This is a genomic window from Chryseobacterium daecheongense (assembly GCA_027920525.1).
Taxonomy (GTDB): domain Bacteria; phylum Bacteroidota; class Bacteroidia; order Flavobacteriales; family Weeksellaceae; genus Chryseobacterium; species Chryseobacterium proteolyticum.
The window spans coordinates 1,787,816-1,845,486 of record CP115858.1 but is presented as its reverse complement, the minus strand read 5'-3'; the positions used below and the strand labels follow the sequence as shown (position 1 = coordinate 1,845,486).

Genomic DNA, 57,671 nt, shown 5'->3' with positions numbered 1-57,671 from the left:
AATAAGCAGATGACGATAAAAGCAGTACTAAGGTTTTTTTCATACTATTTTACTTTTCCACCGAAAGCAATATATTTTTGATATTATCATTTTGGCAGGTCTCCTGACTTTCGCATTTCTATACCTTCCCGTTTTCACAGTGGTTTCTTATAGAAATTTTAATTGCGATCTACAGTTGCGGGGACAGTCTGGGATTTTCACCCAATTCCCTATTATTTCAATAGCTTGAAAACCAAAATTTTTGCAAAGATAAGTTTTTAAAAAGAAATCTCAGTCGTATCTGTTAATTTGTAATCAAAACAATGGTCTGCAGAAAAATAACGATTCCCAGAACCTCAGAATTGAGAGTTTCACGATTACAAGAACGTCGCGTCAAAGTAAAATGGCAATAGATCTTTAATCGAATTTACCTTAACGATTTCATCATTCATACTGGAAAAATAAAGATCAATATTTTCTTTTTGTTTTGTTTCGTATTCAATAAGACTTTGTCTGCAGGCGCCACACGGGGGAATCGGTGGTGTTTTTTCAGAAGATTCTTTAGGGCCTCCTACGATAAAAATCTTTTTGATCTTTTCCTCAGGGAAATTTGCACCTATCCAGAATAGAGCTGTTCTTTCAGCACAAAGTCCGGATGGAAAAGCTGCATTTTCCTGATTGTTACCGGAAAATATTTCTCCGTTTTCAAGTAATACGGAGCACCCGACCAAAAATTGGGAATAAGGGGCATAAGCATTTTCGCGGGCTTGTTTTGCTCTTTCGAAAAGTCTTTTTTCTATATCGTTCAGTTCAGAGCTATTTTTAAAATATTCGTAGCCGATCTGTATATCTTTTTTCATATATTTATTGGAGCCTAAAAAGGGGAGGTAAAATTAGTTCTTTTTAATCACGTGGGCAACCCGGGATTATTTCCTCTTCATTAGTAAAATTCAAAAATTAATAGAAAATGTTATATACTCCGATACAATTCAGAAATATTGAACTCTCTAACCGATGGGTTATGTCACCTATGTGTATGTATTCAAGTGAAAGCGGAATGGCTAATGACTTTCATTTCGTACATTACGGAAGCAGATCACAAGGTGGTACCGGACTGATAATGATTGAAGCAACGGGTGTTGAACCCCGGGGAAGGATCACTAATAAATGTATGGGAATATGGAATGACGAACAGGCTGAAAAACTTCAGCAGATTGTCAACTTTGTCCACTCCAATTCTGAGAGTAAAATCGGAATCCAGCTGGCACATGCCGGAAGGAAAGGCTCTACCTGGAATAATATTCAAATTCCAGTGGAAGAGGGGTGGGAAACCCTGGCACCTAGCCCGATTCCTTATCATCCTACAGAAAGAATTCCACACGCTCTGACGCTGGAAGAAATCAAAACTCAGGTTCAGAATTTTAAAGAAGCAGCAAGAAGAGCTGTGAAAGCAGGATTTGACATTATAGAGATCCACGGAGCGCATGGATATTTAGTTCATCAGTTTTTATCTCCGCTTTCGAATATACGAACAGATGAATATGGAGGCAGCTTCGAAAACAGAATACGATTTTTAATAGAAATAGTAGATGCGGTAAACGAGGAACTGAATGATAATACTGCATTGTTTGTGAGAATCTCAGGAACAGAATATGCTGAAAATGGATGGGATATCGAAAGCAGTGTAGAGCTTGCAAAAATACTGAAGCAGCATAAGGTGGATTTAGTGGACGTTTCAAGTGGTGGGAATATTCATGGAGCAAAGATTGCTGTCTTTGACGGTTATCAGGTCCCCTTATCATCACAGGTAAAAAATAAAGCTGAAGTGAAGACGGGAGCAGTAGGTTTGATCACAAAAATAGAGCAGGCTGAGGATATTTTACAGAAGGGTGATGCCGATCTTATTTTTGTAGCCAGGGAAATTCTTAGAAATCCATATATTGCAGTTCAGGGATCCTTTGAAATGAATGAAAACTGTTTTTTCCCACATCAATATCTAAGAGCTAAAATTTCTTCTTAATTTTAGAAACCAAAATAAAAGTTCAGGAAATGAAGATTGAAGATTTTATGCTACCTTGTCCAAGCAAAAAATTCTTAGGAATTGAATGTTTTGGTTGTGGTACCCAAAGGGCAATTGTTTTAGTCTTTGAAGGAAAATTTTCAGAGGCTTTTCATATGTTTCCTGCGGTCTACACCTTACTTCTTTTTTTGTTTATGGTAGGAGTGAACTTTATTGATAAAAAAAGAAGCTATGGTAATATACTGGTTTTTTTAGCCATTATTAATTCAATTATCATGGTGGTTTCTTATTTTTATAAACATCCTTTAACATTACATTAAATTATTAAAATAACTAACTATGAATCAAAAATTACCAAACGCGACAACTGTACTAGTACTAGGAATCGTCGCTATCCTCGGAAGCTGTTGTTGTAACGGGATTGTAGGTGTAATCTGTGGATTAATCGGAATGAATCTGTACAATAAGGATAATACGCTGTATCTTCAGAATCCGGGAGTATATTCAGACTATGATAACCTTAAAACAGGAAGAATATTATGTATCATTGGTCTGATTATAGGAGTTCTGAGTCTTGCCTATATGATCTTTGTCCTTTCTACTGTCGGCTGGGACGGATATATGGAGCAGATTAATCAGCTTAAAAATATGGGAAAATAACTTTAATGATATGATCGAACTGAATGACCGCAATTTTGCGGTCATTTTTTGTTGGTGGGTTGTTTGTAATTTTCTTTAATGTAATACGTATATAGGAAATTTTATCGGAAACATGATTTATTTAATGGTATTTATTCATGTAAACCAGTATGTTATTAGTAAATTGAAGTATATAAATTTCAAATATTAATTGTATGAAAGCAGTACGTTTTTTCGGACACAAAGATGTCCGTGTTGTAAATGATATGGAAATCCCAAAACCATCAGGAGAAGAAGTATTATTAAAGATTGGAGGTGCAGGTGTTTGTCATTCGGATTTGCATATTATAGATGAAGGTACAGTTTCAGGTTCTGTTTTTACTTTGGGACATGAGAATGCGGGATGGATTGAAGAAATCGGTTCAGATGTCAAAGGATATAAAAAAGGGGATGCTGTCTTAGTCTATGGACCTTGGGGCTGCGGGCATTGTAAACCCTGTCAGCAATCAAAAGAGAACTATTGTGACCATCAGTCAGAAATGGCGTATGGTGGAGGATTAGGACTGAATGGCGGGATGGCAGAATATATGCTTGTTCCATCGTCCCGTTTATTGGTTCCTATTTATGATCTCGATCCCGTTATAGCTGCACCACTTACCGATGCTGCTTTAACCCCGTATTCAGCGATCAAAAGGTCACTGGATAAGTTGATGGCAGATGAGTATGTGGTGGTAATCGGTGTTGGGGGATTAGGGCATGTTGCACTTCAGATTTTACGGGAGATCAGCGGAGCTGAAATTATTGCATGTGATGTCACTGAAGATAAGCTGGCCTTTGCCAGAGAGCTTGGAGCTTCTTACACCATTAATTCCAAAGATGCCGATGCTGCAGAACAGATCAAAAAGATTACCGGAATAAAAAAGGCTAAAGTAGTATTGGATTTTGTTGGAGCAACTTCGACCATTGAGTTGGGAACTAAGATTGTAAGCCTTGACGGAGACCTTACCATTGTAGGATTGGGAGGAGGACATTATCAATACAATATGTCCGGATTGCCATTTGGGGTAAGTATGACTAATCCTTACTGGGGCTCCCGGGTGGAACTGATGGAGGTTGTAGGACTTGCCAGACAAAAGAAAATCCATATTGAAATTGAAAAATATAAGCTCGATCAGGCTAATGAGGTTTATGACCGGCTAAGAGAAGGGAAAATCAAAGGCAGAGCGGTCTTGATTCCCTGATATTTAAACTACCAATAAAAAGCCTTCTCTTAATAAAGAGAAGGCTTTTTTTATTTAAAATAAAATCCTGAAAGCTTATTTAACGATAAACTTAAGACTGGAATTATCCAGTTTTAAGATATAGATACCTTCCTCAAGATTTTTAATTTTAATTGAATTCCTGCTGTTTTTGAAGGGGCTGTTAATTGTTTGCATTATTTTCCCTTGCAAATTATAGATCTCAGCTTTTTTAATATTCTGAGTTTCTCCTTTTATGAAAATCTCCTGATTTGAAATGGGATTAGGATAAACCTGTAAATCTTTTGACTCAGGCTGAACATCAGAAGAGATACTCTTGCTTTGCTTTCCTGTCCCTGAGTAGCAAGTCCAGCTCAGGTTGTCAAGAGCTACACGATTGCTTGATGAATTATTATCCAATGTCACTACTACATTTCCGGAAACATTAATATTATTGATTGTTGTGGTTGCAGTTGTTGCACTGTAAGGAATTGTTCCCACCTGTACTCCGTTTACCAAAACATTAAACGTTCCTGCGCTTCCGCTGAATTTTAATTGAGTAGTTACCGTTAATGATCCAATACCATTAGCTGAGCTGCTCGATTTTAAAGAACCATCACGAACAGTAATCGCCTTATTGGAAATCGTCTGATCGGTTCTTGCATCAGTTGCGGTCCAGGTAATTCCACCATTGGTCCATGTTCTTGTAGAATAGCTTGATGAACTTCCCGTAGGAATGGTTTCAAAATTTTCATTGACACAATCTGTACCTGGATTCGTTGTTCCTCCGGATTCTGTAGTTGCAGAAACTGTTGAGCTGTCGGAAGATGTATTTCCAGCCGCATCCTTAGCTACTACATAAAAAGTATAAGTTGTGGATGAACTCAATCCTGAAATTGTTGCAGAAGTTGAAGCTACATTGGTTTTTAAGCTTCCGTTCATATAAACGTCGTAAGAGGAAACGCCAACATTATCCGTTGAGGCAGTCCATGAAAGAGATACACTACTTGATGTTTTACCTGAAACACTTAGGCCCGTAACTGTTGTAGGTGCCTGAGTATCGTTTGATGGTTGTTGAGATCCCCAGATCTGATCTACATAAGCAGGATTGTCAATAAAAGGATTTCTATTGCCCTGATAAGTATAAGAAGCATTATTTCTTAAGATTTCTGCCTGAGAAACAGGATCCTGATTATGCCATGCTAAAAGAACATTAAGCTCCCAGGTTTGTAACCCCGGAAAAGCTGTGTTTCCTAGCATATTACCTGAAGAGAAAGAAGAAAGCTTACTTTGATAACGCGTTACAAAATAAAAGATCATTCTGGCCACATCCCCTTTGAATTCATCAATTGGCTCGAAAACTGTTCCCGAATACCCTGAAGATACGGAGTTCCCTAATTTTGATCCATTTTTGGATGTAAATGTTGCTGTTCCTACTTTTCCGAAAGGATAATTGGATCTCATTCCGTTTACTTTACCATCGGTAGCTCTGATGAAGTTGATATCCGAAACCATCGGTGATGCTTCATTAAACAAGCTTTGTGGTACAATATGTTCACGGTTATAGCAATTTCCTTCTACTGAATAAGTTCCGCATTGATTCGTCACCGGAGTATAGTTGTACGGATCCGCACCATTGGGCTTCTCGGAATAAATATCCATGATAGATCCGTCGTTTTCATAAGTTTTATCAATATCGGTAGTTTTATATCCGGTCCAAAGTCCTCCATAACCTTTGTCCTGGTGACCATTCGTAATAATGGAACTGAGTTCTGTTTTCAAAGCAGCCCCTGTTAATCCATTGGCAGAAGAATAGTATCCTGCAGGAGCCTGAGCTTTAGCAATACCTGCTAAAGCAAGAAATAAGATAATTTTTTTCATATTTAATAAAAATTTAGGGTGTAAGATTACTACATTTTTATGAAATGAAAAATTACATTTCTGTTAATTTTGGCCGTTTATATTATGTATGGTATATATTTGATAAGATAACTACCGTGATGAACTACAAATTAATAAAAAAAGCCAATGCAAAATCATGCATTGGCTCAGTATAATTGATTTAAAATAATCTTTATTTTCTTTGTGGAGGATAGTTCTTCATAATTTCCGCCATAATTTCAGGGATCTGTCTTTGTTTAGCTCTTGGGGAGTCTACAGATATTCCGCTTCCTATACCTTGCCAAACCAGCTTATTGCTTTTCGTATCTACCAGGTCTACAATTAATGCTCCTTCATTATAGTTACTGGTCCATGTTCTGTTCATTCCGATACCCCATCCAAAAGGTCCTCCCCATCCCCACATTCCGTATGGTGAATAACTGTTGATATCCGTTACTTTTTTATGATTAGCTTTTACATTAACAATAAGATCCGGATTTTCTCCCGATGAAAGACCTTTGCTCTGCAGCTGTTTTGATAATTCATTCAAAACCCTGTCTTTATCAATATCGTTAAGTTTCAAATCATCAATTCTTATTTTGTATGTTTTATAAGAAGTGAAATTAGCAGTTTCGGCATAGTCAGAACGAACCTGAAAAGGGCTGCAGGAGGTTAAACCTAAAGTAGCCGCGGCTAACAAAATAAAAATATATTTTTTCATTTTATTTATTTTTTTTATCGTTTTTAATGAATGTATCAGTCTTTTTATCGTATCCGTAAGGACAATGTCTACAGCCACTCTTACAACAATATCCTCGCTTCAGATGAAACTTTTCTGTAAAGACTTTATATCCCTGTTCGTTATAGTAGAAGTCTTCATGTTCTTTGATGTCAAAATGAGCCATAAGTTAAATCTTGATCAAAAACTTTTATATTTGTTATTATGATAATTGTGTGCCAAAAACCATTAAAAAAATTAAAAATTAATGGTATTGCTCTTTTTCCTTTTATCTTCGTAAGAAAACCCGAAGATAAGGAAAATAATGTATTGATCAATCACGAAAAAATTCATTTAAGACAACAACTGGAACTGTTGATTATTTTCTTTTATATCTTTTATGTTATAGAATATTACTATCACTTTTTCAGGTTAAAAGATGCTTATCTGGCTTACCGGAGTATTTCATTTGAAAAAGAAGCCTATGCTATGGAAGATGATGGAGGTTATCTTAAGAGCAGAAAACTTTGGAGTTTTTGGAAGTACAGATAGATAAGATTTAAAAATGGTAATTTTGCCCTTAGTTCAGTCTTACTTTAAAACAAAATGATTTTACAGATTCCAGCAGAGCCTATTCCGATTGATGAAATAAAGATGGATAAGAATATCAGTCTTTTTCTTAAGAGAGAAGATCTTGTCCACCCACTGATTTCGGGGAATAAGTATTGGAAACTTTTTCATAATGTTAATACCTATCTTCAAAAACCAATTGAAAATCCACTCATCATCACTTTTGGCGGTGCTTATTCTAATCATATTTCAGCAGTTTCAGCGATAGGGAAGTTAGCAGGAGTTCGTACAGTTGGAATTATAAGAGGAGAAGAACTCTCTAAAAAATGGCGTGATAATCCAACACTTCTCTTTGCATTCAGGAATGGAATGAATCTGAAATTTGTTTCGCGTGAGGAATATCGTAATAAAGAAAAATTATCTGAGTTTTTGCAGCATGAATTTCCGGATGCCCTAATCATTCCCGAAGGAGGTACCAATGAAGATGCCGTTCGTGGCGTGAAAATGATGCTAAATCATGAAACAAAAGATTTTGATTATCTTTGCACCGCAGTTGGAACCGGAGGAACAATTGCCGGGATCTCTAATTTTTGTGAAGATAATCAGCAGGTTATAGGATTTAAGGTGGTTGGTGATTCTTCATTGGAGGATACCATAGCCCAATTAACCTTGAAGAAAAATTATCATCTAATAGATTCTGATTTTGGAGGTTATGGGAAAATAACGGATGAGAATATCCGTTTTATAAATGATTTTAAAGAGAAATACCAGATTCCGCTGGAGCCGATTTATACAGGGAAAATGATGCAGAAGGTTTTTGAACTGATAGATGATGGATATTTTCCTGAGAATAGTAGAATTTTATGCTTCCATACCGGCGGTTTGCAGGGAATTGAAGGCGCAAATTTGCTTTTAGAAAAACAAAATAGAAAATTAATTATATAAAGTAAAAATTGAAAAACATGAAAAGACTTTTCTTACTCGTAAGCCTTTTAGTTTTATCAAAATTCTCAGCTCAGACCTGGGCTACTGAAGACCAATACATCCAGAAATTTGCACAATATGCAGTAGAAGAAATGGAAAAATATAAAATTCCTGCTTCTATTACGCTTGCTCAGGGGCTTCTGGAAACAGGGGGAGGGCAAAGCAGATTGGCTCTGGAAGGGAAAAATCATTTTGGGATAAAATGCAAAGAAGACTGGACAGGGAAAACAATGAAGCATACGGATGATGCTCCGAACGAATGTTTCCGTGTGTATGAAGATCCAAGGCAGTCTTATGAAGATCATTCCATATTCCTTTCAACAAGAAAGTACTACACCAATCTTTTCAAGCTGGATATGAAAGATTACAGAGCATGGGCGTACGGATTAAAAAAAGCAGGATATGCAACCAATCCGCGTTATGCTTCCATTCTTATTGGTAAAATTGAAAGATATAAACTGTATGAGTTTGACAATACCAATTCCAAAGAGGTTCTTTATGCCGTACTAAGCTTATATCCGAACCTTAAGGATGACAGAACTTTCATGGCACAATTAGAACCTTCTAAAGTCGCAAAAAAAGATCCTGTTACAGTGAATGTACCTTATAAACAGACTTCTTATGCACAACAGCAGAAAAGGGTAGAAAGAATTAAAACAAAAGCTGAAATCCTTAATTCTATACTGATAAAAAGCCATCCTAATGACGGACTGAAATATATCGTTATTCCAGAGGATACAGATGTAAAATACATTGCCAACAAATTTAAGGTTAGCGAAGGCAGATTGATCAAATGGAACGAATTAGAAGGAACTGCTTTAAAGAAAAATGATATCGTATTTCTTGAATCTAAAAATTCCACAGGAAATACGGCCGTGTATAAAGCCGAGTCTGGTGAAGATATGCACGACATCGCGCAGAAATTCGGGATCAAACTACACAAGCTATACGCAAAAAACAGAATGGATGAAGGACAACAACCTTCGCCTGGACAGTTGATTTATCTGATAGATAAAAAGCCGAGAAATTAAATAATAAAATATATATGCGCCGAGAGGCGCATTTCTTTACGTAACATGAGATATCAAAGAAGTTCAGCTTTATTCAATGAAGCATATCAATACATTCCGGGCGGAGTAAATTCTCCGGTACGGGCATTCAAATCAGTGGGAGGTGTTCCCGTTTTTATGAAGTCTGCAAAAGGTGCATATCTTACAGATGAGGATAACAACACCTATGTGGATTACATTAATTCATGGGGACCCGCTATTCTTGGACACACCCATCCTGAGGTATTGGAAGAACTTAAATTACAGGCAGAAAAAGGTTTTTCCTTTGGTGCTCCTACAGAGCTGGAAACGGAAATTGCAAAATTCATCGTAGAAAATGTTCCGAACATTGATCAGATCAGGATGGTTTCTTCTGGAACTGAAGCTTGTATGAGTGCAATCAGGCTGGCAAGAGGATACACGGGAAGAGATAAGATTGTAAAATTTGAAGGATGCTATCACGGACATTCAGATTCATTTTTGATCAAAGCCGGAAGTGGAGCTGCTACTTTTGGTAACCCAAATTCACCCGGTGTAACTCAGGGAACTGCTAAAGATACTCTTTTGGCCCGCTACAATGATTTTGAGCAGGTAGAAGATCTGTTCCGTCATAACCAGGGAGAAATAGCTGCCGTAATCATAGAACCGGTTGCCGGAAATATGGGATGTGTTTTACCTGAAAATAATTTCCTACAGAATTTAAGAAAAATCTGTGATGAAAATGGAGCTTTATTAATTTTTGATGAGGTAATGACCGGCTTCAGATTAGCTTTTGGCGGTGCTCAGGAGTTGTTCAATGTAAAAGCAGATCTGGTTACCTACGGAAAAGTAATCGGAGGAGGACTTCCTGTAGGAGCCTTTGCGGGAAGAAATGAGATCATGGATCACCTGGCTCCGAAAGGAGGAGTGTATCAGGCTGGAACACTGAGCGGAAATCCTTTAGCTATGAGAGCCGGATTAAAAACACTTCAGCTGATTAAAAATGATCCGAACTTTTTTGAAAGAATTAATAGAACTACGGAAACTTTAGATTTTGAAATTGGAAAAATTTTAAATGAAAAAGGGATTGCTCATAAAATCAACAGAAAAGGTTCTATGATGTCTGTTTTCTTTCATATCAACAGAGTGTCAAACTTTGATGAAGCGCAGGAAGCGAATCATTCCTTGTTCAATAACTTTTTCCATCAAATGCTAACCAATGGAATTTACCTTCCGCCAAGCGGTTATGAAACGTATTTTATCAGTGATGCGATCAAAGAGAAGGAAATCGATATGACGCTGGAAGCTGTAAGGAAATTTGAGTATTCTTAACTCAATAGAAACAAAAATAAAAAAGGACAGGATTTATCAATCTTGTCCTTTTTGTTTTTAAATACACCAGATACCGGTATACATAAAATTTTCCGCAAAATGAGTTTCACAATAAATTGTACAGACATTGTTATAAACTATACCTGTCCTTCATCTCTGTTATATTTATTTTTGTAATAAATAGATTGGATATGAACACCTCAGGCAATATAACCCGTAAAGACTTCATTAAAAGCTCTGCCTTGGCAATGGCAGGTTTAACAACATTAACATCCGGAACAATGAATGCTGCAAGCCTGCTTTTTGAAAATGAAACTTTAAGTAATGGAAAACTGAGCTTTAAAAATGTTCGGTTGGAAACCGGTTTTCAATATCAAGAAGGGGAGGTGATTTCTACGCAGACCCATCTGTTTTGTGTTGATATAGAAAATGGAAAAATAAAAAGCATTACTCCAAACCAGCCTAATGCTAAAGCGATTGATGCAAAGGGATTTTTAATGCTGCCTGCATTTAAAGATATGCATATTCATTTAGACAAAACATATTATGGAGATCATTGGCAGGCTGTAAGGAAAAGAACAGGCGGAGTAAAGGGAATGATTGCCCTGGAGCAGAAGATACTTCCGGAAATGTTGAAGAATTCAGCTTTTAAAGCAGAAAAAATGATTGAGCTCTTACAATCTAAAGGAACTTCTTTTGCGCGAAGCCATGTCAATATTGAGCCTACATCCAAACTGGATTCCCTGAAAAACCTTCAAAGAGCATTGGAGAATAAAAAGAAAACATTTGGAGCGGAGTTGGTTGCTTTTCCTCAGCATGGTGTTTTTTATACGGATTCGGTGCCTTATCTTAAAGAAGTAGCTGCTATGGATATTGATTTTATAGGAGGGGTAGATCCTTATACGATTGACGGAGCTATTGAAAAAACAATTGATTTTACAGTTCAGCTTGCCTTGGATCACGACAAAGGAATTGATATTCATTTGCACGAGTCCGGAGAATCCGGCTTAAAAACAGTAGAGTATCTTATTAATAAAGTGAATGAAAACCCATCTCTCAAAGGAAGAACCTATTTGAGCCACTGCTTTGTTTTGGGGAAGCTTGAAAAACCAAAACAGGAAGCAATTGCAGAAAAGCTGGCTGCCGCTAAAATAGGAATTGTTTCTACCATTCCTTTCGGAGGCCTTGTTATGCCGATTCCATTATTGTATCAATATGGTGTAACAGTTCTGACTGGTAATGACAGTATTGTTGATCACTGGAATACTTTCGGCTCAGGAAGCGTATTGCAGAAAGCAAATCTGATGGCGCAATTGTATGGATATTCAACAGAATTTTTACTATCAAGGAGTTTAAAACTGGCAACAGGAAATGTACTTCCGCTGGATGATAAAGGAAATCAGCAATGGCCTAAAAAGGGGGATGATGCCAATATGGTGTTTGTAAATGCGAGCTGTTCTGCTGAGGCGGTTTCAAGAATTTCCCTTATCGAATCTCTCGTTCATCAGGGCACGATTGTTTTTTGATAAAGGTTATGATCTATTCTGGCAGAATTTACTTATTTTAGAGAGTAAATTAAAAGCGGAATGAGCCATCAGTCAGATTATTTTCCCGTCTTAGGTATTCATGAATTCAGTGAGGACCAGTCAAAAGGTTGTCATCTGCTGTTTAATGAGTTGCATGGTGAAAGATCAATCGATGAGCCTCATAAGCATGATTTTTTCATTATTAACCTTTTTGAAATAGGTAAAGGTTTTCATACGATTGATTTTGTGGAGTACAAAGTTGAAAATAGTCAGATTCACCTGGTTTTTCCCGGACAGGTCCATCAATGGGTAATAGAGAAAGAGACAATAGGATATCAGCTGATGATCAGCCGTGAGTGGTTTGAGAATTTTCTTCCGGTATTACGGTTTTCAGCATCTTATTATCAGAATCATCCCGTGATTGATGTCTCTGAGGAAATCTTTCAGCAGCTCTTGTACGAATTTAAGGCTATTAAAGATTCTTTAAATAATAAGCCTGTATTTTGGGAACTGATTCAAAAAAGAGGAGAAGTGATTGGCTTGCTGATCAGTAAATCAGTAGAAGGAGCTTTTAATGATTTTGAAATTTTTAATTCCAATCCCGTAATTTCTAAATTTTTGTCATTTATTGACCAATATTTTAAAGAAGAACGTTCAGTTTCTTTTTATGCGGAAAAATTAAATATCTCTGCCAACTATTTAAATATAATATGCAAAAAGAACCTGAACAGATCGGCTTCCTCGTTGATCCAGGATCGCATTTTGCTTGAGGCCAAGCGTCTGCTGAAAGTGTCTGCAATGTCTGTAAAAGATATTGTATATGATCTTGGGTTTTATGATCACGCCAGTTTTTCAAAATTTTTCAAGGCTCAAACCGGAATGACACCTTCACAATTTAGAGAGTAATAATCCGTACAAAGCATCATATAATTGGTACACCTGTTTTAGAAATGGTGGGCTTAACTTTGTTATCATAAAATGAGAAGTATGCAGCCAGACTATAAGGTTATTGCCTCCGGAAACTATCTGTTGAAAAACGTCCGCCTGGAAACCGGATTCGATTACGATGAGAAAGACGTTATCAGAACAAAAACGGATTTGTTTTGTGTTGAAATTGAAAAAGGAACAATAAAAAATATCCTACCTGATGATGCACATTCCGGTGGGATTGATGTAAATGGCAAACTGATGCTCCCTGCATTTAGTGACATGCATATCCATCTGGACAAAACTTTATATGGACTTCCATGGCAGGCAATATCGCCGAAAAGAAAAACAGTGAAAAACATGATTGCTTATGAACAGGAAATCATTCCTGAGCTTTTAAAGACATCGGTTGAAAGAGGAGGAGAGCTGATCTCTTTATTGCAGTCTTACGGAACCACTTTTGCGAGGACTCATTTTAATGTCGATCCTACTTCAGGATTACAATCCCTGGAAAACTTAGAAAAAGCATTAGAGCATAAAAAAGATTTTTTCAGCGCTGAACTGGTGGCTTTCCCTCAACATGGATTGTATTATACCGATTCGGCTCACCTGATGAAAGAAGCGGCTGCCTTAAAAAGTGTAAGCTTTATAGGTGGTTTAGACCCCTATTCAATTGATGGGAATATTGAAAAGGTCATTGATTTCACCGTTCAGCTGGCGCTGGATTATGAGAAAGGAATTGATATTCATTTGCATGAAATAGGTGAATCGGGGATGAAAACCATCAGTTATCTGATCGATAAGGTTATTGAAAATCCGATTCTTAAGGAAAAAACTTTCATCAGCCATGCTTTTACCCTGGGGCATTTATCTTCGAAGGAAACAAATGAAATCGCTGAAAGACTTGCGAATGCTAAGGTGGGAATAGCCTCTTCTATTCCTTTTAGAGGAACAATTATGCCTGTTCCAGCGCTCAAAAAATATGGAGTGAATATTCTGGTAGGAAATGATAATGTCCAGGATCACTGGAGCACTTTCGGATCCGGAAATATGCTTCAGAAGGCTAATTTGATTGCTGAGTTATATGGATATGAGACAGAATTTGAACTTTCAAGGACTTTAGGATTTGCGACGAGAAATGTTTTTCCTCTAAATGAAAAAGGAGAAATGCAGTGGCCAAAAGCAGGAGACCAGGCAAATGCTGTCTTTTTAAATGCGAGCTGTTCTGCAGAAGCTGTAGCAAGAGTCCCTAAAATAGAGGGATTACTGATCCAGGATCATTTACTCTGGAAAGAGTTTTAATATAATTTTTTAATACTTGTTTTTGTAACCGGGCACCATTGTAATTTACTTTGGTGTTTTTATTTTATGTTGAAAAAAATACAGTTAAGGTAATTTTAATATTAATTTTACATAAAAATATATGTTTATTATTTAATAATGAAATAAATTCGCATTGTCATTACCGTGTACTTTTGCAGTATACAATACACACCTTACACACAAATATTTTTACGAAAAACTATTTTTTTACTTTCCCAACATTATTACTAATAGGGGGAAAGCCCTTATAAATTACTGTATATTATGAATGAATTAGAAGTAGATTACAAACAAATTCTTTTCTTCTATGCTTTTCTGCGACAAGTGGATTTATCACTTGATAGAAGCAGGTGGACTTCCCTTAAAGAACTCCACGATTACTATCAGGAAAGAATATCCCCTGAACAAATGATTAGCTATCTGAAGATTAAGTTGAATGTTCCCGATGGGGATTTTAACGACTTTCCTGCCCAGGAAGAGACCAGGAACAATAAAGGTAAATTTAAGCTTTTCAACAAAAAAACGACTCTTTCAAAAGAAGAATTGATTCATTTTCATCAGCTGCTAAAATTATTTGATCAATGTCTTAAGTCGGGTGAAGAAAAATACAGCATAGAGACTGAAAGTTTAAGGGTAGACATTGCAAAATTTTACTCCTTACTTCTGGAACCTAAAATTACTAAAAGTGATTTGAAGAAGGTGATTTCCATAGAGCATTATGGACAAAACCGACTGCTCAAGACAAAGGAAATGAAAGAAGTAATTCCAAAAGATTTTTTTACGATCTGATCAACAACGAAACTAATTAACTATGACCAAACTTTACTAATTTAAACATGTTAGGATATATCTTGTGATTTCCTAGAAAACGGTATTATATAAAAGGGCATTGAAGATTTTCAATGCCCTTTTTATTATAGGTGTACTTCGGCAAATATTATATTAAGTTTTCTTAAGATTAAATTAATTTTTCATAATAAATGTTAAATTTACAAACATTTAAATTCCCTAGTATGAGAAAATTTTACATAAGTGTGCTTGCTATGTTTACGATATCAAACGGTTATGCTCAAGAGATAGTTTGGCAAAAAGATATTAAATCCTCTACACAAGATGTTTTAAGTCAGGTTACGATGACTATAGATCAGCAGTATTTGATTACGGGAAGTTCTATCCGGGTGCCTAAAATGCAACCAACAGGAAATAATCAAAATAACGGTTACGATTTTCATTTGGTAAAGCTTAATCAACAAGGAGAAGAAGTTTGGGAGAAATATTTTTCAGGTAATGATCATGATTTTCTATCAGCTACAGTTGCCACTCAGGAAGGAGGGTTCCTTCTTTCAGGCACTTCTAATTCAGAAAAGGGTTTAGATAAAAAAGAAGACTCTAAAGGTGGATCCGATATATGGGTAATTAGGCTCAATGAATTTGGAGATGAGTTATGGCAAAAGACTTTAGGTTCTTCTTCCGAGGAAGAAGCAAAAGCTGTCATTCAGACTACTGATTTAGGATATTTTATAGCAGGAAATATTGCGTTTAGAGAATCCTCCGAGGAAAAAAGAGTTTCAGGTTTTGGATCCAAGGATATTCTGATGATCAAACTAGATAAAAATGGGAAAGAAATTTCACAACTTATGTTAGGAGGAGATGGATTAGATGAAGTTGAGAAAATGATTCCAACGAAGGATGGTGGGGCTTTATTAGGGATCTATTCAAGAAGTTCAAAGTTTCGAACATCAGGCTCAGAAAGCCAAGGCTCAACTAATTTGCAATCGGCGTCTCGTTACTCTAAAACAACTGAGAACTTTGGTGAAGGGGACTATTGGATCATAAAACTAAGTAAAGACGGAAAAGTTGAATGGGAAAAGAATTTTGGAGGCCAAGGTGATGATCATATAAAAACCTTGGCATTAACCTCTAGTGGCTATATTATTGGAGGGGAATCAAGATCTGAAAGGTCAGGAAATAAAATTGTTGATATTGAGGAAGGAACAGATATTTGGTTAATCTCTTTAAATGAAAGAGGAGACGAACAATGGCAAAAGTCCTACAATTTAAAAAACAGGGATGTTTTGACGGGAATGAATGTTATTCATTCTGCAGATGATAAAACTGCTAAGGGAATTTTACTTGGAGGTTATACTCAAGCCGAAGGAAAAATAGAAGCTAATGATGAAACTTTTTGGATGGTTTATTTAAATCCGGATGGTCTGGAGCAGTGGAGAAAATATGTAAAAGGAGAATCTAGGAAAAATGAAGAGAGATTATCTGATTTAAAAATAAACAGAGATGGTTCAATCGTCTTAGCGGGAACGAGTGCCGAAGAGTTAGGAAAGGAAAACTGGAAAATCATAAAATTCGGAGATAGACAAATCGATCAGTTGATTGAGAAGAAAGATATTAAAATTTATCCAAATCCGGTATCCGATTATACTTATGTAGAAATTGGCTTTGATTTCAAAGATGCAGCTATTACCTTATATGATATGGGCGGAAGACAGCTTCAAAGTTTAAAAACCAGAAATAAGATAACTAAAATTAATACACAAAATTTGATTCAAGGGGTTTATTTGGTTAATGTAAAAACAGAGATGAATAAAACTACTAGTGCTAAAATTATTAAGAAGTAAATTATGAAAAAGCCTTTTTTAACCGGAATAATTATATCCTTTTTATTTGCAATATCCATATTAAAAGCTCAAACTCCGGTTCACATTTCTGAATATAATAATACAACACAGGGTATGCCAAATTTTGGTAATGATATGGTAGATGTTGATTTATACCGTGGTCAGCCAAATATTAATATTCCTTTGTTTACACTTAGTGAAAGAGGATTAAATTTAGAAATTGTATTGAATTACAAATCTGGTGGAGTAAAAGTGAACACACCCTCGCAATGGACAGGACAGGACTGGAATCTAAATTTAGGAAAAATTACCAGAATTGTAAGAGGGCTACAATTTGACGAGTTGGATTATTTAAATGCTGAGGGTTTAGAAGGGTCATTAGATGGTGAATGCTATCCTTTTCCCCCTTCATCATGGTACGGTGATTATAGGGGGCTACAAAAAGGTTTTTTTTTAACACGTGATAAACTTGCTGGGGACAATTGGAAAAGTACAGACAATTTAAAGGAACTTCTTTCCAAAACTACTCCAAATGCATTAGGGTTTAGAGCAGATTATGAACCTGATATATTTAATTTTAATTTTTTTGGACACTCTGGATTCTTCTTTATGGGGCAAGATGGAACTTGGAAAATCGCATCTAAAAGTAATTTAAAAATTATTTTTGATAAAAATGTAGATATGTTTTATGGGCTAAAGGATTTTTTGAATTTTAATTATCCTGCTACATGTAGAATAAAGACCATTGGACGATTTACAATTGTTGATGATAGAGGCTTTAAATATACATTTGGCGATAATAATGTGAGAAATATAGAAATGAATTTACGTAATTTTTATAAAGCTGATTCTGCAGAACCTGTGTATGCTAATTCTTGGAATATTGTAAGGGTTACAGATCCTAATGATGTGATATTATATGAATTCCAAAATGAAAATGGAAATAATTTACATCACTATTTAATTAATGAAAGCAGAAAATATATAAGAATTCCTTCAGAACCTTTTGTTGGTAATTACACGAATCCAGCACCTGTAGTTCATTCCAATTATAGCGGATCATTTTCTAAAAATTTCTATACAGCATCGGGGATACTTTACCTACCGTCTTATCCAGTGTCTGTTAGAACATTTTCTGGAAGTAAAATTGATTTTATTTCCTCTTTAAGAAGTGATGTTGAATATACTGATAATTCTGGGAATGCATATTCTGGCAATTCATTATATGAGGACCATTGGGCATACAATAATATTCTTCAGATAATTTCAGATAATTGGTCTATTTATTCAAATTCTATTCCTTTTCCAAAAAACAATGAAGGTGTTTACGGCTTTAGAAAAAGAAAATTAGATGGTATAAAACTTACATCTTCATCAGGAAAAGTTATTAATAATGTAGAACTTAAATACTCTAATGCTACACAAAGAATTTTTCTATATAGTATAAAAAATAATGAAAAAACATATATCTTCAATTATAATAATGCCAATTTACTTCCTCCACTGCTAAGTAATAAAACTGACATGTGGGGATATTATAACAATATTCCATATAAAATCCAATATGGTGACAATGAAACAGGAACATATTGGAGACCATTTGAAAATAATAAATTTTGGGAACTTCAAGTCAATATACCTTATTTATATTATGGAACTCTTACGGAGGTTTATTGGCCAACTGGTGGTAAAACAACTCTTCAGTGGGAATCCAATAGTTTCACAAAGAGGATTAATCCAAAAAACGGATCCCCTATAGCAACAAATCTACCAGGTGGTGGTGTAAGGATTCGAAGTATAATTTCTGCCGAAGAATCTAGAGAGTTTTTATATAATACTTCTTTTGACGACATGGATAATAATATTTCAAGTGGGACTTTGGTATATGAACCGGTATATTATGACAACTCAAATAAGGCATTAGAAATTGTAGGGATTTTAAACAATTCCGGTGTTACACCTTCTTATCCTCATAATACCTATACTGGTAATATAACGGGTATTAACTCAAAATCAATATTTGAACCTGCAGAAGTAGTATATTCATCTGTATTTGAAAAAAAAAATACAGGATTTACACAATATAGTTTTTATGACTATAATGATGTACCTGACCTTTATTATCCAGGCATATTACCAGATAACAATGCTTTAGGACTTATTAAAAATGATAAGAGTTTAGAGCGAGGTCTTTTGAAGAGAAAAGATTTTTATGATAATACACAAAAAATACTTAAAAGAGAAGATTATAGGTACAGAAAACAAAATATCTTCTTAGGAAGAGGTGTTTCTTATGATCTGTTTGCCACAAATGCATCAATTCCATACAGTCCACCTACAAATTACATAATCCCACCTCCATGTTTATTTTGCATTACAAACGCCTCACCCTACGAAATTGATTACTCAGATAATCTTATTAGTGAAATTTTCACTACAGAATTTTTTAAAGATGGGAGAAACTTGCAGTATTTTAAGAAGTTCTATTATCAAAGTCCCTTGGATCTCAGCTACAGTCTTATAGACAAAATAGAAGAATATCCTTTTACATATGATCTATCTAAGTTTAAGACAACAAAATTTCAATATGCTGTAGACTTTGGAACATCTGATCCTCCTTTTACGGATTTACAAGCTAAAAATATGGTTGGTATTCCTTTGTCTATAACCAAATATAACGAGGCTCAACAGCCTATTTCTAGAGTAGAAACCATTTATGGTAAGAACTCCTCAACTAGTAATTTATTACTTCCTATTTCTATACAAAATATAAAAACCGGGATGGCTGGTTATGGAGAGGATTCATTTGTAAATACTAGAGTAACTTATGATATGTACGATGGAGAAGGAAGAGTGTTGCAATATACCGATGAATCAGGTATTCCAACTTCTATCATTTGGGGATATAATAAATCCCAACCCATTGCTAAGATTAAAGGTTCCACTTATAATCAGGTTGCCGCCGGTACTAACATAAGTACTTTACAGAATGCTTCAAATGCAGATATTGATACTGCTTCAGAAAACACTTTGATCTCATTATTAGATGATTTAAGAAGAAATGTTGCATTTAAAGAACAATATATAACAACTTATACTTATGATCCTTTGGTTGGAGTTACTAGTATAACAGGGCCTGAGGGCCTGAGGGAATACTATAAATATAATGCTCAAAACAAACTGGAAAAGGTTGTAGATGCTGATGGCAAGTTAATAGAAGAGTACAAGTACCATTATAAAAACTAAATCATGAAGAAAATATTAATTATAATATTAGGATTAATTTTTAATTACTCTTTTTCTCAAAATCTTACGGATTCAGAGAATTATATATATAAGAAAACATATTTGTCAGATCCTACTGATATTGTACAGAAACAGTTGGAAAGTGTTCAGTACCTAGATGGATTGGGGAGGGTTAAACAGGTTATTTCAGTAAAGTCCAGCCCCTCTGGAAAAGATATGGTAATACCTGTTGTTTATGATCAGTTTGGACGTAAGACAAAAGATTATCTACCTGTTCCTGCTGCTACTACTAACTCCGGTCTTCAGGCTTCAGTTACAGAAGGTACAGTTAATTCCTATTATGGGGTTACAAACGCTTTTTCGGATAAAGAATTAGAACCTTCACCTTTAAGTAGAGTATTCCAGTCAGCTATGCCCGGTGAGGAATGGAAGATGAACGCTGGTCACACCGTAAAATATTCTTATGATTCTAATTCTACGATTGACAAGGTAAAAAAGTATCAGGTTACAACAACTTGGGATAATGCCAATCAGATTTATAACTCGGCACTCACACTGACACCAATTGCTTTTTATGATGAAAATACACTCTATAAGTTTAGTGTAAAAGATGAGGATAATAATGAGAAGATCGTTTTTAAAGATCTATATGGTCATATTATATTGGTTAGGAAAAATGATGGTACTAATAATATTGACACGTATTATGTCTATGACTCGAATGATCATTTAGCTTATGTTATTCCTCCTTTAGCCTCTGTTTCAGTTTCATTAACAGCAACAATTATAGACCAGTTATGTTATCAATACCGTTATGATAATAAAAAGAGGCTTGTTGAGAAAAAACTTCCAGGGAAGGGGTTGGAATACTTTATATATGATAAGCAAAGCAGACTTGTTTTAACCCAAGATGGCGTATTAAGAACAGTAAATAATAACTTTGGAAAAAGAGGCTGGCTATTTACCAAATATGACCAATTTGGAAGATCTGTTTACAATGGATTTTTTGCGAATACAGCAACGAGAATACAAGTACAAACAGCAGTTAATGCTATCCCACAATGGAATAACGAAAAAAGAAGCAGTACTTCTTTTACTTTAAACGGGATGGGTGTGTATTACACCAAAGCGGCATATCCGACAACAGGGGATATGACTATTTTGGGAGTAAATTATTACGATACGTATCCTCCACTTCCTACAGGAGTAAGTATTCCACTTTATATTATCACTCCTGGGCAGAGTGTATTAACTCAAGATGCTCAAGGTTCATCAAAAAGTACAAAAAGTCTTCCTACTGCTTTTTACGCCAAAAACATTGAAAATGATAACTGGACTAGGGATTTTATATGGTATGATACCAAGGGTAGAGTAATTGGGTCTCACTCCGTTAATCATTTAAGTGGTTATACCAAAAAGGAAATGGAGTTGGATTTTTCCGGAACACCAAAAAAAGTTAATACTTATCACATTAGACAAACGGGAGACACTGAAATTAAAATAAAAGAGCGTTTTGTTTATGATAATCAAAACAGGTTATTAAAACAATTCCATCAGGTAGATGACGATCAGGAAGAATTATTAGCAGAAAACAGCTATAATGAAATCGGTGAACTAATCAATAAAAAAGTAGGTAATAGTACATCTACATCTGCTTTGCAATCAATTGATTACACTTATAATATAAGAGGTTGGATGACCTCTATAAATAATCCTAATAATCCTACTAGTTTTGCAGGAAAATTGTTTGGATTAGAACTTAAATATAATAATCCTGGCAATCCAGCTATAACCACAGCTAAATATAATGGTAATATCTCGGAGCTTGACTGGAAGACTTCCAATGGAAATATATTGAAAAGATATTCTTATAAGTATGATAAATTAGAAAGGTTAAGAGATGCTACTTATAATGAGCCCTTTGTCGCTATTCCTCCAACAAATGGATATGGAGAATCTTTGACTTACGATGTTAATGGTAATATAAAGACATTGAAAAGGTTTCAGCCGAATGGCAATACCCCATTACTTATAGATGATTTGGTTTATAGTGTTTATAAAGGAAATCAGTTGATCAAGGTTACTGATAACAATAATAATCCTTCAGGTTATCCTACAGGAGGAAATACGATTGATTATGATCCGAATGGAAACATGCTGAATCATGTGGATAAAGGGATTTATGGTATTTCATATAATTATTTAGATTTGCCCAATAAGGTGAAATTTACACAAGATAGTAGTGGATTGTTTGAGACTGGGCTTTCCTTTGTTTATAGATCAGACGGGGTAAAGTTAAAGAAGTATTTTAACTATATTAATCCCAGAAGTGGCTCAATGATGGAGGAGACTACGGATTATCTTGATGGATTTCAGTATCTTGAAGAACGTGGATTTAGAAACTTACAATTTATTCCAACAAGTGAGGGGTATTATGATTTTAAAAACAAAAGATATGTATACAATTACACAGACCAGGTTGGTAATGTAAGATTGGCTTATTATCGAGGGAGTAATAATCAGGCAATAATAGATAAAGAAACCAATTATTATCCTTTTGGATTGGAATATATTGGATTTAATGGCACAAATACTCAAACTCCAAGTTATGCATATGGTTTTCAGGGACAAGAAAAACAAAAGGAAACAGGATGGAATTCATTTAAGTGGAGAAATGCTATTCCTGAGTTAGGCAGATTTTTTAATGCAGATCCTTTAAGTGAGGAGTATGCCTATCAATCTACCTATAGTTTTTCAGAAAACAGGGTTATTGATGCGAGAGAGATGGAGGGATTGGAATCTGATCCAATTCACAAAGATAGCAATACATACGGTGCTAGTTATAATGGATTAAGTTATGATGGTGGAGTTTCATCTTTAATGAAGGATAACAATGGGGGAACTATAGGGGCAAATATCCAAAGTATTGACTTAGGTACCTTTAAAACTAATAATTCCTTTACTTCAGGTGTTGGAAATGGTTTTGTAGATACTTTTAAAGGGATAGGAAATTTTTTAAGTGACCCAGTTAGTGGAGTAAGTAATGCAGTTGGTAATTATACATGGAAGGATTTTGGAAACAGTACTATTAATGGTCTTACAATGGGTGTTTATGGGCAGGTCAATGGATTGGTGGATTTTGGCAGTAACCTCTATAATGGTAATTATTATGAAGTAGGTCATCAGACTGGAGAAGCTGCGGCTGGTGCAGTTATAGCTCTAGCTACTGAAGGAGCAGGAAAAGGGATTGGCAAATTAGCAGGTTCTGGACCAGTTGCTGGAGTTCTTGAGGTTAGTAATAGAGTAAAATCTATTGCTCAATTTAAGAATTATTTTCCTAAAGGGGGTATTGAGTTTGTCTTTGATACTGAGGCAAATATCTTTGTCGTGGGTAAGCCAAAAGGACGTTTATATGGATCACCGCATGAAAGTTTGGCTGTTTCAATAGAGGCTGGAAGTGCTGGAAACAGTAAATATGTTGGAGGGATTTTCAATAGAAAAGGAAATACTATATTTACTAATGAATTTTCAGGACATTATGGAACAAATTGGACTAATCAAAATAGAACACAGTTTGTAAAATTTATGGAGGATAAAACAGGCTTAAAGGTAAATCACGTAAAGTGGGAATAATAATGTATATTATGATGAAAAAGATTATTTCTATACCAGAGCTACAATATGAATGCTATTTTTCAGAAAACAGCTGGAGGGTTGTTAGAGAAAATAAAACAAAGAATATTGATGTTAATTCATTTTATGGATATCCTTTTTATATAATTTTTGAGAATATAAAAATAGTAAGTGAGCAGTTGAGAACTGTGGCTTACAAATATGATAAATCTCTTTCAGATATTTTTCCTATAGAATTAATATTGAAGGATATGGTTAACAATAAGCAAAATTACTGGTTGGATTTAGCAATTGATTTTATTCTTGAAATGAATTATATAAATGAAAGGATAATAAGAATTTTAATTGAAACTAAAAATGATACAGATTTTACTCAAGAGCTTAGACATAAGATAAGAAGAGTTATACTTCTTAATAAATATGAATATTAGAATATAAATCAATTTAATAAAACGCCATCAGAAAATCATTTTCTGATGGCGTTTTCAATGTGATATGAGAAACTATTACTTGCTTACTGTAATCCAGCTAAAAGGTTAACACCATCTACCGTAGCCCAAGCTCCTGGTACCAATGTAACTTTTGTAACTGTTGTTGCGTTTGTGAAAGTTTTTCCACCGTTTGGATTGTATGCATATCCCCAAACTCCTGCATTGTCAGAGTTTAAATAGGTAAGAGGTTCTACTTTTACTTTATTATTGTTTACCTGACTATTTTCCGTAGCAGCATCCTGAATAAGAACAGCGTACGCTTTTTGGGCACCAACATTTTTATACCCACTGATATAAACATTACTAAAGATTCCCGTTCCCTGCTTTTTGAACTGTATTGCTGAAATTTCTGCTGAGTTTGGTACTTCAGGATTTGTATTTGCAGCTCTAATTAATGTGATATTAGAAATTTTTGGAGCTGTATTGTCTACGTTACCAGATGATTCGATTTCCATTCCAAAGTTACCAACTCCCGTCTGGAATGCATACCAATTAGTGTTGTTTTGTCCGCTCCAAGCATCTTGCCAGTCAAAAGAGTCATCGTAATTACCATAAGATACAATGTTTTTAGCACTTACTGTTCCTCCAAAAAATTCATATCCGTCATCAGTTCCTTTATAAGTAACAAGATTTTCCAAAGTAGTTCCAGCTCCTACAGCGTAGAAAGTCATAGAATTGGTTTCTGATGTACCATCACCAATTTTTTTACCTGCATATTCTACACGAACAAATTTCATTGTACCAGAGTTTGAATTAGCATCATTTCCACCATAGTACACAGCATTTCCATCTTCCGATTGTGCACTTGTTGTTCCGTTTATAGCTTTTATAGGAGCATTTCCGTATAGTGTAATTCCACCCCAATCTCCTGGTGTTTTTGTAGTGGTTGTAAATACGATTGGTTCGTTAGCTGTACCAACAGCATTGATTTTTCCATCTTGAAGAATAACTAAGCTACTATTGTCAGAAGTATCAACTGTGAAATTAGCACCTGCTTCAATTGTTAAAGTCGCTCCGCCAGTTACTTTTACAATACCTTTTAGGGTATAATTTCCTTTTTTAAAGGTAGTGTCTTTATTGATTGTACCTGTAAGTACAGTCGTGCCGGGGTTAGGACTAACTATTTCATCTCCTAATCCATCATTTACTTCTATAGTACATGAGTTTAAGGCTGTTGCTAATACAAGTGTTAGCGATAATAATGATAAAAATCTTCTTTTCATTTTATATATGATTTATTATTTATTAAAAGTTTGTTTTAAAATGTATACCCTACAGTAAGGTTGAAATTTACTCCTCTGAAGTAGTCTGTATATGTGTTGATTCCGTTAGCTTCAACATTGTAATAGCTCTTATCTCCAAGCAAAATTCTGTATCGGTTGTTGAGAATGTTTTGAACCCCTGCTTTTACATTCCAGTTTTTGGTAATCTGTTCCTGATATACAAAATCTAATTGATGAAATGGTTTTTCATAATAATTATCTGCTCCAGAAGTACCAACAGCATATATTTTCGATCCTGAAACATTATATACTAGAGAGAATGTTCTACTTAGATTATTTTTAGTTTTAATCTCATATTTTAAATCGGCATTGATGGTATATGGAGAAGCTCCCTGAAGTCCTCTCTTATGTAATCCCCCTTTGTAGTAATTTGGATTAGGCTGTTCAAGCTTTAACTGATTTTCACTTCTTTCAACATCAGTGTACATAAACGTTGCATTTGCTCCTAGAGTAAACTTATCAAGTGCGTCTGAGATTCTTCCCAAGCTCATAATTCCCTCAAGCTCGATTCCTGCGAGATCGGCCTTTTTTGCATTATAAAAAGTAACGGTTACACCATTTGCGTCTCCTGAAGAAACAAAAGACCTTTCAATGGCATTGTTTATTCTTTTTGCAAATAAGTTTACAGCAAACATTTCCTTATTACTAGGGAAATATTCCCATTTTAAATCAAAGTTATAGTTGGTGCTGTTTTCAATGTTTGGATTACCTCTAATGGTTTCATTGTCAGGGTTGATATAATCAATATCCATTGTTTCAATAAGAACAGGTCTTGTTACTGTTTTACTGAACGCAAACCTTAGATTATTTTTATTGTTAAGTGCTTTTTTGATAGAAACTGAAGGCAGAAATAAATCTCTTATTTTTTCCTTATTTTCTTTATTAGCTGCTCCCTGTTGCGAAAAACGAATCAAAGTCATGTCATTTTCATAACGAGCTCCTAATAAAAAGTCCCAAGTTTCCGAAGGTTTATAGTTAAAATTAATATATCCTGCATTTACAAACTGATACATACTGGTAAAAAACTTAGATACATCAGATTCCTCTTGAAAATAAAATAAGTTATTAGCTAAGTCTTGATTAAATTTATCTTGAGGTCTATCTTTATCAATTAAGAAAGTTTGCCCTGCCGTACCGTTTGGCTTTCCAAAGAGAAACCGGTAAGATGTTTTTCTAAGATCAGCGAAACCATTGTACCCAATTGATAATTGCATTGGATAATCTTTTTTATCTCCCTTCTCTCCTAAGAAAACAGAATATTCTCCATACGCTGAACCATAGAATCTTGAATTTACATCGAGATATTGACGGATGATATTGTTTCCTCCATAGGCTAAGAGAAGTTGATTATCAGGCAAATTTTTCCCATCAGTACCTAAACGGCTCCCTTCCAAAATTTTTCTGTCCGGTTGTTGGTAATTATTTATTACATAACTTCCTCCAGCTTTCAGTTGGTGTCTATCACCTAATTTTTGTGAAGCAGTTAATTGAAGGTTTAAGAATCTTGATAAATCCTGTTGATTCGTACGGAAAAAACCAGTTTCTTTATTTTGAACTTGATTGTTTTTGTATCCATAGTAATCTTCAACAATGTTATTTACATTTTGAAGATACATTGCATTTAAGTTAATTGCTGTTCCTTTATTTTTATATCCAAGACCTAGCAATGCTGAAGATTCTAGTTCATAGTTGTACTGTTTTCTTTGCAAGTCATTATTCAGGTTGATTACTCCTCCAAAATCTTTAAACTGATTTTTTGCTCCTTCCTTGTAAGAATATTCTGAACTTTGATTTAACGAGAATAGTATGCCTAAATTACCTGTTTCGCCGGCCTTCATTTTTTGTACGGTTGTAAAACCAATACTTGTATTTGGTAAAGCCTTTACATTATCTACATTCCAGCTGTCTTTGAATTGAGATAGTGATTCATTTGATGAAAATCTGTAGTTATTTGGTCGAGAGTTTCTAATTGCTGAAGGCAACTTTTTATCATTTGAATTGAGTCCTAAGTAGCCATTAAAATCATTCGCTCCTTCAGAAATTTTGAATCCATCTTTAAAAGTACTTAAAGTATTGATCCCAATTCCGAATTCAATTTTCGAAAAAGCTTTATCAATCGTTAAAGTTTCGATATCAAAAGTAGCTCCGGCGAAATCTCCGTAAAGATTAGAGTTGAATGTTTTGTAGATATTGAGTTTACCCACAACATCGGTAGGGAATTGCTTTAATGCAATGATTTTTTGAAAAGGGTTATTGGAAGGAGAGCCAAGACCGTTAATTAAAAGATAATTATATCTTTCCTCCAGACCTCTTACGAAAAGCCCTCGTCCTTCCACTGTAGTAATTCCGGTTACCTTTGTAAGGCCTTGTTCTACGTTAGAGATTCCCTTTCTGGAAATTTCCTCAGCACTTACAGCCTGCTTCTGGATAATTGCTTTTTTCTGTTCTCCTAATACAGCAGTTTCAGTTTTTTTATTGCTACTTCCCTGGATGACAACACCTTCGATTTTCTTCTCTTTCTTGATGGTGTCCTGCCTGGTGTCTTGAGCATAAAATGCAGTCGATGAGGCGGTTAAAAAGATAACCGCTATACTAACTTTTGTAAAATTCATTTTATTTTTTACTATATTCTTTCGCTGCAAAGGAATAAAAGTTTATTGGGGTATATGGTTTAGTTAAATTTAATTTTTCCTTAACTAAACATTAACAAAACAATATAATTGTTAACTTTATATGAACGATGGATGATTTGTTATTCTATGGTACAAAAATTATTAACTTTGACACGTAAAAATTGAAAATGAACCAAAAGAAAATACTCTTAATAGACGATGAACTCGATATTTTAGAGATTCTGTCTTACAATTTAGAAAAGGAAGGCTACGACATTTATACCGCTACCAATGGTAACGAAGGGATAGAAAAAGCCAAAGAAATTGTTCCGGATCTAATTTTACTAGACGTAATGATGCCTGAAAAAGATGGTATCGAAACTTGTCAGGAACTTCGAAAGGTAAAGGAACTTCAAAAATCATTGATTGTATTCCTTTCTGCAAGAAGTGAAGAGTTTTCTCAGTTAGCAGGTTTCCAGGCCGGAGCCAATGATTATATTGTAAAGCTGATCAAACCGAAAATCCTTATTTCTAAAGTAAATGCCCTATTACAGCTAACATCTCAGGTGTCAGACAATGCTAAGCTAATTGAAATTGGAGACTTGATTATTGATAAGGATAACTTCAGGGTTTCTAAAAGCGGACAGCAGTTTTTACTTCCTAAGAAAGAATTTGATCTGCTGTATCTTTTAGCCTCCAATACGGAAAAAGTTTTCAAGAGAGAAGAAATTCTTGAGAAAGTCTGGGGAAATGATGTGATTGTGGGAGAAAGAACCATTGATGTTCATATCAGAAGATTAAGAGAGAAATTAGGAATTAATACCATTCAGACTTTAAAAGGAATAGGGTATAAACTGATCGTTTAATCGAAATAGCCTACCTTTACCTTATAACCATAAAAATTTGTAAAATTGAAATTTTACAGGCTTACTCTTGTAGCATCATGTCTTATCACATTGGTGATGTTTCTATTGGTGATCATCTTTGATTCGCTGAAGGATATTTATTATAAAACACCGTTTTTTAAAATAGGGCTGATCATATGTCTCGTTGTTATATTTATTGTGAACTACCTCGTTCTTGAACTGCTGTTCAATTACTATGGTAAAAAACAGGTTCGTGGGCTTTCCCAGCTCCTGCCACAGGAAATTGTAAATACCAATGACGAGAATATTACTATTAAAGAATTAGGAGAGAGATTTTCAGATCTCAATCAGCAAAAAGTTTCTGAGATTGATATGATGAAGGAAATGGAAAGCTATCGTAAAGAGTACATAGGAAATGTTTCTCATGAGCTTAAGACTCCATTGTTTTCAATTCAGGGATATGTAGAAACGTTGAGGGATGGGGGAGTAGATAACCTGACCATTCGCGATAAATATCTTGAAAGAATAGATATATCCGTAGAAAGACTGATTGCTATTGTTACCGATCTGGATATGATCAACAGGCTTGAGGCCGGAGAAATCAATCTTACGGTTTCGAGATTTGATGTTAATCTGTTAATCAAAGAAGTTTTTGACCTGCTCGATCTTGAAGCAGAAAAGCACAATACTACATTACAAATTCAGACACTGCATCCCCAGATCTTTGTGGAAGCTGATAAGCAAAAAATCTCACAGGTTTTTATCAATTTGATCTCTAATGCTATTCACTATGCTAACAGGCAGGAAGCAAAGGTTGTAGTGAAAACCAGCGTCCTTAAGAATAAAGTTTTAATTGAAGTTATCGACAACGGTATGGGAATCAAGTCAGAAATTCTTCCGAGAATATTTGAGCGGTTTTATCGCGTAGAAACCAGCCGGAATCGTAGAGAAGGAGGCTCCGGATTAGGTTTGGCTATTGTAAAGCATATTCTGGAAGCTCATAAAGAAAATATTACAGTTGAAAGCGTGTACCTTGAAGGTACAAAATTCAGTTTTATGCTTGAAAAAAGTAAATAATCTGGGCAAAATGTAAGGAAAAAAAATATTTTAAAAAATCTTGAAATATTTTTTTGTGACATGTCATTTATTATATATTTGCAACAGAAATTTATCATAATAAATAAAGGCAAAAAGTAATTTAAAGACTGATATGGTTTACAAGATCCGCGTAATATTAGATGCGAAAGAAGATATTTTCCGTGATATCGAAGTGAAGGGAAAACAGACACTATGGAATTTACATCTGGGAATTAAGAGTGCGTTCAGCTTGCAGGGAGATGAGCTTTCAACTTTTAATTTATTGGAAGAAGATGGTACGATAGTAAAAAGTGTTCCATTAGAAGATATGAGTGATGACGGTGATGGGGAAATTATGTCAGATGTTTATATTGATGAAGCTTTTGCAAGTGTAGGAAATAAAGCTCAGTTTCAATATGGACTTCTGGATCTTTGGGAATTCTTCTGTGAATTAATTGAAGTAATCGAGGAAACCAAAGGAGTTAATTATCCTATAACAGTATACAGATTTGGAAACGTTCCGTTAAAAGCTCCAAGCAAGAGCGGAAACGGGGGTGGATCTAAAAAGAAATCTGCAATGCCTCTTATCGATGATGAATTTAATTTTGATGACGATTTCGAAAGCGGAGGTAATTTTTCCGATGAAGACGACAGTTTTGATGATGAGGAAGAAGAAGACTACAATGACGATGTATTCGATGAAGATGATGACAACGATGACGAAAGATAATTGGTAACACAATAAAAATATAGAGCCCTGGATTAATGTCCGGGGCTTTTTTGTAAATTATGCCAGGCGGAAATGCTGAAAAGCTAGAAGTAAATTTGCTTTTAGCCCTTTTTCCGTTCTATCTTTCCTCTTTTAATCATAAAACAATCCTTACTTTTGTTAAAACCGGAATTAATGAAAAAATTAATTTTTTTGGCAATTATTGGCTTGGGAATTGTTTCCTGTGCTGTACAAAATACAAATAAGACTATGGATTTACCTAAAGATTGGAAACACTCTGCAAATATTTATGAAGTCAATGTAAGGCAATATACACAAGAAGGGACTTTTAGAGCTTTTGAAAAAGAGATGCCCCGTTTAAAGTCTATGGGAATAAAAGTTCTTTGGTTTATGCCGGTTACGCCGATTGCTCAGCAAAATAAAAAAGGAAGCTTGGGAAGTCCATATGCTGCTGCAGATTATACGTCTGTTAATCCTGAATTCGGGACACTCGATGATTTTAAGCACATGGTAAATGAAGCCCACAGATTAGGATTTAAGGTAATCATCGACTGGGTGGCGAACCATACCGGTTGGGACCATGTCTGGACAAAAACACATCCTGAATTTTATTTAAAAGATCCGGATGGAAAATTCCATATTGCATCGGGAATGGATGATATTATCGAACTTGATTATAAGAATCAGGAGATGCGTAAGGAAATGATTGATGCAATGAAGTTCTGGGTTAAAGAAACTAATATTGATGGTTTCAGGTGCGATCTTGCTTCATGGGTTGAGGTTGATTTCTGGCAGCAGGCCCGTCCTGAGGTAGAGACCCTAAAGCCTCTTTTCTGGTTAGGCGAATTTGACGAATTGGAGAATCCAGAATACGGGAAAATTTTTGACGCAAGTTACTCGTGGACCTGGATGCATAAATCTGAAGATTATTATAAAAAGAACCTGCCATTACAAGATCTGAAAGATTTATTATTGAAATATTCCAACATTGGAGATGCTTCAATGAGAGCCTGGTTCACGACCAATCATGATGAAAACTCCTGGAACGGAACAGAATATGAAAAGTATGGTGTCATCACAAAACCTATGGCTGTTTTTTCGGCGACCTGGAATGGAGTTCCGTTGTTATATTCCGGACAGGAATTACCTAATATGAAACGATTGGAATTCTTTGAAAAAGATCCTATTGAGTGGACTGCCAATTATCAGGTGGCAGATTTTTATAAGACCTTACTGGCTTTGAAATCTTCAAATCCTGCCTTAAGAGGTGGAGACACTCATGTAACAACTTATCTTTTAAATACAACGGCCAATGACAAAATTTTAGCTTATGTCAGGAAAAATGGTAAAGATGAAGTTCTTGTTGTATTGAATATGTCTAAAGAAGATGTAAGTTTCAGCATCCAAGATGAAAATCTGTCAGGAGTTTTCCGAAACGTTTTTGATGGTACAAAAAGGGATTTCACCACAGGAAAAGATTTTAATTTTAAAGTTTCTGATTATGTGGTTTTTGAAAAATGAAGACCAGAGCCTCTGAGATTCTGGCTTAAAATCTAAGAACATTTTTATTATATTTAAAAAAAAAATAATACTTACACAGGCGGGCCAAGGTCCGCTTTTTAATTCGGATAACGGCATTTAATTCATATGAATAAAGAAGGACTACTATATATTATTAAGGAAAAACTTTCAGAAAGAGCACAAAAATTTGAATTGCTGATTGCGGAAACCCGCGCTTCAAATAATGATACTAAAAGCTCCATGGGAGATAAATATGAAACTGGCCGTGAGATGTTGCAACAGGAAATTAATCATCTTCAAAGGCAGCTCAATGAAGTGTTGAATCAACAGGCTCTGATTCAAAAAATAGTTACGGAACCATCTTTTAAAGTTCAAAATGGAGCATTAATAAAAACGAATAAGGGATTGTTTTATGTTTCGGTTTCAATTGGAGAAATTACATTTGAAAATCAGAAGATCATGACCGTTTCTGCTGAATCTCCATTAGTAAAAGCAATGTTTGGCAAGAAAATAGCAGAGAAGTTTGAGATCAATAATGTTCATCAAACGATTGAAAATATCTGGTAAGCTATGAAACTAAAATACATTCTATTCGTCTTTTTATTCCTGATATCAAATTCTTTATTGCTGGCTCAGGTAAGAGCTAATATTTCTGGGAAATCCTACGATCTCATATCTGTGGATATTACAATGGGAGATATAATTATTACCATTAATAATGACGGATCAATTGCAGGATTTAACTCCATTTCAAATGGGAATATCGACTATTATGATGATCAATATTTCGACCGGGAGAAAATGGGAAAAATAAAAAAGATAGGAAATTCTAAAGTTGACTATTATGATCAATTTGATACAGATAAAGATGGCAAAGTAAAAAATATTGGAGATATTGCTATAGATTACTGGGATCGTTTTGATCAGGAAAAGAACGGAAAGGTAAAAAAGATAGGAAATCTGTCTATAGATTATTGGGGTCATGATATTATAGATGATAGTAAGTTTGGAAAATTAAAGTCAATTGGAGATATATCAATAGACTTTGGTGGAAAAGAAATTATAGATCAGAGTAAGTATAAAAAACTTATAAAATTTGGAAATGTCACTCTGGATTATTGGAATGATACCATAATGGAAAAGAAAAAATTTGGAAAAATCAAATCAGTAGAGGGAAACACAAAGGATGTTGCGGTAGTTATACGTTAATTACTTATTGAATGGCTGAAAATTGATTTCCTGTCATGAGATCTGGGAATCGTAAGCCGGATAAAAATAAAAGTTAAACAGTGTGAAAAATAAATTCACAACTGTTTTTTTATTAACTTTGACATCTGTTAGAATTTACTAAAAGCACAATAATTAAACTTTCACAATGCAAAACTACTTAGACCTTTTACAGCATATTCTGGATAACGGAACAGATAAAACTGATAGAACAGGAACCGGAACAAGAAGCGTTTTCGGATATCAGCTGAGATATGATTTGTCAAAAGGTTTTCCCTTGGTAACCACCAAGAAAGTGCATTTGAAATCTATAATTTATGAATTGCTTTGGTTCTTAAAAGGAGACACCAATATCCAGTATTTAAAAGATAACGGAGTGAGCATCTGGGATGAATGGGCAGATGAAAATGGAGACTTAGGTCCTGTTTACGGAGCGCAGTGGAGAAGCTGGAGAGGTGCCGATAATAAAGTGGTTGATCAGATCTCAGAAGTGATCGATCAGATCAAAAAAAATCCTGATTCCAGAAGATTGATCGTTTCTGCGTGGAACGTAGCGGAAATTCCTGATATGGCATTAGCACCTTGCCATGCATTATTTCAATTTTACGTTGCTGACGGGAAATTGTCTTTACAACTATATCAGAGAAGTGCTGATGTATTCCTTGGAGTTCCTTTTAATATTGCAAGCTATGCTCTGTTGTTAATGATGGTGGCTCAGGTATGCGATCTTGAAGTTGGAGATTACGTCCACAGTTTTGGAGATGTCCACATTTATAATAATCATTTCGAACAGGTTCAAAGACAACTTTTGAGAGACCCAAGACCTCTTCCGACAATGAAATTAAATCCTGAAATCAAGGATATTTTCGACTTTAATTTTGAAGATTTTACATTGGAGAATTATGATCCACATCCTGGAATTAAGGCACCTGTGGCGATCTAGTACTATTTTCATGCGTTACTGAATATGTAACAAATCTTCATATTTTATGACCTATTAATGAAATGTCATTAGTATGTTAAAAAAGATATTTCTTTGCGTTTCCATCGGAGTTTTCAGTTTCAGTTTTGCCCAGAATATTGATAAGGAAAAACTGGACAATTATTTTAAAGCCCTGGATAGCGAGCACAAGGTGATGGGAAGTTTTGCCATTGCAGATCACGGAAAAATAATTTATTCCAATGCGATTGGATTTTCTGATGTTGAGGCTAGGAAAAAAGCAGCTCTTAATACGGTTTACAGGATCGGTTCCATAACAAAGACTTTTACAGCCGTTTTGATCATGAAGGCGGTAGAGGATAAAAAGCTAACACTGGACACTTCATTAAGTCAATTCTTTCCTCAAATAAAGAACGCTGAGAAGATCAAAGTAGAAAATCTTTTAAATCATAGGAGCGGGATTCATAATTTCACTGATGATGCCTTGTATGCATCCTACTATTTACAACCTGTTTCCCAGGAAAAGCTTATCGATATTATTCAAAAGGCAGGCTTGGATTTTGAACCTGGCGCTCAATTCAGTTACAGCAACTCGAATTATTCTTTGCTGGGTTTTATTCTGGAAAAAGTTTATAAAAAATCTTACGCAAAGCTTATTGAAGAGTTTATAGCAAAACCTTTACAACTAAAATATACAAAAGCAGGAGGAAAGATAGAATCTTTAGAAAACATGGCCCATTCGTACACTTATGAAAATGGGAATTATGTAAGAAGTGCCGAAACGGATATGTCTGTTCCCTTGGGCGCAGGAAATTTGGTTTCTACTCCTTCAGAATTGATTATTTTTATAAATGCACTGGCTTCAGGAAAATTGATTTCCAGAGAAAGTTTAGATAAAATGCGTAATTTTAAAGACCATTATGGTTTTGGCCTGGCCGAAGTTCCGTTTATGGGAAAAACAGGTTTTGGGCATAACGGAGGAATAGATCATTTTAGCTCTATATTGTATTACTTCCCTGATGGCGAGAAAACTTTTGCTATGATCAGTAATCAAAGTAATTTTGACAATAATAATATTTCGATCACCGCTTTAAGTGCAGCTTATGGAAAAAGCTTTGAAATTCCGAATTTTAATGTAGTGAACCTTCCGGAAAGTGATCTTCAAAAATTTACCGGAACATACGCGGCGGCACAAATGCCGATGAAAATTACCATTTTCATTAAAGATAAAGTATTAATGGCCCAGGCAACGGGACAGGGTGCTTTTCCTTTAGAAGCAACTTCTCAAACAAGTTTTAAGTTTGATGCTGCGGGAATTGTTATTGATTTTGATGTTACAAAAAGGCAGCTTCTAATTTTGCAGGGAGGTAATAAAGTGAAATTTATTAAAGAATAATATAATGAAATATATAAAAATAAATACAGATCAGAAAGCAGATCTCGAAATGCTAAGGAATGCCATTCTACAATTAAAAGGAGTGAATTCTGCTGAAATTATTGATGAAGAAAACCCTGAAAGCGAGTTGAAGAAAGCTTTTGCAAAAACAAAAGAACAACTTAAAAAAGGTGATTATGAAACATTAGTCAATGACATTTTTGAGATTTTAACTAAAAATAATTCTAAGTAATAATGAAAAAAGCCATTTTATCGATTGCGGTACTAGCGATTTTCTTTTCTGCAAACGTATCAGCACAAACTGAAACTTCAGGGAGAGAAAAAGTCTACAGGGCCACACACACTAAAGTAACAGAACTAAAGCATACCAAACTTAAAGTCAATTTTGACTACCAGAAAGAACAGATGAACGGAGAGGAGTGGCTTACCGCTTCACCGTATTTTTATCCTACCAATCAGCTGGTTCTTGATGCGAAAAGTATGCTGATCCATGACGTCGCTTTAGATAACAATGGTAAGAAATCTCCTTTAAAGTATGAATATAAAGACGATGTGTTAACCATTACTTTGGATAAAACATATCAGAAAGATCAGGATTACACAGTGTACATCAAATACACTTCCCGCCCAAATGAAGTAAAACAAGAAGGAAGTGCAGCCATCAATGATGCAAAAGGTTTATATTTCATTAATGCTCAGGGGAAAGATCCGGATAAACCAACCCAAATCTGGACACAGGGTGAAACCGAATCTTCTTCCGCCTGGTTTCCAACCATTGATAAACCGAATCAAAAGACAACGCAGGAAATTTATATGACGGTTCCTGAAAAATATGTGACTCTTTCTAATGGATTATTAAAGGATTCCCAGAAAGAAGCGAATGGACTGAGAACAGATCATTGGGTCATGGATAAAAGACATTCAACTTATCTGTTTTTTATGGGAGTGGGGGATTATGCAATCGTGAAAGATAAATGGAAGAATATTCCGGTGGATTATTATATTGAAAAAGAATATGAACCTTATGCAAAGCAGATCTATGGAAATACTCCTGAAATGATCGAATTTTTCTCAAAGAAAATGGGTTACGATTATCCTTGGGCAAAATATGCACAGATATCCGGAAGGGATTATGTAAGTGGGGCTATGGAAAATACGACAGCAACACTGCATGGAAGCGATATTTTACAGAAACCGGGACAATTAATTGACGAAAATAAATGGGAAGATACAATTGCTCACGAATTATTCCACCACTGGTTTGGGGATCTTGTAACTGCGGAAAGCTGGAGTAATCTTACCGTAAATGAATCATTTGCCAATTATTCAGAGTACTTATGGAACGAATATAAATATGGTAAAGATCAGGCGGACTATCATCAGATGAGCGATGTGAATATGTACATTCATAATCCGGCTGATTTTAATAAAAACCTGGTTCGTTTTAATTATGATTCCCGTGAAGATGTTTTTGATTTGGTAACTTATCAGAAAGGGGGTGGCATCCTTCATATGTTGAGGAACTATCTTGAGGACGACGCATTCTTTGCCGGAATGAATGACTATCTGAAAACGAATGAATACAAAAACGGAGAGGCTCATCAGCTAAGACTTTCTTTTGAAAAGGTTTCCGGAAAGGATCTGAATTGGTTCTTCAATCAATGGTATTTTGGAAGCGGGCATCCCAAATTGAGTTATTCTTATACTTTTGAACCCGTTAAAAAACAGATCAGCCTGGTGATCAGTCAAAGCCAGGAACAGCCTTTTCAGTTTCCATTGGCAATAGATGTTTATGAAAACGGAAAACCGAAAAGATATAATGTGTGGGTAAATGCTGAAGCAAAGAATACGTTTAATTTTGATGTTTCAAAAACTCCGGATCTGGTTAATATCAATGCTGACGGAATATTAGTTTCAGAAATTACGGAAACAAAAACTCCTGAACAGAATCTGATACAATTCAATGGGTCCAAAGAGTTTAAGAGCAGATATACAGCGCTAAAAGCCATTAAAGATCAGGTTGGTAAAAACCCTGCAGCTACAAAATTATTGTCTGCTGCTTTGAAAGACCCTTATTTCAGAGTAAGAATGAAAGCCTTGGAACTGATGGATCTTTCGAACCCTGAGCAAGCAAAAGCTTTGGCTGCTGACGTTGAAAAACTAGCAACAAATGACCCTAAAACATTAGTTCAGGGTGCTGCGGTTGCTGCTTTAGCAAAAACAAAAGATAAAAAGTATCTTCCGGTCTTTGAAAAAGGAGTGGGGGCTGTTTCTAATTCTGTACGCGGTAATTCCCTGTCAGCTATACTTACTGTTGATCCTTCCAAAGCCGGTACATTAGCAGATAAAATTGATTTAAAAGGAGCTTCTGATGAACTTCTGGCACAATTGTTACCCATTGTCGTAAAGAATAAGGTTTCCTCACAAATGGCCAATATAGCTCCTATTGCGGCATTTTATCCATTCATTAAATTCCAGAATCCTGAATTAGGAAAATCTGCAGAAGAAGGTTTCAATTGGATCATGACCTCCGACAATATTGCGGCAACACAAAGCATTACCAAGTTGCTGGCGCAGGCAAAAGGTCAGGTAGCTCAGAATCCTCAGGCTAAAATGATGATCTCTCAAATGTTGAAAGATGGTCTTAGTAAAAAAATGGAACTTTTAAAACAGAACCCACAAAATGCTGCAAGCATTAATAAACAAATCGATGCCTTGAATAAAAGTATCGAGGATTACAAATAATCAAATAAGGGCTGCTCAGTATGAGCAGCCCTTTTATATTTTCTATCCGGACCAGAAAAAATATCCTGGTTTTCACGAATTTTATCTATTTCGTACAGAAGATAATGGTTTCGTGATCAGAAAAGCCCCAATAGCTATCCTTTTCATAAGTCTTTATCTCTGTTTGAAATCCGGAATCTTTTAATCGCTGAACCAATCCATTAACGGAATAGATTCGTACATGGTCTTTCTGGCCGAAGTGTTGAAGTCTTTCTTCTGATGTTTTAACTTCGGGGTTTTCATAGATTTCACCTTCTTTAAACGGAGTCTGAATTAAAAGTGTTTTACCTGTTTTTAAAACCCTGTATAATTCTTTCATTGCAGCACCATCATTTTCAATATGCTCAAGAATGTGATAGCATATAATAAGGTCAAATTTTTCGGATTCAATATCGATTTTGGTAATATCAAAATGATAATCTGCTAAAAATTCATTTTCATAATCTGTTGGAAAATAATCAATGCCCTTTTTATGTTTTAATGCACGGAAGATCGCTCTTGAAGGCGAAAAATCTAGAATGGCAAATCCTTCTTTCAGATAATTTTCAATCAGGATTTTATACAGCCTTCGTGATCTTGGTAAGCTTCCGCAAACAGGACATAATAGATTTCCGTTTTCTAATCTTACAAACTCTTTAAGTTTGGAACGGCAGATATTGCATTCATGATCCTTTCCCTTGTAAAGGGGATACAAAGCTTTTCTGAAAAATATTTCGTTTTCAAAAAGAAATTTTTGAGGCAGTATTTTTTTTACAATATTTTTTGCAATAGCGTACATCGGAATGCAAAGTAATAATATTAATCTGAAAATTAGGGGTGTTGTTATCAATAATTTCTAAATTTGCCTTTTATAATTTTACTGTATGACTTTTGGAATAGAGGCAGCTAGCTATCATGTGCCTTCTTTGTATTTGGAAATTAAAGATTTAGCTGAAGTAAGGGGAATTGATCCTGCAAAATTAGAAAAAGGCTTGGGTTTACATAAAATGGGCTTTCCTGATGTCCATGAAGATGCAGCTACTTTTGCTGCTGAAGCGTTACTTAAACTGATAAAAGACTATAACATCAATCCTAAGGATATTGCAAGAATTTATCTTGGAACTGAAAGTGCTTTGGATGCCGCAAAACCGACAGCATCTTATGCTATGGAGATGGTGGAAAAAGTGCTAGAGGAAAAATATGGAGAACGATGTTTTAGAAATTGTGATGTTGTGGACATGACCTTTGCTTGTGTAGGAGCTGTCGATGCATTACATAATTCACTGGATTTTGTGAGGGTAAACCCTGAAAAAAAAGCAATTGTCATAGCGAGTGATTACGCAAAATATGAGCTGGCTTCATCGGGTGAATATACACAAGGAGGAGGAGCTGTTGCCCTATTGGTCTCTTCCCAACCCAACCTTTTGGAGATTGAGAATCAATGGGGTGTAGCAACCGAAAGTGTTTTTGATTTTTTCAAACCCCGACGTCACTACAAAAAAGAAGATCTGAAAGATGCTCCGGACTCTTTTTCTGATAAGATAGAGGTTTTTACGGATGAACCGGTTTTTGACGGACAATATTCTAACCAATGTTATCAGGATCGAATTAGAGAAGCTTATGATCATTATAAAGAAATCAGTGGTAAGGATAAGCCTTATAAAGACTGGAGATATCTGGTTTTCCATCTGCCTTATGCCTTCCATGGAAAGAGGGTATTCACAGAGATTTATAGCCTGGAAAATGGATTGAGCTACGAAACCCCTGAAGAACAAAAAACAGTGGCTAAATCTGAAGGATATCTGCAATTTATCAATAATAAAATAGAAAGAACCCAAAGGGCATCCTCTGAAATAGGAAATATGTATACTGCTTCCATATTTATGGCTTTGCTTTCCGCATTACAGATATCATACAATGAAAATGAAGAATTAGCGGACAAGGAAATAGGATTTTTAGGCTATGGAAGTGGATCAAAATCCAAGGTATTTGCGGGTAAGATTTCCGCAAACTGGAAGAATGTTGTTTCTCAATGGAATTTATTTGACAACCTAAAGAAAAGAACACCTGTTAATTTTGAAACGTATGAAAAATTGCACAGAAAGCAACTGGATCAATCTGTTAATGAAAATTATGCAGGATTCGGATTGCATTCGATAGAGCTTGAAAATCCATTGCTAAAAGGAGCAAGATACTATTCATATCAGAAATAAAATAGGAGTAAATTAAAAAACGAATTCATGAAAAACATCTCTTTATGGGATGTTTTTTTTGTTACCTGCATAAATTGGTGAAAAAGAAGGGGTGTGATAGGTGTTAAATTACTTTAATATGCCTAAAGTAGTCTTTATTTTATTTAATATTTTAATATTTTAAGTTTATTTATTTAATATTATTTGATTTCTTTCTTAATAGTTGTGAAGTTTTTATTTGTCTTATTGATGTTTATTTTTTTTACTTAAACATTAATTTGTTAAAAAATATAAAGCTTATAATAAGTTTAAGGATTATAATATTAGCTTTTTTTGTTGACAAAAGTGATTTTTTTTATATGTAATTAATTGTTTGTCAGTGTTTTAATTTTGTTAATGTTAATTTTTATTAACATATTTACAGCCATAATACTAAATAAAAGAACATGAATGTAAAATTATGCATGATAACAACTGCTGTTTTATTTTTTACGGGACAAACTGTACATGCTCAGAAAAAAGCCAGCGATACCTTAAAGGAAGCAAAAATTGAAGAGGTTGTAGTAACCGGATATCAGAAAAAAAGCAAAGATGAGGTCACTTCTGCTATTACGGTGGTATCTGGAAAATCTTTATCCAACTTTTCTGCTTCAACAATGGGAAGTAATGCGTTACAAGGTAAAGCTGCTGGGGTGGATATTTCTGCGTTGAATGGAAAACCTGGAGGAGGGTCTGCCATTAATATTAGAGGACTAGGAAATATAACAACATCAGTTGGTGCTTCTAATCCATTATTTGTTATTGATGGTTTTATTGTTGGAAATGATCAAAGAGCACAAGATGTTTTTAATTCAATTAATCCTAGTGATTATGAAAATATCTCGGTTTTAAAAGATGCTGCAGCGGCAGCTATCTACGGTTCACAGGGGGCAAATGGTGTTATTGTCTTAACTACAAAAAGTGGAAAATCTGGAAAGCCTGTTATTACATTAAGCTCGCGTATGGGATTTTCTGAAAAAATCAAAGACATTAATTTTCGGATGATGAATTCGGCAGAAAAAATTGATTATGAGAATAAGATGGTTGGTTTGGGAATCCCCGGATATAAACAATGGAGTAATGAAGCAACCAGTGCTGCACTCGCATTAGACCATAATTGGCAGCGGGATATATTAAGAACTTCATTTATTGAATCGTACCAGCTAGGGATTAGAGGTGGTAATGATAAATCTAAATATACAATCTCATTAGGATATGATTCAGACAATGGGATTGTTCAAAATATTCATGCCTACAAAAGATATACTGGGAGGATGAAATATGAAGCTAATCCCACCGATAGATTAAGCTTTGGTGCATCAATGGGGGTTAATTACAGTGCATCCCAAGAAATAAGAGATCGAAATAATACTCAAAATCCATTTAGGGCAATGTATGATTATAATAGCTTTGAGCCGGTTTATAGAGCCGATGGAAGCTATAATCCTACCCGCCAGGGATTTCCAATACTAGAAGCTCTTAAGAATAACCCTGAAAACATCAATTCATTGATTTTTGACGGAAATATATTTGCTCAGTATAAAATTGCTGAAGGATTGAATTTTAAAAGTCAATTAGGTGGCTATTTTAATAATATCAGAAGAACATCAAAGGTTTTACGGGGCTCTTTTCTCGATAATATATTAGGAATTAATGGAAGTGTTGTTGAACAAAATCAAAATCGTTTCAGATATACTAATTCTAATACGCTTAATTACGTTAAGTCATTTGGTGAACATAATTTTGACTTACTGGGACTAGTTGAATACACTGAATTTAGAAATGATTATATAAGCGGTACAGGGAGAAACTTTTCATCTCCTTCTTTAAGTGAATTAGGGAATGCTTCTACACCCTTTGCAGTAGCAGGCTATGATGAACTATTTAGGACATTTTCTTATGGAGCTTTTCTTACCTATGATTATGCAAAAAAATATATTGTAACGGCTTCTGTCAGACAGGATAAAGATTCAAGATTTGGAAGAAATAATGTTAAATCTGAGCCATTTTGGTCTTTAAGTGGAGCATGGAATGTTACAAATGAGAGTTTTTTGAAAAACAACAATATTTTATCTCTTTTAAAACTGAGAGCATCAATTGGGACTAGAGGCTACAACAATATTGGACTTAATTTAAATAACGTTTTAATGTCCGGTGGTGTTTATGGAAATTTTCCTACCATAACTACAAATGCTAATTATGGTAATCCCGACCTAAAATGGGAAGTTACTAAATCACAAAATTATGGCGCTGAATTTGGGTTTTTAAAGAATAGAATAAGAGGAACCGTAGACTATTTTATTGACCAGAAGAAGGATTTTATTTTATCTGTTCCTAATTTCAGTTCTGAAGGAGGGGCTTATTCCACAAATATAAACGCAGGAAACCTTTCTAATAAAGGTTTAGAGATTAGCTTATCTGCAGATGTTATAAAATCTAGTGGATTTCTGTGGAGTTTAAGAGCAAATACAAGCATAATGAGCTATAAGCTTAATAAATTAAGAGATGGTGAAACTGAAAGAATTTATGGAATCAATATTCTAAGGGAAGGATATGAGCCATTTTCATTTTTTCTGGTAAGGAGTGCCGGAATCAATTCTGCAAACGGAAACGAAATATATTACACTAAAGATGGGGGCACCACAGAAGTTTATAATTCTAATGATGCGGTACTAATCGAAAATAAATCTCCACTTCCTAAGTTTTACGGAGGATTTGGTACAAGTTTATCTTATAAGAGCTTTGATTTACAGGCTGATTTTACTTTTAAATCTGGAAATTATACATATAATTATATGGCTCTTAATATGTTAAATTATAGTAATGGTACTACAAGCAATATGAGGGTTGATGCAGCGAACTATTGGACAGCTCCTGGACAAACAAATGTATTGCCAAGACCGAATAATACAACTAATGCTCCTGGTGGTATTACAGGTTTGCAGGCGACCGACCGTTTCTTACAAGATGCTTCATACATCAGATTAAGAAATGTGAGTATTGGATATACATTCGATAAAAGGACAATTGGTGAGTCATTACCAGTCAATAAGATACGATTATCATTAACAGGACAGAATCTTGCTACTTGGACAAAATTTCAAGGAGATCCTGAAGTGTCAGTAGGTTCAGGTGAAAATCAGACTGGTGCCGGACAGACATTCATCAATGGAGCATTTGCTTTGTATAGCTATCCTGCTGTAAAAACATTTTTATTTGGAATTGAAATAGAATTTTAAACAATTGAAACATGAAAAAGTTACTAAATATATCAATAATATCTCTCCTGTCATTTTTTACTATTCAATGTAGTGATGATAGATTTAATGTACTTCCCAATAATCAGGATACTCCGGAAACCATTTTCACTTCTGAATCTAATTACAGAGTAGTAGTTGACGGTGCATATGATGCTTTTAAAAGTCCTACATATTATAATGGAGATACTGGAAGTTCAATTATACTTGGGGATGTATTAGCCGATAATCTTATATTAAATACAGAAGGCAGACAAACGAATAAAGCAGCCTATGAATGGTCTTACACTCCACAATCAACAGCTGTTACTGCACTTTACGGATCGGCCTATAATGTAATTTCTAAAGCTAATCTTGTTCTGGACAATTTAAATAAAGTTCCTTATAGTAATTACATGAGAAACATAGAAGGCGAGGCTAAAGCGATTAGAGCAATTGCACACTTCGATCTGGTACGGGCGTATGCAAAAATTCCCACACAAAGTTCTGATGCATCTTCTTCTATGGGAATTGCCTATGTAACGACCTTTAATCCTGCTATGAAACCAGCAAGGGATACCTCAGTAAGTATGACATATGATAAGATTATAGCTGATTTAGAAGACGCTTTAAATAAAATTAATACTACCAATGGAGGGGTTGGGAGACTTAATAAAACATCCGTTTTAGGTTTTTTATCTCGTATATACTTATATAGGGGTAATTACAGTAAGGCTATTGAATACGGAGAGCAATGCATAGCAGCGTCTCCATCTGTAGGAATGAGAAGTAGTTTTGTAAATGTTTGGAGGGATGCATCTGATGATGGAGAATTGTTCACCATTTTAAATTCTAATATATCTGCGGATAATGTTACGGTAGGAGTAGCTTATAATCAGGAAGTGTCGGGAATAAGATCGGAGTATAACGTAAATTATGATTTATTTACAAAGTACACAGATAATGATATTCGGAAAACGGCCTATGTTGTTACTGCTAATTTTGGAACGACACCATATAATCATGTTATCAAGTATAGAACAAGAGCGAATTCAACAGTAAGACAGGTTGTAGATATTAAGTTTTTGAGATCTTCGGAAGTGTATTTGAATGTTGCAGAAGCTTACATGAAATCTCCGACACCAAATCCTGCTCTGGCTCTTACATTGCTTAATAAATTAAGGGAGCAAAGATATGAAACATTTGTTCCGGGTACTGAAACAGGGAATGATTTGTTAAATGCTATTTACAAGGAGAGAAGGTTGGAACTCGCCTTTGAAAATGATAGGTTCTGGACTATAAAGAGATTAGGGCAGGCGGTTGTACGATCAGATTACGGTTCAGCAGCCAATGGTAGTGGGACAGATGCTCCAACGGGAGCTTTGAAAACTTTACCGGTAAATAGTCACAGATTTGTATTGCCAATTCCACAGGAAGCAATTAATCTTAATCCAAACCTCAAACAGAATCCAGGATATTAATCTTCTATCAATAAATAAAAGCCAAGCTTCAAGCATGGCTTTTATTATCTGTAACCCAGTCCATCCTTAAAAAGTTCTGACCATTTCCGCCAACGTGGGAGTAAACTTTTGATAATATTAACTTTTATTGCGATTGCTATTGAATTAAGAAAAGTTCAAACATTTAAAGCTGTGAAAAGTCATGTTTTATTTTCTTAAAAAAAAGTTAAATTCGCACATTCTATTTTATTGAAAATCAGAGCTAATTATTCTGAAAATCAATGCCAAAATTAATCTATTAAAGACAGTTAGTGGATTTTTTTAGGTCTATTTCTTCGGCTGCGGTTACCGGAATGGTAAGTGGAGTACTATATTTATACAAGGTACTTCTTTTCTGCTTGCAGTTACAGTATTACACGAATTTGTACACTGGTGGTAAGCATATAATATTCTACCTTCTGATGCTCCAAATAATAAATGGGGAGAAACTGATTATGGAAAATTATTGGGAACAACGGACTTTCGGGACTGTTACAGGAGTAAACCAAGAAACAATTAATTTATCATACAAGTATGGCTGGAAACTTTAAACTTTTGAACATTATTTTTCTTTTATTTTTTTTTATAAATTGTAGTAATCCAATAAAAGATGAAACGATTGCTAAAGAAATAATTGATGAAAATGTGGATAGATTTATTTCTAATCTTTACGGACTTCCATTAGAATACCATAAAAATGGTACATTTCCTATTTTTTTGTTAAAAAATGCAGGACAGACCGATTTCTTCAAAGAGCACTGTGAGTCTGTAATAGGAATGGGTGAGTTGAATTCTGTCGAAAATTGTAGAAAAGATTATTACAAATTAATCAATAAAGAAGGATTTAATATTAATGAAAACACAAAATACCTTTCTTTTGATTTGACAAGCTTTTCGAAAAAGTCTTTTAAAAAGGTTCAATTTTTACAAAACGAGTCTATAATCAAATCGAATGCGTATGTTCAATTTAAGTTTTCAAATATTTATATAGACCATACAATAAAAAAGGCATTTATTGTATTAGATGAGACTGATTTTAGTAAGGGGAGATATGGAGGAAAAACAGATATTTATTTTTTTGTAAAAAGAAAAGATAAATGGACGTTTTATAAAAAGCTTATGCTGATAACATCATAAGTAAATACCTATTGCTACTGGCTTTATAAATTACAAAAAAAAAGAGGCTATCTTAATAGAATATTCTCTTTTTTTTGTTAAAATCACAGCAGTTGTGTTCAAGTATCTTAAAGCTCCCATTTCCTATCCACTCCCTAAAAATCCCCGGCCACGCCGCAACCTCACTTCCTTTCTTTCCCAATCCCCAACCATGTCCTCCATTCTTAAACAAATGCATTTCAACAGGAACATTCACCTTCTTTAATGCATCATCCATTAATATACTATTCTCCACAGGAGAAATAGGATCATCAATTGCTTGTGCTAATAAAGTTGGTGGTGTTTGACTATTCACCTGCCTTTCCACAGAGAATTCTATTTCCTCGGAAGTTGATGGATTTTTCCCAAGAATACTCTTAAAAGCATGGGTTTTATTATTCGGGGGAAGCATTGAAATAACCGGATAAATCAATCCTACAAAATCGGGTCTTGCAGATAGAGAATCTATATCGTCGACGGGTTTATAAAACATCTTATTAGGTTGCGTGGCAATCATTCCGGCTAAATGTCCACCGGCTGAGAACCCTAAGATGCCAATTTTATGAGGATCTATACCATAATTTTTGGCTGAACTTCTGATTATTCGCATAGCTCTTTGTGCATCTTCAAAAGGAACATTGGTCGTCTTCCAACCTTCTTGTGGCAATCTATAAATAAGTTCAAAGGCAGTTACTCCTTCTGATGCTAACCAATTCGCAGTTGGTGTACTTTCTTTTCCTAATTCTATGTGAGCATATCCGCCACCACTAATGACTAAAATGGCTATACCATTTGGTTTTTTAGGTCGATGAATAATTAACCTTGGATCAGAAACATGAGTGACAGACCCTTTATTAGTTATCATTTCTGCGTTTATACTACCTAGTTGATCAGGCATATTGCTTTTTGCCCATAAGGAAATTTGCTCCAGATCGGATGAAATCTCAAACTTGTTTGTAGAAGTTTGGGAATTGTATTTACTACTTGAGAAAAGTAATATGGTCGCGAAGGCGAATAGTCGTTTCATGTCATATTTCTAAAAGAAATAAGATTTTTATTCAAAGAATATAACCTTATTCTGATAAGTCTTTGGTGTTACTCCCACAAGTTGTTTGAATACTCTTGTAAAATAATTTGTATCTGAAAAACCTGTTTGATAAGCGGTTTCTTTAATGCTATTCTGAGTAGCCAATAATTCTTTAGCCCGGTTGATTCGCTCTTGTAAAATGAAATCATTGGGTGAAGTACCTAGTTCATCTTTAAACATTTTAAAGAAATTTGATTTGCTGACATAAGCAAGTTTAGCAATGCTGTCAATGGAAAGTTTCTGATGAAGATTTTTTTTGATATAATCGACGGCAAAACCTATTCTCGATTTATTTTTTGCAATATTCTTCTCTACCATACCTCTGGCCTGGGTCTGCATCAATCTTATCAAAAGTTCCTTCAGGGCAAAATCAGCCATGATGTCTTTTTGAGAATTATCATCCATAGCGATCCTCATGATATTGTTGGTAGCGGAAGCCAGAGATTTATTATTGAATAGAAAATACTCATCCAGCTGAATATTCCATTGAGAAGTTTCATCCACCTTTGGTAATGTGTAATTCAAATGGTTAAGCGAATCTTCTATAAAATCAGGATTAAGACTTAATGAAATACATTGTGATGGAGTTTCATCAGCTTCAGGAAAATCAATAATCATTGTTTCTCCTGGTGCTACCAGTATGCTCTCTCCTGGAAAATAATCAAAATATCCTGTTTTATTTTCCAGTTTCATATGCTTTTTTCCTCTCAGCATAGCGGTAAATGCAATGGTATCAAAATGAAGTTTTACACCAAAAGCAGTTTTATGGGTTTCATAGATACTGAACTCACAATTGTTGAGATTGAATTTCGTTTGGTTTTCAACAAGGCTCATCAGCTGATTTTCTTTTTTCAGATCAGGAGTATTTAATAAAAACTTATTATCATTCATTTCTATACATTTTTAAAACCCATTCTATCAAATATAAGAAAATATAAAATCGAGGTATTGTTAAAAAAGTATAAAATTCCTAGCGAATACGATTTTGAAGTTTTTTTGTAGGATTATGCTATCTGTTCTTATTGGGGAAATGTAATTTGGCTTAACAGAAATTAAAAACAATACGATATGAGCACAATAACAGAACAAAAATCAAAAACTGTTTTACAGTGGCCTGATTTCAAAAGTAAATATGATAATTATATTAATGGTCAGTTTACAGCTCCGGTGAACGGACAATATTTTGATGTGGTTTCTCCTGTTAACGGAAAAAACTTCACGCAAGCGGCTCATTCTTCCAAGGAAGATTTAGAATTAGCGGTAGACGCGGCTCACAAGGCATTTCAAACCTGGAAGGATACCTCTTCAACGGAACGAAGTATTATTTTAAACAAGATTGCAGACAGAATAGAGCAGAACCTTGAATACCTGGCAACAGTAGAAACTATCGACAACGGTAAAGCTGTGAGGGAAACTCTTGCTGCAGATTTACCTTTAGCAGTAGATCATTTCAGGTACTTCGCTTCTGTAGTCCGTGCAGAAGAAGGCTCTCACAATGAATTGGATAAAGATACCGTTTCTCTTATCGTACATGAACCCCTGGGAGTTATCGCACAAATCATTCCATGGAATTTTCCTTTATTAATGGCAATCTGGAAATTGGCCCCTGCATTGGCAGCTGGAAATTGCGTAGTATTAAAACCGGCAGAAAGTACTCCTGTTTCTATCATGGTTTTAATGGAAATAATCGGTGATTTGCTACCTGACGGAGTAGTAAATATCGTAAACGGTTTCGGGGCAGAGCTTGGCCGGGCTTTGGTAACCAATCCTAAAGTTTCAAAAGCAGCTTTCACAGGCTCTACAGCTACAGGACGTCTGGTGATGCAGTATGCAACTGAAAATATCATTCCAGTTACCCTGGAACTTGGAGGAAAGTCTCCGAATGTTTTCTTCAGCTCTGTAATGGATGCGGATGATGAGTTTTTGGATAAAGCTATTGAAGGTGCTGTTCTTTTTGCTCTTAATCAGGGAGAGATTTGTACTTGTCCTTCAAGGTTACTGGTTCAGGAAGATATTGCTGATGCTTTTATAGCAAAAGTAATTGAACGGGTAAAAGCGATTAAAGTGGGAAACCCTTTGGATAAAACCGTAATGATGGGTGCCCAGGCTTCTCAGATTCAGAAAGATAAAATTTTGTCCTATATCAAATTAGGGAAAGAAGAAGGTGCTGAAGTTCTTGTGGGTGGTGATGTAAATAATGTCGGGGAAGGTTTAGAAGATGGATACTACATTCAACCCACAATTTTCAAAGGTAACAATAGAATGAGGATTTTCCAGGAAGAAATTTTCGGGCCTGTTTTAGCTTTTACCACTTTTAAAGATGAGGAAGAAGCAATAAAGATTGCTAATGATACGATTTATGGTCTTGGTGCAGGAGTATGGACAAGAGATGCACATCAATTGTATAATGTGCCCCGTAAGATCCAGGCAGGAAGAGTATGGGTCAATCAGTATCATTCTTATCCCGCAGGAGCACCTTTTGGAGGATACAAACAATCCGGAATTGGAAGGGAGAATCATAAAATGATGCTGGACCATTATCGCCAGACTAAAAATATGTTGATCTCTTACAACAAAAACAAATTAGGGTTCTTTTAATTTTTTTTAACATCAGGGCATGTCCGTTTGTTCCGTTATTTAAGCGGAGCAAAACGGCCGGCCTAATCTGATACTATCATGTTTCGATCCATTCCATAAGGCCCATTATTAATAAACTTATGAGGAGAATTTTTTCGCCATCCTATGATTAATACTTAAGTTTAGGTAACCTGACATTTTTGTCAGGTTTTTTGAATAATTCTAAGAGTAAATGATGATCTTTACTAACAATCTTACATGAAAAATTGGTAGTTTATTGCAGTATAAAAATCAACTTAAACCTACAGAAATGGAACCCAAAATATCCAGGTTATCTGCTACGGAAAAAGCGCTTGAAGTTATCTGGCAGCTAGAAGAAAAATATGGAGACCTGATGTTTTATCAGGCAGGCGGTTGTTGTGAAGGTACTCAGCCTCAATGTTTTGAAAAAGGAGGGTTTTTTCCAAGAATGAATGATGCTATGATAGGTACAGTCAACAGACATGAATTTTGGATCGATCGCGATTTGTTTGAGTATTGGAAATATTCTCACTTTACATTAGATGTTGTAGATGGTTTCGGACCAGGTGGTTTTTCTCTGGAAACACCTTTAGGAAAAACATTTAAAGTACATTACAAGCTTTTTACTCCTGAAGAATACAAAAATTTGGAACCGGTAAAACGCAGCGAATAACTCTAGCTGATCTGTAAAATCAGAGAGAGTGATAGAAACTAATTTTGAGTATTCCTCTTAAAAATTATAGTAACTTCTCAACCATCTACCTTTATGAACCTGTTTACAAACATGGCGGCAACAACATTTCCTACGGCATTTAGAACGGTAGCTAATGGATCTACCAATGTTCCGATAATCATTACGGCAGGAATTGCTTCATGAGGTAATTTATATACAGAAATCATCAGAAGTTCACCGATATAACCACCGTTAGGTATTCCGCCCTCAACAATACTTACAAATACCGTAATTCCCAAAGCTAAAATCAGGTTGGAAGGCTCAAAAAAATCTTTTCCGATAATTAGAAATGCGACATAAATCTTGATGATTGAAGATATGGATGATCCGTTTTTATGTAAAGTAGTTCCAATCGGAATAACGAGATTCGCAATAGAACTTGGTATTCCGATCTTCGAAGCTGCTTGCAAATTTGCAGGCATTGTTGCAAAGCTACTGCAGGTACTTAGAGCAGTTAGCGTAGGATAGGGCGCATTCGTCCAGAAATCCTTGACCCCTTTTTGCCCGTTGGCCATGAAGGTATATAGTGTGAAAAATAAAAAGAAATAGATGGTTCCCACGATGTAGTAGATACCTAGTGGCTTTCCGTAAAAACCAAAAAGCTGTGGACCCACAGTAGCAACCTGATAGGCAAAATAAGCCCCGAGCCCGATCGGAGCAAGCTTCATAACCAGTAAAAGCAGCTCTTTCATGACTTCGTATCCTGAAGCAAGGAAAAGCCTGAATGGCTGGCCGGTTTCTCCGGTTTTTCTTGCCGCAAAACCTGTTAAAAAAGCAAATATTAGCAGGGCGAGCATATTCTTTCTGGAAAACAGCTCTGTGAATTCACCAACTGTAAAGAAGCTTACAATCCTGTTTCCCCAGGTTTCATTGTCATTACCTTCAGAAATGATCTGTGAACTTCCTGAAATAGGAGACATAGGAAAAAGATAAACCGCAATAATGGTAAAAACAGCTGCTGTTAATATAAAAAATAGAAAGGTAAACGACATCATCGCAATGATCTTTCCAAATTTTGATTGTTGCTCTAAAGATGCTATAGAATTAGACACAGCAAAAAATACCAATGGAACAACGCTTACAAAAAGTAAATTAAGGAAAATGTCCCCAAGCGGTTTTATATAGCCTACAAAATCGGGAGCAGTGATCCCGATAATACTTCCAACTATGATTCCCAAGAGTAAAAATAAAATTCCAGAGTAGTTTTTAAATACTTCTTTCATGTATTGCTTTTTACCAAAGATAGGCTTATTTTTAACATATTATTGTATAATTTTCAGGGTTAAATTTTTTAAATTTGAGTAAATAAACGTTTCTATGGCTTATATAGATTACTATAAAATTCTGGGGGTAGATAAAAAAGCATCGCAGGAAGATATCAAAAAAGCATACCGAAAGCTGGCTCGGAAATTACATCCCGATCTTAATCCCGATGACAAAGAGGCTGAGAGAAAATTCAAGGAACTGAATGAAGCGAATGAGGTTCTCAGTAATCCGGAAAACCGAAGCAAATATGATAAGTACGGAGAAAACTGGAAACATGGGGAGGAATATGAAAAGGCTCAGCAGCAACAAAGACATTATCAAAATCAAGGGCAAGGTTACAGTGGTGGATTCTCCGGTGCAGATTTTGGAGAAGGAGAGGATTTTTCAGATTTTTTCCAGAGTATGTTTGGACAAGGCGGAGGTTTCGGAAGAAGCTCCCGAGGGAGTGCTTCCGGGAAATTTAAAGGACAGGATGTACAGGCTGAGCTTAATTTACATCTTAGAGATGCTGCCAAAACACATCCCCAAACGTTTGAGATTAATGGCAAAAAAGTGCGGATTACAATTCCCGCCGGAGTTTATGATGGTCAACAGATCAAATTAAAAGGTCACGGAAACCCCGGTATCAATGGAGGTCCTTCGGGAGATTTGTACATTACATTTAATATCTCACCTGATCCTGATTTTGAGAGGGTAGGAGATGATCTTAAAACGAAAGTTACTATTGATCTTTATACAGCTGTTTTGGGTGGTGATGTAAAAGTAAATACCCTGGACGGAAGCGTTAATTTAAAGGTTAAACCTGAGACTCAAAGTGGATTAACGGTGAGGTTGAAAGGAAAAGGGTTTCCCGTATATAAGAAAGAAGGTCAATTTGGAGACCTGTTCGTAACATATGAAGTGAAGTTGCCAACAAACCTTACTGAGAAACAAAAAGAACTTTTTGAACAACTTAAAAATTCTTAGATCATGGAAGAAAGAATATCACGGGAAGAACTCGTAAAAATATATAATATAGAAATTGCTTTCTTTGATGAGCTGGTAGACTGCGGCTTACTTGAGGTACAGACTGAAAATGATGTGCGCTATTTGATGTATGAAGATTTACCTGCTTTTGAAAGATTCACGAATTGGCATTATGATCTGGAAATAAACCTTCCCGGTTTAGAAGTTATTAATGATATGCTTCAGAAAATGACTGATCTTAAACAAAAAAATAGAGACTTACTGGCCAAACTTTCTGCAATAAGTGATCGATATGAGGATATTTAATTTAGTTTTGCAATCTGTAAACAAATTAAATTTTTTATACAATGGGTGACGAGAAAGTGATCAGACTACATGTAAACAGAAAAGATTTTGAAGAGATCTACTTTAAAGGAAACCAGGGAAGTTTGTTTTTCTCATCGGAGACCAGAAGTAAAACCATTATCACTATTGTTGTCGCTCTGATTTTTCTGATTACATTTTCCTTAAAAGAAAATTTAAGTAAAGAAAGCTTTGGAATTCTATATTTTATAAGTTTTGTTTTTCTTCTTTGTGCTGTATATCTTTCGGTAAGCATCAATAAGGTGTCCAGATGGAAAAAACAGGTCAAAAGATATCTGAAATCACTTGAGAATGCCGGTATTTATGAGATAAGATTCAATAATGAAACTTTCAATGTTAATCTTAATGAGCAGCATGAACTCAGCAGGTGGAGTGAATTTGTAACTGCAGAAACCCATGAAGACTATATTTCGATGGAAGGTAAATACAACTATATGTTTCCTGAAAAGTCAATGAGTAAACAAGATTACAGCGTATTGAAACAGGTAATAAAGAAAAATATTAAATAAAAAAATCAGAGCAGATCGCTCTGATTTTTTTATTTGCCTTTTAGTCTAGCCAGCCCATTTCCTTCATCCATTCATCATTGTAGATTTTACCTACATATCTTGAACCATGGTCATGGAGTAAAACAACAATCACGTCATCTTTGGTAAACTGATCTTTCATTTGTACCAATGCCGATATAGCACTTCCTGCTGAATATCCACAGAAAATCCCTTCTTCTTTTGCAAGCTTTCTTGCATAAATGGCACCATCTTTATCCGTTACTTTTTCAAAATGATCGATAACCGACATATCATAGTTTTCAGGAATAATATCTTCTCCGATTCCTTCAGTAATGTAAGTATATGCGTGATCATAGTGAAGTTCACCGGTCTCATGGAATTCTTTTAAAATAGAACCATAAGTATCAACACCAATTACTTTTATATTTTCATTTTTTTCTTTGAAGAACGTTCCACATCCTGTAATGGTTCCTCCTGTTCCGGCTCCGACTACAAAATGAGTAAGTTTTCCTTCTGTTTGTTCCCAGATTTCAGGAGCAGTAGATTCATAATGTGCTGCTCGGTTGGATAAATTATCATATTGATTCACATACCATCCGTTTTCAGTTTCTTTAGCTAATCTTTTTGAAACCGAATAATAAGAACGAGGGTCCGTAGGCTTCACATCTGTAGGACAAACAATAACTTCTGCTCCTACAGCACGTAAAATATCACATTTTTCTTTAGATTGTTTGGAATTGGTTACAAAAATACATTTGTACCCCTTGATGATAGCGGCAAGAGCTAATCCCATTCCTGTATTTCCGGAAGTTCCTTCAATGATTGTTCCGCCCGGTTTTAATCTGCCGTCTTTTTCGGCATCTTCGATCATTTTAACGGCCATTCTGTCTTTTACAGAATTTCCCGGGTTGAAAGTTTCTACTTTGGCTAAAACTAATGCAGGGAAATCCTCGCCCAAAACTTTGTTAAGTTTTACTAATGGAGTATTTCCGATAGTTTCAAGAATATTTTTTGCGTATTTCATACATAATTTATAAGCCTTGCAAAGATACAGCTTTAAAATTATTTATGAAGTTTGGCCACATGTAAAATGAACTATTAACAGATAAAGTATATTACCTCAATTGGAAAGAATAAACAATCTGAAATTAATTGTATTTGATCGCTTTAACCGGTGAAATCTTGCTGATCAGATAACTTGGAACGATCAATGCCAGTGCCGATATAATTAAAATTCCTACAGAGATTGAAATAATAGCAATAGGATTAAGGTCTACGGGAACTGTACTTACATAATAATTTTCAGGATTCAGCTTTATAATTCCAAAAAACTTCTGTAAAAGTAAGAGACCAAGGCCTATAATATTTCCGTATAAAAGCCCCGGAACCATTATTATTAAGGTATAATTAATAAATGTAGCCCTGATCTGGGAATTACTAGCTCCTAAAGTTTTTAAGAGACCGATTGAATTCGTCCTTTCAATGATAAGGATCAAAAGAACCATGATGATATTAATGATGACCACAATAAGCATGATAATAATGATCAATGCAATATTAGTGTCAAAAATGCTGATCCAGTCTGTAATCTGTGGGAATTTTTCTGTTGCTTTTTCCGCATAATTTTTATAGCCGATAAGCTTTTCAATTTCCGGGAAATCACTATCGATATCATTTACATTTTTAAAGAAGATATCCAGACCACCAATGTCATCCGGTTTCATATCCTGAATTTTTCTCACATGGTTGATTCCACCGATCACAAATTGTTCATCAATCATTTTAATGTCCGTTCGGTAAATTCCCACAACTTCAAATTTTCGATAAATAGGTTTCTGATCCGCCTTTGAAAATATGGTAACAATACTGTCTTTCACTTTTAAATGAAGGTCATTCGCGATCTTTTGTGAAATAGTTACCCCATGGTTATAGCCGACCTCTGTTACTTTGGGTGTTGTGCCGGCAACGAGAAATTTTTTAAAACGGGCACTGTCAAAGTCCTTGCCTACACCTTTGAAAATAATGCCTGCAAAATTATGCTCATTCCGCATAATTCCTGTAACCATAGCATATTTCTGAACACTTTCAACATCCGGAAGTGCTTTTATTTTCTGAATATTTAATCCCTGCTTATCAAGCACAGAAGTATTGTATGAAGAATTGGATCGTGTGGACTTTACGGTAATATGTCCGCTGAAATCTGCCAGTCTTTCTTTAATAGCTTTTTTTGAGCCAAATCCTGTAGATACGGTAATCAATGATACAATGATTCCTAAAGCTACAGAAAGCCTGCCTATGAAGATGATAACCCTTGAAAGATTATTTTTGTTATCTTTGGAAAACGCTATTTTTCTAGAGAAATATAAAGGAAAGTTCAAGCTTATGAATTTAGATTTCAAAATTAAAAATTTACTTCTTATTTGCCTAATTTTTTTAGGAGTATTCAATCAATATTATTCTCAGAATCAAACAAAAGATGGTTTTAAGACCGGTGCCGACCAGCCGGAAGTTTATTTACCGCTGCTAAAGGGAAAAACAATTGGTATTGTTACCAACCAAACGGGTTTGATGAAAGATCGTACTCACCTGGTCGATTTTTTAGTAAAAAACGGGATTAAGATAAAAGCTATTTTTGCCCCTGAGCATGGCTTTAGGGGAAATGCTGATGCTGGTGAAACTGTTAAAAATGGAGTAGACTCAAAAACAGGTGTGCCTATTGTTTCTTTATATGGAAGTAATAAAAAGCCGAAACCTGAACAGTTAAAAGGAATTGATATTGTAGTGTTTGATATTCAGGATGTCGGCATCAGATTCTATACTTATATTTCAACGTTAAGCTACCTTATGGAGGCCGGAGCCGAAAATAATGTTGAGATAATGGTATTGGACAGGCCTAATCCTCACGATGGATATATTGATGGACCTGTTTTAAAAAAGAAATGGGCTAGTTTTGTGGGAATGCATGAAGTTCCGGTTGTCTATGGTTTAACCATTGGTGAGTATGGAAAAATGGTCAACGGTGAAAAATGGCTGAAGAATGGAATGGAGGCAAAATATATTTTGGTTCCTATGAAGAATTATCATAAAAAGCTGCGATATGCTATTTCTGATAAGCCATCTCCCAACTTACCTAATGATAAAGCAATAAATTTATATCCGAGTTTATGTTTTTTTGAAGGAACACAGGTTTCTGTAGGAAGAGGTACAGATACTCCCTTTCAGGTATATGGTTCTCCCTGGACAAAAAGTCTTCCTTACCAGTTTACTCCAAAGCCTAATTTCGGGGCAAAAGATCCATTCCTGAACGGGCAATTATGTTATGGAGAAAATTTATCTGAGTATCCGAATGATTTGAGGGAACTTAATCTGGAATGGGTGATCAAAGCTTATAAAAATTATAAGAATCCTCAGCAGGATTTCTTTCTTAAAAACTTATGGTTCGATA

General features: G+C 35.0%; 49 protein-coding genes and 1 riboswitch (2 of these 50 running past the window's edge). Of the genes, 36 read left to right on the top strand and 13 right to left on the bottom strand.

Annotated features, from left to right (window positions below; all coding sequences use genetic code 11):
- Both PFY10_08040 and PFY10_08035 read right to left on the bottom strand, forming a co-directional pair.
- Positions 1-43, bottom strand: partial view of a TonB-dependent receptor gene (locus PFY10_08040; protein WBV58396.1) — the beginning only. Its footprint begins 1,805 nt before the window's first position; the window shows 43 of its 1,848 coding nt (coding positions 1-43); the start codon lies at positions 41-43; the stop codon falls past the left edge of the window.
- Between the two features lie 32 nt (positions 44-75).
- Positions 76-252: riboswitch (cobalamin riboswitch) on the bottom strand.
- Between the two features lie 104 nt (positions 253-356).
- Entirely contained in the window at positions 357-839 is a 483-nt protein-coding gene (locus PFY10_08035) for a cytidine deaminase (protein ID WBV58395.1), read from the bottom strand.
- A 107-nt stretch (positions 840-946) separates the two neighbouring features.
- Between PFY10_08035 and namA the strand changes: the two genes are divergently transcribed.
- The 4 genes from namA (at position 947) to PFY10_08015 (ending at position 3,879) form a co-directional block, all read left to right on the top strand.
- Positions 947-1,999 carry an NADPH dehydrogenase NamA gene (gene namA, locus PFY10_08030; protein ID WBV58394.1) on the top strand — a complete coding sequence of 351 codons (1,053 nt, stop codon included), beginning with the start codon at positions 947-949 and terminating at the stop codon, positions 1,997-1,999.
- A gap of 29 nt (positions 2,000-2,028) precedes the next feature.
- Positions 2,029-2,319 carry a DUF2752 domain-containing protein gene (locus PFY10_08025; GenBank protein ID WBV58393.1) on the top strand — a complete coding sequence of 97 codons (291 nt, stop codon included), beginning with the start codon at positions 2,029-2,031 and terminating at the stop codon, positions 2,317-2,319.
- A 19-nt stretch (positions 2,320-2,338) separates the two neighbouring features.
- A complete protein-coding gene (locus PFY10_08020) occupies positions 2,339-2,659 on the top strand; it encodes a CCC motif membrane protein (GenBank protein ID WBV58392.1) in 321 nt (106 codons plus the stop codon).
- Positions 2,660-2,853: 194 nt separating this feature from the next.
- Positions 2,854-3,879: an NAD(P)-dependent alcohol dehydrogenase gene (locus PFY10_08015; protein WBV58391.1), complete on the top strand. Its 1,026-nt coding sequence runs from the start codon at positions 2,854-2,856 to the stop codon at positions 3,877-3,879.
- 75 nt (positions 3,880-3,954) lie between these two features.
- On the opposite strand, the gene PFY10_08010 is transcribed toward PFY10_08015, so the two are convergent.
- The 3 genes from PFY10_08010 to PFY10_08000 form a co-directional block, all read right to left on the bottom strand.
- Positions 3,955-5,757 (bottom strand): endonuclease, encoded by a 1,803-nt coding sequence (locus PFY10_08010; GenBank protein WBV58390.1) that lies wholly within the window; start codon positions 5,755-5,757, stop codon positions 3,955-3,957.
- 193 nt (positions 5,758-5,950) lie between these two features.
- A complete protein-coding gene (locus PFY10_08005; protein ID WBV58389.1) occupies positions 5,951-6,478 on the bottom strand; it encodes a DUF4136 domain-containing protein in 528 nt (175 codons plus the stop codon).
- Between the two features lies 1 nt (position 6,479).
- Entirely contained in the window at positions 6,480-6,662 is a 183-nt protein-coding gene (locus PFY10_08000) for a DUF5522 domain-containing protein (protein WBV58388.1), read from the bottom strand.
- A gap of 38 nt (positions 6,663-6,700) precedes the next feature.
- Between PFY10_08000 and PFY10_07995 the strand changes: the two genes are divergently transcribed.
- The 12 genes from PFY10_07995 (at position 6,701) to PFY10_07940 (ending at position 24,108) form a co-directional block, all read left to right on the top strand.
- Entirely contained in the window at positions 6,701-7,027 is a 327-nt protein-coding gene (locus PFY10_07995) for a hypothetical protein (protein ID WBV58387.1), read from the top strand.
- A gap of 54 nt (positions 7,028-7,081) precedes the next feature.
- A complete protein-coding gene (locus tag PFY10_07990; protein WBV58386.1) occupies positions 7,082-7,990 on the top strand; it encodes a pyridoxal-phosphate dependent enzyme in 909 nt (302 codons plus the stop codon).
- A gap of 17 nt (positions 7,991-8,007) precedes the next feature.
- Positions 8,008-9,060, top strand: coding sequence for a glucosaminidase domain-containing protein (locus PFY10_07985; GenBank protein WBV58385.1), 1,053 nt, complete (start codon positions 8,008-8,010; stop codon positions 9,058-9,060).
- Between the two features lie 45 nt (positions 9,061-9,105).
- Positions 9,106-10,389: a glutamate-1-semialdehyde 2,1-aminomutase gene (gene hemL, locus PFY10_07980; GenBank protein WBV58384.1), complete on the top strand. Its 1,284-nt coding sequence runs from the start codon at positions 9,106-9,108 to the stop codon at positions 10,387-10,389.
- Between the two features lie 191 nt (positions 10,390-10,580).
- On the top strand, positions 10,581-11,915 hold the full coding sequence (locus PFY10_07975) for an amidohydrolase (protein WBV58383.1): 1,335 nt from the start codon (positions 10,581-10,583) through the stop codon (positions 11,913-11,915).
- Between the two features lie 60 nt (positions 11,916-11,975).
- The gene (locus tag PFY10_07970) at positions 11,976-12,821 is read left to right on the top strand and encodes a helix-turn-helix transcriptional regulator (GenBank protein WBV58382.1); all 846 of its coding nucleotides are present in this window, start codon (positions 11,976-11,978) and stop codon (positions 12,819-12,821) included.
- 81 nt (positions 12,822-12,902) lie between these two features.
- Positions 12,903-14,144 (top strand): amidohydrolase, encoded by a 1,242-nt coding sequence (locus PFY10_07965; protein WBV58381.1) that lies wholly within the window; start codon positions 12,903-12,905, stop codon positions 14,142-14,144.
- Positions 14,145-14,429: 285 nt separating this feature from the next.
- A complete protein-coding gene (locus PFY10_07960) occupies positions 14,430-14,954 on the top strand; it encodes a hypothetical protein (protein ID WBV58380.1) in 525 nt (174 codons plus the stop codon).
- Positions 14,955-15,178: 224 nt separating this feature from the next.
- Positions 15,179-16,798 carry a T9SS type A sorting domain-containing protein gene (locus PFY10_07955; GenBank protein ID WBV58379.1) on the top strand — a complete coding sequence of 540 codons (1,620 nt, stop codon included), beginning with the start codon at positions 15,179-15,181 and terminating at the stop codon, positions 16,796-16,798.
- A 3-nt stretch (positions 16,799-16,801) separates the two neighbouring features.
- Positions 16,802-20,044: a hypothetical protein gene (locus PFY10_07950; GenBank protein ID WBV58378.1), complete on the top strand. Its 3,243-nt coding sequence runs from the start codon at positions 16,802-16,804 to the stop codon at positions 20,042-20,044.
- 3 nt (positions 20,045-20,047) lie between these two features.
- Complete coding sequence (locus PFY10_07945; GenBank protein WBV58377.1) at positions 20,048-23,677, top strand: DUF6443 domain-containing protein; 3,630 nt, start codon at positions 20,048-20,050, stop codon at positions 23,675-23,677.
- A gap of 11 nt (positions 23,678-23,688) precedes the next feature.
- On the top strand, positions 23,689-24,108 hold the full coding sequence (locus PFY10_07940; GenBank protein ID WBV58376.1) for a hypothetical protein: 420 nt from the start codon (positions 23,689-23,691) through the stop codon (positions 24,106-24,108).
- An 83-nt stretch (positions 24,109-24,191) separates the two neighbouring features.
- Here PFY10_07940 and PFY10_07935 read toward each other — a convergent pair whose 3' ends face one another.
- Both PFY10_07935 and PFY10_07930 read right to left on the bottom strand, forming a co-directional pair.
- The gene (locus PFY10_07935; GenBank protein ID WBV58375.1) at positions 24,192-25,391 is read right to left on the bottom strand and encodes a hypothetical protein; all 1,200 of its coding nucleotides are present in this window, start codon (positions 25,389-25,391) and stop codon (positions 24,192-24,194) included.
- 35 nt (positions 25,392-25,426) lie between these two features.
- Positions 25,427-28,063 (bottom strand): TonB-dependent receptor, encoded by a 2,637-nt coding sequence (locus PFY10_07930; GenBank protein WBV58374.1) that lies wholly within the window; start codon positions 28,061-28,063, stop codon positions 25,427-25,429.
- A 188-nt stretch (positions 28,064-28,251) separates the two neighbouring features.
- Between PFY10_07930 and PFY10_07925 the strand changes: the two genes are divergently transcribed.
- The 10 genes from PFY10_07925 (at position 28,252) to PFY10_07880 (ending at position 38,565) form a co-directional block, all read left to right on the top strand.
- Positions 28,252-28,929 carry a response regulator transcription factor gene (locus tag PFY10_07925; GenBank protein ID WBV58373.1) on the top strand — a complete coding sequence of 226 codons (678 nt, stop codon included), beginning with the start codon at positions 28,252-28,254 and terminating at the stop codon, positions 28,927-28,929.
- A 45-nt stretch (positions 28,930-28,974) separates the two neighbouring features.
- Positions 28,975-30,006 carry an ATP-binding protein gene (locus PFY10_07920; GenBank protein ID WBV58372.1) on the top strand — a complete coding sequence of 344 codons (1,032 nt, stop codon included), beginning with the start codon at positions 28,975-28,977 and terminating at the stop codon, positions 30,004-30,006.
- A gap of 133 nt (positions 30,007-30,139) precedes the next feature.
- Positions 30,140-30,736, top strand: a complete 597-nt coding sequence (locus PFY10_07915) for a hypothetical protein (GenBank protein WBV58371.1) — start codon at positions 30,140-30,142, stop codon at positions 30,734-30,736.
- 174 nt (positions 30,737-30,910) lie between these two features.
- On the top strand, positions 30,911-32,257 hold the full coding sequence (locus PFY10_07910) for an alpha-amylase family glycosyl hydrolase (protein WBV58370.1): 1,347 nt from the start codon (positions 30,911-30,913) through the stop codon (positions 32,255-32,257).
- Positions 32,258-32,383: 126 nt separating this feature from the next.
- On the top strand, positions 32,384-32,824 hold the full coding sequence (locus tag PFY10_07905) for a hypothetical protein (protein ID WBV58369.1): 441 nt from the start codon (positions 32,384-32,386) through the stop codon (positions 32,822-32,824).
- Between the two features lie 3 nt (positions 32,825-32,827).
- Positions 32,828-33,466 carry a hypothetical protein gene (locus PFY10_07900; GenBank protein ID WBV58368.1) on the top strand — a complete coding sequence of 213 codons (639 nt, stop codon included), beginning with the start codon at positions 32,828-32,830 and terminating at the stop codon, positions 33,464-33,466.
- A gap of 166 nt (positions 33,467-33,632) precedes the next feature.
- Complete coding sequence (locus PFY10_07895; GenBank protein ID WBV58367.1) at positions 33,633-34,427, top strand: thymidylate synthase; 795 nt, start codon at positions 33,633-33,635, stop codon at positions 34,425-34,427.
- A 73-nt stretch (positions 34,428-34,500) separates the two neighbouring features.
- Positions 34,501-35,820, top strand: a complete 1,320-nt coding sequence (locus tag PFY10_07890; GenBank protein WBV58366.1) for a serine hydrolase — start codon at positions 34,501-34,503, stop codon at positions 35,818-35,820.
- Between the two features lie 4 nt (positions 35,821-35,824).
- On the top strand, positions 35,825-36,052 hold the full coding sequence (locus PFY10_07885) for a hypothetical protein (protein WBV58365.1): 228 nt from the start codon (positions 35,825-35,827) through the stop codon (positions 36,050-36,052).
- Between the two features lie 2 nt (positions 36,053-36,054).
- Entirely contained in the window at positions 36,055-38,565 is a 2,511-nt protein-coding gene (locus PFY10_07880) for a M1 family metallopeptidase (GenBank protein WBV58364.1), read from the top strand.
- Between the two features lie 85 nt (positions 38,566-38,650).
- Here PFY10_07880 and PFY10_07875 read toward each other — a convergent pair whose 3' ends face one another.
- Positions 38,651-39,382: a class I SAM-dependent methyltransferase gene (locus PFY10_07875; GenBank protein WBV58363.1), complete on the bottom strand. Its 732-nt coding sequence runs from the start codon at positions 39,380-39,382 to the stop codon at positions 38,651-38,653.
- Between the two features lie 85 nt (positions 39,383-39,467).
- Between PFY10_07875 and PFY10_07870 the strand changes: the two genes are divergently transcribed.
- From PFY10_07870 to PFY10_07855, 4 genes are all read left to right on the top strand, one after another.
- Positions 39,468-40,796, top strand: coding sequence for a hydroxymethylglutaryl-CoA synthase (locus PFY10_07870; GenBank protein ID WBV58362.1), 1,329 nt, complete (start codon positions 39,468-39,470; stop codon positions 40,794-40,796).
- A 425-nt stretch (positions 40,797-41,221) separates the two neighbouring features.
- Positions 41,222-44,053, top strand: coding sequence for a SusC/RagA family TonB-linked outer membrane protein (locus tag PFY10_07865; protein ID WBV58361.1), 2,832 nt, complete (start codon positions 41,222-41,224; stop codon positions 44,051-44,053).
- 11 nt (positions 44,054-44,064) lie between these two features.
- Positions 44,065-45,531: a RagB/SusD family nutrient uptake outer membrane protein gene (locus PFY10_07860; protein WBV58360.1), complete on the top strand. Its 1,467-nt coding sequence runs from the start codon at positions 44,065-44,067 to the stop codon at positions 45,529-45,531.
- Between the two features lie 552 nt (positions 45,532-46,083).
- Complete coding sequence (locus PFY10_07855; protein ID WBV58359.1) at positions 46,084-46,686, top strand: hypothetical protein; 603 nt, start codon at positions 46,084-46,086, stop codon at positions 46,684-46,686.
- A 52-nt stretch (positions 46,687-46,738) separates the two neighbouring features.
- On the opposite strand, the gene PFY10_07850 is transcribed toward PFY10_07855, so the two are convergent.
- Together PFY10_07850 and PFY10_07845 are read right to left on the bottom strand one after the other, a co-directional pair.
- A complete protein-coding gene (locus PFY10_07850) occupies positions 46,739-47,731 on the bottom strand; it encodes an alpha/beta hydrolase (protein ID WBV58358.1) in 993 nt (330 codons plus the stop codon).
- A gap of 27 nt (positions 47,732-47,758) precedes the next feature.
- Positions 47,759-48,682, bottom strand: a complete 924-nt coding sequence (locus PFY10_07845) for an AraC family transcriptional regulator N-terminal domain-containing protein (GenBank protein ID WBV58357.1) — start codon at positions 48,680-48,682, stop codon at positions 47,759-47,761.
- Positions 48,683-48,859: 177 nt separating this feature from the next.
- Here PFY10_07845 and PFY10_07840 point away from each other — a divergent pair, with 177 nt between their 5' ends.
- Positions 48,860-50,389, top strand: a complete 1,530-nt coding sequence (locus PFY10_07840) for an aldehyde dehydrogenase (protein WBV58356.1) — start codon at positions 48,860-48,862, stop codon at positions 50,387-50,389.
- 289 nt (positions 50,390-50,678) lie between these two features.
- Positions 50,679-51,062 (top strand): DUF779 domain-containing protein, encoded by a 384-nt coding sequence (locus tag PFY10_07835; protein ID WBV58355.1) that lies wholly within the window; start codon positions 50,679-50,681, stop codon positions 51,060-51,062.
- A gap of 77 nt (positions 51,063-51,139) precedes the next feature.
- Here the strand turns inward: PFY10_07835 and PFY10_07830 are convergent, their stop codons facing one another.
- A complete protein-coding gene (locus tag PFY10_07830) occupies positions 51,140-52,345 on the bottom strand; it encodes a cation:dicarboxylase symporter family transporter (protein WBV58354.1) in 1,206 nt (401 codons plus the stop codon).
- A gap of 94 nt (positions 52,346-52,439) precedes the next feature.
- Here PFY10_07830 and PFY10_07825 point away from each other — a divergent pair, with 94 nt between their 5' ends.
- The 3 genes from PFY10_07825 to PFY10_07815 are packed head-to-tail and all read left to right on the top strand — an operon-like array spanning position 52,440 to position 54,226.
- Positions 52,440-53,354, top strand: coding sequence for a J domain-containing protein (locus tag PFY10_07825; protein WBV58353.1), 915 nt, complete (start codon positions 52,440-52,442; stop codon positions 53,352-53,354).
- A 3-nt stretch (positions 53,355-53,357) separates the two neighbouring features.
- Entirely contained in the window at positions 53,358-53,660 is a 303-nt protein-coding gene (locus tag PFY10_07820) for a MerR family transcriptional regulator (GenBank protein ID WBV58352.1), read from the top strand.
- 41 nt (positions 53,661-53,701) lie between these two features.
- Positions 53,702-54,226 (top strand): hypothetical protein, encoded by a 525-nt coding sequence (locus tag PFY10_07815; GenBank protein WBV58351.1) that lies wholly within the window; start codon positions 53,702-53,704, stop codon positions 54,224-54,226.
- 40 nt (positions 54,227-54,266) lie between these two features.
- Here the strand turns inward: PFY10_07815 and PFY10_07810 are convergent, their stop codons facing one another.
- On the bottom strand, positions 54,267-55,250 hold the full coding sequence (locus PFY10_07810; GenBank protein WBV58350.1) for a pyridoxal-phosphate dependent enzyme: 984 nt from the start codon (positions 55,248-55,250) through the stop codon (positions 54,267-54,269).
- A 124-nt stretch (positions 55,251-55,374) separates the two neighbouring features.
- Positions 55,375-56,604, bottom strand: coding sequence for an FtsX-like permease family protein (locus tag PFY10_07805; protein WBV58349.1), 1,230 nt, complete (start codon positions 56,602-56,604; stop codon positions 55,375-55,377).
- Positions 56,605-56,608: 4 nt separating this feature from the next.
- Between PFY10_07805 and PFY10_07800 the strand changes: the two genes are divergently transcribed.
- Positions 56,609-57,671: the 5' portion of a DUF1343 domain-containing protein gene (locus PFY10_07800; protein WBV58348.1), read on the top strand. It continues 134 nt past the right edge of the window; 1,063 of the gene's 1,197 nt are visible here — the first part of the coding sequence; it begins with the start codon at positions 56,609-56,611; its stop codon lies beyond the right edge, outside the window.

Coding starts and splice junctions, on each gene's coding strand:
- PFY10_08035 (WBV58395.1), bottom strand. CDS start 839: ATGAAAAAAGATATACAGATCGGCTACGAATATTTTAAAAATAGCTCT.
- namA (WBV58394.1), top strand. CDS start 947: ATGTTATATACTCCGATACAATTCAGAAATATTGAACTCTCTAACCGA.
- PFY10_08025 (WBV58393.1), top strand. CDS start 2,029: ATGAAGATTGAAGATTTTATGCTACCTTGTCCAAGCAAAAAATTCTTA.
- PFY10_08020 (WBV58392.1), top strand. CDS start 2,339: ATGAATCAAAAATTACCAAACGCGACAACTGTACTAGTACTAGGAATC.
- PFY10_08015 (WBV58391.1), top strand. CDS start 2,854: ATGAAAGCAGTACGTTTTTTCGGACACAAAGATGTCCGTGTTGTAAAT.
- PFY10_08010 (WBV58390.1), bottom strand. CDS start 5,757: ATGAAAAAAATTATCTTATTTCTTGCTTTAGCAGGTATTGCTAAAGCT.
- PFY10_08005 (WBV58389.1), bottom strand. CDS start 6,478: ATGAAAAAATATATTTTTATTTTGTTAGCCGCGGCTACTTTAGGTTTA.
- PFY10_08000 (WBV58388.1), bottom strand. CDS start 6,662: ATGGCTCATTTTGACATCAAAGAACATGAAGACTTCTACTATAACGAA.
- PFY10_07995 (WBV58387.1), top strand. CDS start 6,701: ATGATAATTGTGTGCCAAAAACCATTAAAAAAATTAAAAATTAATGGT.
- PFY10_07990 (WBV58386.1), top strand. CDS start 7,082: ATGATTTTACAGATTCCAGCAGAGCCTATTCCGATTGATGAAATAAAG.
- PFY10_07985 (WBV58385.1), top strand. CDS start 8,008: ATGAAAAGACTTTTCTTACTCGTAAGCCTTTTAGTTTTATCAAAATTC.
- hemL (WBV58384.1), top strand. CDS start 9,106: ATGAGATATCAAAGAAGTTCAGCTTTATTCAATGAAGCATATCAATAC.
- PFY10_07975 (WBV58383.1), top strand. CDS start 10,581: ATGAACACCTCAGGCAATATAACCCGTAAAGACTTCATTAAAAGCTCT.
- PFY10_07970 (WBV58382.1), top strand. CDS start 11,976: ATGAGCCATCAGTCAGATTATTTTCCCGTCTTAGGTATTCATGAATTC.
- PFY10_07965 (WBV58381.1), top strand. CDS start 12,903: ATGCAGCCAGACTATAAGGTTATTGCCTCCGGAAACTATCTGTTGAAA.
- PFY10_07960 (WBV58380.1), top strand. CDS start 14,430: ATGAATGAATTAGAAGTAGATTACAAACAAATTCTTTTCTTCTATGCT.
- PFY10_07955 (WBV58379.1), top strand. CDS start 15,179: ATGAGAAAATTTTACATAAGTGTGCTTGCTATGTTTACGATATCAAAC.
- PFY10_07950 (WBV58378.1), top strand. CDS start 16,802: ATGAAAAAGCCTTTTTTAACCGGAATAATTATATCCTTTTTATTTGCA.
- PFY10_07945 (WBV58377.1), top strand. CDS start 20,048: ATGAAGAAAATATTAATTATAATATTAGGATTAATTTTTAATTACTCT.
- PFY10_07940 (WBV58376.1), top strand. CDS start 23,689: ATGATGAAAAAGATTATTTCTATACCAGAGCTACAATATGAATGCTAT.
- PFY10_07935 (WBV58375.1), bottom strand. CDS start 25,391: ATGAAAAGAAGATTTTTATCATTATTATCGCTAACACTTGTATTAGCA.
- PFY10_07930 (WBV58374.1), bottom strand. CDS start 28,063: ATGAATTTTACAAAAGTTAGTATAGCGGTTATCTTTTTAACCGCCTCA.
- PFY10_07925 (WBV58373.1), top strand. CDS start 28,252: ATGAACCAAAAGAAAATACTCTTAATAGACGATGAACTCGATATTTTA.
- PFY10_07915 (WBV58371.1), top strand. CDS start 30,140: ATGGTTTACAAGATCCGCGTAATATTAGATGCGAAAGAAGATATTTTC.
- PFY10_07910 (WBV58370.1), top strand. CDS start 30,911: ATGAAAAAATTAATTTTTTTGGCAATTATTGGCTTGGGAATTGTTTCC.
- PFY10_07905 (WBV58369.1), top strand. CDS start 32,384: ATGAATAAAGAAGGACTACTATATATTATTAAGGAAAAACTTTCAGAA.
- PFY10_07900 (WBV58368.1), top strand. CDS start 32,828: ATGAAACTAAAATACATTCTATTCGTCTTTTTATTCCTGATATCAAAT.
- PFY10_07895 (WBV58367.1), top strand. CDS start 33,633: ATGCAAAACTACTTAGACCTTTTACAGCATATTCTGGATAACGGAACA.
- PFY10_07890 (WBV58366.1), top strand. CDS start 34,501: ATGTTAAAAAAGATATTTCTTTGCGTTTCCATCGGAGTTTTCAGTTTC.
- PFY10_07885 (WBV58365.1), top strand. CDS start 35,825: ATGAAATATATAAAAATAAATACAGATCAGAAAGCAGATCTCGAAATG.
- PFY10_07880 (WBV58364.1), top strand. CDS start 36,055: ATGAAAAAAGCCATTTTATCGATTGCGGTACTAGCGATTTTCTTTTCT.
- PFY10_07875 (WBV58363.1), bottom strand. CDS start 39,382: ATGTACGCTATTGCAAAAAATATTGTAAAAAAAATACTGCCTCAAAAA.
- PFY10_07870 (WBV58362.1), top strand. CDS start 39,468: ATGACTTTTGGAATAGAGGCAGCTAGCTATCATGTGCCTTCTTTGTAT.
- PFY10_07865 (WBV58361.1), top strand. CDS start 41,222: ATGAATGTAAAATTATGCATGATAACAACTGCTGTTTTATTTTTTACG.
- PFY10_07860 (WBV58360.1), top strand. CDS start 44,065: ATGAAAAAGTTACTAAATATATCAATAATATCTCTCCTGTCATTTTTT.
- PFY10_07855 (WBV58359.1), top strand. CDS start 46,084: ATGGCTGGAAACTTTAAACTTTTGAACATTATTTTTCTTTTATTTTTT.
- PFY10_07850 (WBV58358.1), bottom strand. CDS start 47,731: ATGAAACGACTATTCGCCTTCGCGACCATATTACTTTTCTCAAGTAGT.
- PFY10_07845 (WBV58357.1), bottom strand. CDS start 48,682: ATGAATGATAATAAGTTTTTATTAAATACTCCTGATCTGAAAAAAGAA.
- PFY10_07840 (WBV58356.1), top strand. CDS start 48,860: ATGAGCACAATAACAGAACAAAAATCAAAAACTGTTTTACAGTGGCCT.
- PFY10_07835 (WBV58355.1), top strand. CDS start 50,679: ATGGAACCCAAAATATCCAGGTTATCTGCTACGGAAAAAGCGCTTGAA.
- PFY10_07830 (WBV58354.1), bottom strand. CDS start 52,345: ATGAAAGAAGTATTTAAAAACTACTCTGGAATTTTATTTTTACTCTTG.
- PFY10_07825 (WBV58353.1), top strand. CDS start 52,440: ATGGCTTATATAGATTACTATAAAATTCTGGGGGTAGATAAAAAAGCA.
- PFY10_07820 (WBV58352.1), top strand. CDS start 53,358: ATGGAAGAAAGAATATCACGGGAAGAACTCGTAAAAATATATAATATA.
- PFY10_07815 (WBV58351.1), top strand. CDS start 53,702: ATGGGTGACGAGAAAGTGATCAGACTACATGTAAACAGAAAAGATTTT.
- PFY10_07810 (WBV58350.1), bottom strand. CDS start 55,250: ATGAAATACGCAAAAAATATTCTTGAAACTATCGGAAATACTCCATTA.